Below are 55,899 nucleotides of genomic sequence, written 5' to 3'. Positions count from 1 at the left end.
TCGCATGATCCCTGGCGACCCCGTCGAAGTCATGATGGGCGAGCGGCGCGTCGACCCCGAGATGCACGCACAGGCAATGGAACGCCTTGGCCTTAACAAGCCGCTGTATGCGCAATACCTGGATTACGTCGGCAAACTGGCCCAGGGTGACCTTGGCGAATCGCTGCGTACCCGCACCAGCGTGTGGACTGAATTCACCGCCCTTTTCCCGGCGACCCTGGAACTGTCCATGGCCGCCCTGTTGTTCGCCGGTATCCTGGGCCTGTTGGCCGGGGTGATCGCGGCACTCAAGCGAGGATCCCTGTTCGACCATGGGGTGATGGGCATCTCCCTGGCGGGGTATTCGATGCCGATCTTCTGGTGGGGCCTGATCCTGATCATGTTCTTCTCGGTCAGCCTGGGCTGGACCCCGGTTTCCGGGCGGATCGACCTGCTCTACGACATCGAGCCGCGCACCGGCTTCATGCTGATCGACACCCTGCTGGCTGACGAGCCGGACGCTTTCTTCGACGCCCTGCACCACCTGATCCTGCCGGCCATCGTGCTCGGCACCATTCCGTTGGCCGTGATCGCGCGGATGACCCGTTCGTCGATGCTCGAAGTCTTGCGTGAAGACTACATCCGCACCGCCAAGGCCAAAGGCCTGTCGCCGGCGCGCGTGGTGTTCGTGCACGGCCTGCGTAACGCGCTGATCCCGGTACTCACTGTGGTCGGCCTGCAAGTCGGCACGCTGCTGGCCGGTGCGGTTTTGACCGAGACCATCTTCTCCTGGCCCGGCATCGGCAAATGGCTGATCGAAGCCATTGGCGCGCGGGACTACCCGGTGGTGCAAAACGGCATCCTGCTGATCGCCTGCCTGGTGATCCTGGTGAACTTCGTGGTGGATATCCTCTACGGCTTCGCCAACCCACGCATCCGTCACCAGCGCTGAGATCATGACCATGACCACACCTACTCCAGTGTCAGCAGTCGATCAAAGCCTGCTGTACCCGTCCCCGTACAAAGAATTCTGGCAAGCCTTCTCCAAGAACAAAGGCGCGGTTGCCGGCCTGCTGTTCATGGTGCTGATCGTGTTCTGCGCGATCTTCGCCCCCTGGGTTGCCCCGCATAACCCGAGCGAGCAATACCGCGATTTCCTGCTGACCCCGCCGTCGTGGCTGGAAGGCGGGCAGATCCAGTTCCTGCTCGGCACCGACGAACTGGGCCGTGACTTGCTCTCGCGCCTGATCCAGGGTTCGCGCCTGTCCCTGCTGATCGGCTTGTCGTCGGTGGTGATGTCGCTGATTCCGGGCATCCTGCTGGGTCTGTTCGCCGGGTTCTTCCCACGTTTGCTCGGCCCGACCATCATGCGCCTGATGGACATCATGCTGGCCCTGCCTTCGCTGCTGCTGGCCGTGGCCATCGTCGCGATCCTCGGCCCTGGCCTGATCAACACCGTGATCGCCATCGCGATCGTGTCGCTGCCGTCCTATGTCCGCCTGACCCGCGCTGCGGTGATGGGCGAGCTGAACCGTGACTACGTGACCGCCGCCCGCCTCGCCGGTGCCGGCCTGCCACGCCTGATGTTCATCACCGTGCTGCCCAACTGCATGGCGCCGCTGATCGTACAGGCCACCTTGAGCTTCTCCTCGGCGATCCTCGATGCTGCAGCCCTGGGCTTCCTCGGCCTTGGCGTACAACCGCCAACCCCGGAGTGGGGCACCATGCTGGCTTCGGCCCGTGACTACATCGAACGCGCCTGGTGGGTGGTGAGCTTGCCGGGTTTGACCATTTTGCTCAGCGTGCTGGCAATCAACTTGATGGGCGACGGCTTGCGCGATGCGCTGGACCCGAAACTCAAGAACGCCGCCTGAGGAGATTCCCATGTCACTGTTAGAAATCAAGAATCTCAACGTGCGCTTCGGCGACAAGACCGCCGTGCCGGTGGTCGATGGCCTCGACATTTCGGTCGACAAAGGCGAAGTCCTGGCGATCGTTGGCGAGTCGGGCTCGGGTAAATCCGTGACCATGATGGCGCTGATGGGCCTGATCGAGCACCCCGGCATCGTCACCGCCGACGCGCTGAACTTCGACGGCAAGGACATGCTCAAGCTGAGCAACCGCCAGCGCCGCCAGATCGTCGGCAAAGACCTGGCGATGGTGTTCCAGGACCCGATGACCGCGCTGAACCCCAGCTACACCGTGGGTTTCCAGATTGAAGAAGTGCTGCGCCTGCACCTGAAGATGTCCGGCAAACAAGCGCGCAAGCGTGCCATCGAGCTGTTGGAAAAGGTTGAAATCCCCGGCGCTGCCAGCCGTATGGATGCCTACCCGCACCAACTGTCCGGCGGCATGAGCCAGCGTGTGGCAATCGCCATGGCGATTGCCGGCGAGCCGAAACTGCTGATCGCGGACGAACCGACCACGGCGTTGGACGTGACCATCCAGGCGCAGATCATGGAACTGCTGCTGGCCCTGCAAAAAGAACAGAACATGGGCCTGGTGCTGATCACTCACGACCTTGCCGTGGTGGCTGAAACCGCCCAGCGCGTGTGCGTGATGTACGCCGGCCAAGCCGTGGAAGTCGGCCAGGTGCCGCAACTGTTCGACATTCCGGCGCACCCGTACAGCGAAGCGCTGCTCAAGGCGATTCCGGAACACAGTCTGGGCGCCACGCGCCTGGCCACGCTGCCAGGTATCGTGCCGGGCCGTTATGACCGTCCGCAGGGCTGCCTGCTGTCGCCACGCTGCCCATATGTGCAGGACTCCTGCCGTGCCCAGCGTCCAGGGCTTGATCCCAAAACCAACAGCCTCGCGCGCTGCTTCTACCCCTTGAACCAGGAGGTGGCGTAATGGCCGTCGTTCTTACCGCCCGCGACCTGACCCGTCACTACGAAGTGTCCCGTGGCCTGTTCAAGGGCCACGCCACCGTGCGTGCCCTCAATGGCGTGTCCTTCGAGCTGGAAGCCGGCAAGACCCTCGCCGTCGTGGGCGAGTCGGGCTGCGGCAAATCCACCCTGGCCCGTGCCCTCACGCTGATTGAAGAGCCATCTTCGGGTTCACTGAAAATCGCCGGGCAGGAAGTCGCCGGCGCCGACAAGGCCCAGCGCAAACAATTGCGCAAAGACGTGCAGATGGTGTTCCAGAGCCCGTACGCTTCGTTGAACCCACGGCAGAAAGTCGGTGATCAACTCGGCGAGCCGCTGCTGATCAACACCAACCTGTCCGCTGCTGAACGCCGCGAGAAAGTGCAGGCGATGATGAAGCAAGTGGGCCTGCGCCCCGAGCATTATCAGCGCTACCCGCACATGTTCTCCGGCGGTCAGCGCCAGCGGATCGCCCTGGCCCGCGCCATGATGCTGCAACCCAAAGTGCTGGTGGCGGATGAACCCACCTCGGCACTGGACGTGTCGATCCAGGCCCAGGTGCTCAACCTGTTCATGGACCTGCAGCAGGAATTCAACACGGCTTACGTGTTCATCTCCCACAACCTGGCGGTGGTGCAACACGTCGCCGATGACGTGATGGTGATGTACCTCGGCCGTCCGGTGGAAGTCGGTCCCAAGGAAGACATCTACGCACGCCCGCTGCACCCTTACACCCAGGCGCTGCTGTCGGCCACCCCGACCATCCACCCGGACCCGAACAAGCCGAAGATCAAGATCGTCGGCGAACTGCCCAACCCGCTGAACCCGCCGCCTGGCTGCGCCTTCCACAAGCGCTGTCCGTACGCGACCGCACGGTGCAGCACCGAGGAGCCGCAACTGCGCGCCTTGGACAACCGCCAGGTGGCTTGCCACTACGCGGAGCAGTTTGTGGCGTGACATCGCAACAAAAATGCCCTGGGTGATCAAGCCCAGGGCATTGCCTGTGTTCTACAGCCCTTCCCATCAGGTTGCGCATCAGCCTGGCGGGAGGGGCTTTCTTTTGGGCGATGCCTACGTCTGGCTGTCGCCTTCGGCGTCCGGATCATCGCTGTCCGGTTCGTCGGTGGTGGAGTCATCATCACCCTCGCTGCCACCCTGATCCTTATCGCCAGGTTCCGCCTCGGACTTCGCCAGTTGCAAATCCTGGCTATGCGCCGACGACACTACACCGCCCTGCACCGGGTTATGCGCCCAGGCCGACGACATTCCCAACGACAACAACACCATCACTTTTATCAACAGCACAACTCGTTGAAAAATACTCATGGTTGATTCCGTCCAGTCAGTAGGTAGGTCCCACGCGACAGCCGTTTACCGCCGCCAGCCTTGACGCTAGTCCCGATGCCGGGTTTACGCCAGGGCGTCAGGTTTCGCCGTCGTCGTAGGTTTCACTGTCCTCGCCATCGTTGTAGGGGTTTTCCTGGTCTTCCTTCGGGGCGGGCTGGGCTTGCGGTTTCCAACTGCCGGAGTTGACCTCTTGTTGCTTTTTCTTGGTGACCGGGCCGGTGTCTTTCCATTGCGGCGCTCCCGCGCCCGCCAGTGCCGGGACCGTGGTCAGCCCCAGACTGGCTAACAGCATCCAGCAGATGACGCGTTTGACACTAGGCACAGCGCTTTCCTTTTCAGTCAGTGGATAAATCCTGCACCCAAAAAACTAGACCCGATACGTCACTCTCGCCACAAAAAAGGGCGAAGCCATAACAGCTTCGCCCCTTTTGTTTACCGCTCAGACCTTAATGGTGCTCACGCGTCGCACGGAATTTCACATCCGGCCAGCGCTCTTCCATCAGCGCCAGGTTAACCCGTGTCGGCGCCAGGTAGGTCAGGTGACCACCGCCGTCGACCGCGAGGTTTTCCACAGCCTTGTTGGAGAACTCTTCCAACTTCTTCTTATCGCTGCAATCGATCCAGCGCGCGGAGTACACAGTGATTGGCTCGTAGGAGCATTCGACCTTGTATTCCTCTTTCAAGCGGCTGGCGACCACATCGAACTGCAGCACACCGACGGCGCCGAGGATAATGTCGTTGCTGCGCTCGGGGAAGAACACCTGGGTGGCGCCCTCTTCCGCCAATTGCTGCAAGCCTTGGCGCAGTTGCTTGGATTTGAGCGGATCACGCAGGCGGACGCGGCGGAACAGTTCCGGGGCGAAGTGCGGGATACCGGTGAAGCCCAGGGCTTCTCCTTCGGTGAAGGTGTCGCCGATCTGGATGGTGCCGTGGTTGTGCAGGCCGATGATGTCGCCGGCGTAGGCTTCTTCGAGCTGTTCACGCTCGGAGGAGAAGAACGTCAGGGCGTCGCCGATACGCACGTCCTTGCCGGTACGCACGTGGCGCATCTTCATGCCTTTTTCGTATTTGCCGGAGCAGATGCGCATGAAGGCGATGCGGTCGCGGTGTTTGGGGTCCATGTTCGCCTGGATCTTGAACACGAAGCCGGTGAATTTTTCTTCGACCGGCTCCACGGTGCGTTCGTTGGCGACACGGGCCAATGGACGCGGGGCCCAATCCACAACAGCATCAAGCACATGGTCGACACCGAAGTTGCCCAACGCAGTACCGAAGAACACCGGGGTCAGTTGGCCGTCGAGGAATTCCTGCTGGTTGAATTCATGGCAGGCGCCCTGCACCAGTTCCAGCTGGTCGACAAAACGGTCGTACTCGTCACCCAAATGGGCGCGTGCTTCATCGGAGTCGAGTTTCTCGATGATCTTGGTTTCGGTGCGCTCATGACCGTGGCCGGCGGTGTAGACAATGATGTAGTCGTCAGCCAGGTGGTATACGCCCTTGAAGTCGCGGTAGCAACCGATCGGCCAGGTGATCGGCGCCGCCTTGATCTTCAGCACGGCTTCAATTTCGTCCAACAGCTCGATCGGGTCGCGGATGTCGCGGTCGAGTTTGTTGATGAAGCTGACGATCGGCGTGTCACGCAGACGGCACACGTCCATCAAGGCGATGGTACGTGGCTCGACGCCTTTACCGCCGTCGAGGACCATCAGCGCCGAGTCCACCGCAGTCAGGGTGCGGTAGGTGTCTTCGGAGAAGTCTTCGTGGCCCGGGGTATCGAGCAGGTTGACCATGTGGTCGCGATACGGGAACTGCATGACCGACGTGGTAATGGAAATACCCCGTTGTTTTTCCATTTCCATCCAGTCGGAGGTGGCATGGCGGTCGGATTTGCGGGATTTCACCGTGCCGGCCACCGCGATTGCCTTGCCCATCAGCAAGAGTTTCTCGGTGATGGTGGTTTTACCGGCATCGGGGTGGGAAATAATGGCGAAAGTGCGGCGTTTCGCGACTTCGGCGGCCTGGTGGGTCATGGGAAATCGCCTGGCAGGTGAGTCAAAAAAGGGCGGCGAGTATAGCGCAAACCCCAGGGGCCGGACCACCGTTCACCCGATTAGGGGTGGCTAAATGCTGCCAAGTATGGAACCTTTTAAAAGGTCGAGACGTCCACTCCCCTGCTACCGCACTCGGAACAGGGGCTGATAAATCAGCAAGTTAGCCTGACGAGGCTGCGCTCATGGCTCGGATTTTTACCGCGTTGCCGGTATCGACGAGCTGCATTTCGCGACCACATTCGCCGACAGCCAGGAATGGCATTGCCGCTCGGAAATGTGGACGCCGACAGAAGAAAAAAGGAGTCCGCCTGTGGCTATTCGCTATGGCAAAGGGCTGATAGGAGGTGCGGTTGTCGTCGCCCTCCTGGCCCTGCTGGTCCACTGGATCGGCATCAACACGATCGAACTGTACCGCGACGATTTGTTGTTTTACCTGCAAGCACACCTGATCCTCGTTCTAGTCTCCATGCTGGCCGCCCTTGTTGTGGGCATCCCCGCCGGTATCCTGCTCAGCCGACCGCACATGGTCGGGCGCGCAGAACGCTTCATGCAGATCTTCAACATCGGCAACACCGTCCCTCCCCTGGCCGTACTGGCCATCGCCCTCGGCGTCCTCGGCATCGGCAGCGGCCCAGCGATCTTCGCGCTGTTCCTCGCCTCCCTCCTGCCTATCGTGCGCAACACCTACGAAGGCCTGAAAAACGTTCAAGGCTCGCTGAAAGAAGCGGCCACCGGCATTGGCATGACGCCACGCCAGGTGCTGTTTCGCGTGGAATTGCCCAACGCCGTGCCGATCATCATCGGTGGCGTGCGCGTAGCCCTGGCGATCAACGTGGGCACCGCGCCGCTGGCGTTCCTGATCGGCGCCAACAGCCTGGGCAGCCTGATCTTCCCCGGCATCGCCCTGAACAATCAGCCGCAATTGCTGCTCGGCGCCGCGTGCACCGCGTTGCTGGCCTTGCTGCTTGACGGTCTGGTGACCCTGGCCAGCCGCCTCTGGCTGGAACGCGGGCTGCGTGCGTCTTAAGGAACCGACATGAAAAAACTGACCTTGATATTGAGCTGCGTCCTGCTGTGTGCAGGCATCGCGCAAGCCGCCGAAAAGCCGGTGATCCGCATCGGCGCCCGGGTGTTCACCGAACAGACCCTGCTCGCCGAAATCACCTCCCAGTACCTGCGCACCAAGGGCTATGACACCCGCGTGACCGGCGGCCTGGGCAGCAACCTGGCGCGCAGTGCCCAGGAAAGCGGGCAACTGGACCTGATCTGGGAATACACCGGCGTGTCGCTGGTGGCCTACAACCACGTCGACGAGAAGCTCGACAGCGAACAGTCCTACGCTCGGGTGAAAGAACTCGACGCGAAAAAAGGCCTGGTCTGGCTCTCCCCGTCGCGCTTCAGCAACACCTACGCCCTGGCGCTGCCGGAGAAGGTTGCCGCTGAGCATCCCGAGATCAACAGCATCAGCGACCTGACCCTGGCCGTCGCGCAAGATGCCAAGAGCAACCGCCTGGTGGCCCTGGACACCGAGTTCGCCAACCGTTCCGACGGCCTGGCCGGTATGGTCAAGCTGTACGACATGAACCTGACCCGCAAAAACACCCGGCAGATGGACGCCGGCCTGGTCTACACCGCGCTGCGTAATGGCCAGGTGTTTGCCGGTCTGGTCTACACCACCGACGGTCGCCTGAACGCCTTCAAACTGAAGCTGCTGGCAGACGACAAGCACTACTTCCCGGACTACACCGCCGCGCCCGTGGTGCGTCAGGTGTATCTCGAGGCGCACCCGGAACTGGCCGCTGACCTCAAGCCATTGGCCGAGCTGTTCGACGACGAAACCATGCGCCAGTTGAACGCGCGGGTCGACGTCGACCATGAAAGCCCCTCCGCGGTTGCCGCCGACTTCCTGCGCCAACATCCGATCAATCAATAAGAGGAGAAGACATGGAATTCCTGAACGCCTTTTCCCATCTTGATTGGGCCCAAGTCCTACAACTGACCGGACAACACATCACCCTGGTCGGCATCGCCGTGATCCTCGCGATCCTGATCGGTGTGCCCCTGGGCATCCTGATGACGCGCTTCCCGACGCTTGCCGGTCCGCTGCAAGCCAGCGCCACGGTGCTGCTGACTGTGCCGTCCATCGCCCTGTTCGGCCTGCTGCTGCCGTTCTACTCCAAGTTCGGCCAGGGCCTTGGGCCAATGCCGGCGATCACCGCCGTGTTCCTCTACTCCCTGCTGCCGATCATGCGTAACACCTACCTCGCCCTCACCGGCGTGGAACCGGGTATTCGCGAAGCCGCACGCGGCATCGGCATGACCTTCGGCCAGCGCCTGCGCATGGTCGAGCTGCCCATCGCCGTGCCGGTGATCCTCGCCGGTGTGCGCACTGCCGTGGTGATGAACATTGGTGTGATGACCATCGCCGCCACCATCGGTGCCGGTGGCCTGGGTGTACTGATTCTGGCTTCCATCAGCCGCAGCGACATGTCGATGCTGATCGTCGGCGCCGTGCTGGTCAGTCTCCTGGCCATTTTTGCCGACCTGCTCTTGCAATGGCTGCAACGCTCGCTGACTCCAAAAGGATTGCTCAAATGATCGAACTTCAAAACCTGTCCAAGACCTTCCAAAGCAACGGCAAGACTGTCACCGCCGTGAACGATGTAAGCCTGACCGTCAATGAAGGCGAGATTTGCGTGTTCCTCGGCCCGTCGGGCTGCGGCAAAAGCACCACGCTGAAGATGATCAACCGCCTGATCAAGCCCACCTCGGGCAAGATCCTGATCAATGGCGAAGACACCACCGACCTCGACGAAGTCACCCTGCGCCGCAATATCGGTTATGTGATCCAGCAGATCGGCCTGTTCCCGAACATGACCATCGAGGAAAACATCGTGGTCGTGCCGAAACTGCTCGGCTGGGACAAGCAAAAGTGCCACGACCGCGCCCGCGAGTTGATGAGCATGATCAAGCTGGAACCCAAGCAATACCTGCATCGCTACCCGCGTGAATTGTCGGGCGGCCAACAACAACGGATCGGCGTGATCCGCGCTCTGGCGGCCGACGCGCCGTTGCTGCTGATGGATGAACCGTTCGGCGCGGTCGACCCGATCAACCGCGAAATGATCCAGAACGAATTCTTCGAGATGCAGCGTGCACTGAACAAGACCGTGATCATGGTCAGCCACGACATCGACGAAGCGATCAAGCTGGGCGACAAGATCGCGATCTTCCGTGCCGGCAAGCTGCTGCAGATCGATCATCCGGACACCCTGCTGGCGCACCCGGCCGACGAGTTTGTCAGCAACTTCGTGGGCCAGGACAGCACCCTCAAGCGCCTGTTGCTGGTGAAGGCCGAAGACGCGGCGGACAATGCCCCTTCGGTGAGCCCGGAAACGCCAGTGGCGGACGCGCTGGAGCTGATGGACGAGCATGACCGTCGCTACGTGGTGGTCACCTGTGCCGAGAACAAGGCGCTGGGTTATGTACGACGTCGCGACCTGCACCGTCAGACCGGCACCTGCGGCCAGTACCTGCGCGAGTTCAACGCCACGGCGGCGTATGACGAGCATCTGCGCATCCTGCTGTCGCGGATGTACGAGTTCAACCGTTCGTGGTTGCCGGTGATGGATGCGGAGCGGGTGTTCCTCGGTGAGGTGACGCAGGAGTCGATTGCCGAGTACTTGAGCTCGGGTAAGTCCCGAGGTGGCAAGACCAGTATCGTTTCGCCTGCCGAGACAGCACTCGCCTGAGTTGACACCACGCGGTTAAAACTGTGGGAGCGGGCTTGCTCGCGAAAGCGGTCTGTCAGTTGTAGTTGCTGTGACTGACACTCCGCTTTCGCGAGCAAGCCCGCTCCCACATTTGGATCTCTGGTGTGTCAGTTAATACCCTCAATTCCCCACATCCGGGGAACATCATTCCGTCACACCTGTCGGTTACATAAGTAGCTGCACGGGTTCGCGCGACGAACGCGTGCAAAAACGCGACATTTTTAGTTGATCTCAAGCCCCTCACGCCCTAAAGTTCGCGCCGAACGTCCATGCTGGAAACGATCCATCCGGCTCAAGTACTGACGACGAGACAGCAAGGCCAAGGGAAGCGGTTATTCCCATGGCCTTTTTGCTTTCGGCGACATGCCTTGGGAAGTAGGCGAACCAAAGTGGGGATACGGAGGACGTTCATTTGCACCCATTGATCAATTTAGTTTGCCCTTAGGAGTTCCCAGCATGTCGATCAACGTCGAAGATTATTTCGCGCGCGCCACTTTTGACAAAATGAAGGCGTTCGCCGACAAGCAAGAAACCCCGTTCGTGGTGATCGACACCGCGATGATCAGCCAGGCCTACGATGACCTGCGCGCCGGTTTCGAATTCGCCAAGGTGTATTACGCGGTCAAGGCCAACCCGGCTGTCGAGATCATCGACCTGCTCAAAGAAAAGGGTTCGAGCTTCGACATCGCTTCGATCTACGAGCTGGATAAAGTGATGGACCGTGGCGTCAGCGCCGACCGCATCAGCTACGGCAACACCATCAAGAAGTCCAAGGACATCCGCTACTTCTACGAGAAAGGCGTGCGCCTGTTCTCCACCGACTCCGAAGCCGACCTGCGCAACATCGCCAAGGCCGCGCCGGGTTCGAAAGTGTATGTACGTATTCTCACCGAAGGCTCGACCACGGCTGACTGGCCTTTGTCGCGCAAATTCGGCTGCCAGACCGACATGGCCATGGACCTGCTGATCCTGGCCCGTGACCTGGGCCTGGTGCCTTACGGCATCTCGTTCCACGTGGGTTCGCAACAGCGCGACATCAGCGTGTGGGACGCGGCGATCGCCAAGGTCAAAGTGATCTTCGAACGCCTGAAGGAAGAAGACGGCATCCACCTCAAGCTGATCAACATGGGTGGCGGCTTCCCGGCCAACTACATCACCCGCACCAACAGCCTGGAAACCTACGCTGAAGAAATCATCCGTTTCCTCAAGGAAGACTTCGGCGACGACCTGCCGGAAATCATCCTGGAGCCGGGCCGTTCGTTGATTGCCAACGCCGGTATCCTGGTCAGCGAAGTGGTGCTGGTGGCGCGTAAATCCCGTACCGCCGTCGAGCGTTGGGTGTATACGGATGTGGGCAAGTTCTCCGGCCTGATCGAAACCATGGACGAAGCCATCAAGTTCCCGATCTGGACCGAGAAGAAAGGCGAGATGGAAGAAGTGGTCATTGCCGGCCCAACCTGCGACAGCGCCGACATCATGTACGAGAACTACAAGTACGGCCTGCCGCTGAACCTGGCGATTGGTGATCGTCTGTACTGGTTGTCGACCGGTGCCTACACCACCAGCTACAGCGCAGTTGAGTTCAATGGCTTTCCGCCACTGAAATCCTTCTACGTGTAAAACGGCTGCAGCTAAAAAACCCATGACAATTCATGGGTTTTTTTACGCCTTAAGAAAGGCTGCCTGCGCGCTCACGGTAGGCCTCTGCCATTGCTCTGATTTGCGGGTCACTCGCCGCTGAGAGCGCCTGGTGCGCCGTGCGCAAAAACTTCAGATTCCCCCCCGCCAACGCTTTGCGCAACCACTCCAGCGCCGCGTCGATTTGACCCCTGTCGGCCAACACCGCCGCATAGCTGAACTGCCCGCGAAAATCACCGCCTTCGGCCGAGCGCCGATACCAGTCCACCGCCGCCTCCAGATCCGGCCCACAGAAGCGACCGTCTTCCAGATAACGCCCCAGCAGGTTCATCGACTTGGCATGGCCTTGTTCCGCTGCCTGGCGGTACAGGCTCAGCGCTTGTTGCTGGTCTTCGGCCACACCGCGCCCGGTCGCCAACAGGTTGGCGTAGTTGTATTGCGCCCAATCCAAACCGGCCTCGGCGGCCAAACGGTACTCTCGCGCCGCTCCCGTTTCATCCGCCGCACCACCCCAGCCATGTTCCAAACAACGCCCGGCCATATTGCGCGCCATCAAGTGCCCACCCTGGGCCGCGATCTGGAACCAGCGCAACGCCAGCGCTTCATCCCGCGTAATGCCACGGCCATCCAAGAGGATCTGCCCGAGCAACGCCTGGGCGTCCACTACGCCCTCCTTTGCCGCCACCAGGATCGCCTGGGCGGCGCGCACGGGGGAATCATCGAGCATGCTTTGCAGTTGCTCGACGTTGAGCACTTCTTCACGGCGCAACAAGAAGCCCATGTCAGACCTCGACCCAGCGGCGCAACAGGTTGTGGTAGGTGCCGGTAAGCTGGATCAGCGCCGGGTGGTCTGGCACATCGGCGCTCAGTTGCTGGATCGCACCGTCCATCTCGAACAGCAGGGTGCGCTGGCTGTCTTCGCGCACCAGGCTTTGGGTCCAGAAGAATGAGGCGTAGCGCGCGCCGCGGGTCACGGCGTTGACTTTATGCAGGCTGGAACCGGGGTACAGCACCATGTCGCCGGCCGGCAACTTCACACGCTGCAGGCCAAAGGTGTCCTGGATTTCCAGCTCGCCGCCGTCGTATTCATCGGGGTCGCTGAAAAACAAGGTGGATGACAAATCGGTGCGCACGCGCTCGTGGCTGCCTTTGGGCTGGCGCACGGCGTTGTCAATGTGAAAATCGAAACTACCGCCGGCGGTGTAGCAGTTGAGCAAAGGCGGGAAGACCTTGTGCGGTAACGCCGCCGACATAAACAACGGGTTCTGCCACAAACGTTCCAGCATCGCCGCGCCAATTTCCTTGGCGAGCGGGTGACCTTCAGGCAATTGCAGGTTGTGCTTGGCCTTGGCGGACTGGTGTCCGGCAGTGATTTTACCGTCGGCCCAATCGGCGGTTTCCAGGGCCTGGCGAATGCGCTGCACTTCCTCACGAGAGAACAGGCCGGGGATGTGCAGCAGCATGGGCAATACCTGAATTCAGAGAGGCGCCAATGGTATTGATTCTTATCCGCCCTGTAAAACGTCGGGACGGATGAGTTCGTAAAAACCGTAAGCAAAAAGTGTAAAGAATGTAAATTCAGTGCAATTAGCAATGTATCGCAATTGATAGAAATACTTGTTAACACTATATTCCGCGGCCTCACATCCTTGGGGAAAGGACACGTCATGTCGCGCACCACTACAAAAATACCTGCCAGTTCACCACGCATGCTGGCTTCGGCCATCGGCGTTGCCCTCAGCGCCAGCTCTGTCGCCCATCTGGCGCAAGCGGCCGAAGACACTGAACAAAAAGGCCAGCGCAACAGCATCTCCTTGGGCGCCACCAGCATTACCGGCGAAGAACAGGACAACACCTCTTACCAGGTCGAAAAAGCCTCGTCGCAGAAATACACTGCGCCGCTGGTCGACACGCCGCGTTCCGTCACCGTGGTGCCGCAACAAGTACTCAAGGACACCGCCGCCACCTCGTTGCAGGACGCCTTGCGCACCGTACCGGGCATCACGTTCGGCGCCGGTGAAGGCGGCAACCCCCAGGGCGACCGTCCGTTCATCCGTGGTTTTGACGCCCAGGGCGACACCTACCTGGACGGCGTGCGCGACACGGGCGGCCAGAGCCGTGAGATCTTCGACATCGAATCGATCGAAGTCAGCAAAGGTCCGAACTCGTCGTTCGGCGGTCGCGGCTCGGCCGGTGGCAGCCTCAACCTGGTGAGCAAGACCCCACAAGCGCGGGACTTCACCAACGGCGGTTTCACCTACGGTTCCGACCAGACCCGCCGCTATGTGCTCGACGTGAACCGTCAGTTCCTCGACGACAGCGCCGCGTTCCGTCTGAACCTGATGAGCCACGAACAGAACGTCGCCGGTCGCGACGCGATCAATTACGACCGCTGGGGCGTCGCTCCGTCGCTGACGTTTGGCCTGGGCACCCCGACCCGCGTCAACCTCAGCTACTACCACCTGGAAAGCAACGACCTGCCGGATTCGGGGATTCCCTACGGCTACGGCTCGTCGACCGCGACGGCCCACGTGCATGACAAACCCAATGACGGCGGCGACAGCGATAACTTCTACGGTCTCAAGGATCGCGACTTCCGCAAGACCCGCGCCGACATCAGCACGTTCTCCATTGAGCACGACCTGAACGACAACATGACGTTGAAGAACACCCTGCGCCACGGCAGCACCGGCCAGGATTACATCCTCACCCAGCCAGACGACAGCAAATTCAACGTCAACCGGTTCGGCACCGTATGGCGTCGCGCCAACAGCCGGGTCTCGACCACAACCACCACCACCAACCAGACCGACCTGTTCGGCAGCTTCCAGGCCCTGGGCTTCAAGCACAGCTACTCCACCGGCCTGGAATTCACCGGCGAAGAAACCCGCGTCAGCAGCTACACCATCAGCCCCAATGCCAACCCGATCTGCACCGTGGCCAAAGGCAGCCTGGGCGGCCAGTGCACCTCCTTGAGCAACCCGAACCCGGATGACGCCTGGACCGGCAGCATCGCACGCAACTACTACGGCACCGCCACCAAGGCCACCAGCCGTGGCGCCTATGTGTTCGACACCATTGAGCTGGACCCGAAATGGTTGCTGAACGTCGGCCTGCGCTACGACACCTTCGACACCGTTGCCAACACCGATTCCGCGACCGGCCGCAGCAAAATCAAAGAAGACAGTCAATTCTTCAACTGGCAGGCCGGCCTGGTCTGGAAGCCGGTGGAAAACGCCAGCATCTATGCCTCCTACGCCACGTCGGCAACACCTGCCGGTGGCCTGGTGGGTGAAGGGTCGGACGGCAACCCATTGTCTGCCGGTGCCGCCAGCAGCGACTTGCAGCCTGAAGAAACCGTCAACTACGAACTGGGCACCAAGTGGGACCTGTTCCACGATCGCCTGTCCCTGACCGCTGCGGTGTTCCGTACCGAGAAGAAAAACACGCGCATCCTGGTCGACGCCCTGACCTATCAGAACGCCGGTGAGTCCCAAGTCGACGGCCTGGAACTGTCCGCCAGCGGCAAGATCACCGACCAATGGCAAGTGTTCGCCGGCTACAGCTACCTCGACAGCGAACTGGTCAAATCCGGCCTGAATGGCCGTAACGGTGTGGTCAGTTCGGGGTCGAGCAAAGGCAATCAAATGCCCAACACGCCGAAGAACACCTTCAGCCTGTGGACCACTTACGACGTCACCTCCAAGCTCACCATCGGTGGCGGCGCGTTCTACGTCGACCAGGTTTATGGCGATGCGGGCAACACCGTTTATGTACCGTCCTACACCCGCTACGACGCCATGGCCAATTACAAGCTGACCAAGAACGTGGACCTTCAATTGAACGTGCAAAACCTGACGGACAAGCTGTATTACGACAAAGCCTTCTCGACGCACTTCGCCAACCAGGCGGCGGGGCGCACGGCGTTGTTGACCACCAGCTTCCACTTCTAAACAGCCACACCACGCAGCAAAAAGCCCCACGCATCGGATGCGTGGGGCTTTTGCGTGTAAAACAGAATGTTTCTCGACAAGCCACGGCATAATGCGCGCCGTGCCCTACATATCCGGATAGACGAGGCGGTCAGACGTGTTGAAGAAAACCCTGTTCCAGTTGCACTGGTTCTTCGGCATTACCGCCGGGCTGGTGCTGGCCTTGATGGGGATCACCGGGGCTGCGGTCTCGTTTCAGGATGAAATCCTACGGGCGCTTAACCCGAGCGTACTGACCGTGGAAAAACGCGAAGCCGGCGTATTGCCGCCCGCCGAGCTGGTGCGCAAGCTGGAAGCCACCGAAGGCCAGACCGTGGCCATGCTGTTCGTGGAGAGCGAAAGCGGCAACGCCGCCCGCGTGTTCTTCACCCCGCCGCCCGGCGAACGCCGTGGCCAGTTGCGCTATTTCGATCCCTACACCGGCGACTACATGGGCGACGTGGTCGGGCAGGAGGTCTTCGGCTTCCTGCTGCAATTCCACCGCTTCCTGGTGATGGGCGATACCGGGCGCAACATCACTGGCGCGTGCACATTGATCCTGGTGTTCTTCTGCCTCTCCGGTTTGTACCTGCGCTGGCCGCGCCAAGTGGCGAGCTGGCGTGCCTGGCTGACCCTGGACTGGCGCAAAAAGGGCCGTGCCTTCAACTGGGACCTGCACTCGGTGTTCGGCACCTGGTGCCTGTTGGCGTATCTGCTGTCGGCACTGACCGGGCTGTATTGGTCCTACGACTGGTACAGCCAGGGCCTGACCCAACTGCTGTCCGACGCCCCACAAAATGAACGGGTGCGCAAACGCGGCCCGGCCCCTGCAGGCCCGGCGCCCGTGGCCAATTACGATGCGATCTGGAGCAGCATCTACAGCAATGCAGGCCCCGGCTTGAGTGCCTATAACATCCGTATGCCAGCCGTCGCCGGGCAACCGGCCACCGTGTACTACCTGCTGGACAATTCGCCCCATGACCGCGCGCTGAACCAGATCAACCTGGACCCGGCGACCGGCGAGGTGAAATCCCACGACCGCTACGCCAGCAAGACCTTCGGCTCACAACTGCTGACCAGCGTCTACGCGCTGCACACCGGCAGCTACTTCGGCCTGGTGGGGCGCATCATTCTCACAGTCAGCTCGGTGCTGATGCCGCTGTTCTTCATCACCGGCTGGCTGTTGTACCTGGATCGTCGTCGCAAGAAGCGCCAGGTGCATGACGCGCGTAAAGGCCTCACGGCCAACACCAGCGATGCCCCGGCCTGGCTGATCGGCTTTGCCAGCCAGAGCGGTTTTGCCGAGCAATTGGCCTGGCAAACGGCTGGCCAATTACAGGCGGCCGGCTTGCCGGTGAAGGTGCAATCCCTGGGCAGCGTCAGCCAGGATGACCTGCGCCAGTCGGAAAATGCGCTGTTCGTGGTCAGCACCTTTGGCGACGGCGAAGCCCCCGACAGTGCTCGCGGATTCGATCGCAGCGTGCTCGGCCAGGACCTGCCCCTAAAGGGCTTGAACTACTCGGTCCTGGCTCTGGGCGACCGTCAATACGAACACTTCTGCGGCTTCGCGCGGCGCCTGCATTTCTGGCTGACCCACCAGGGCGGCAACGCTTTATTTGCTCCGGTAGAAGTCGACAGCGGCGACACCGCCGCCCTGTTGCACTGGCAACAACAACTCGGCCAGCTCACCGGCCACGCCCCGGCGGCCGCTTGGCCGACCGCCCAATACGAAAACTGGACGCTGAGCCAACGCACCTTGCTCAACCGCGACAGCGCAGGCGCCGATGTCTACTTGCTGGGCCTCACCTCCTCGTCACCACAACGCTGGCAAGCCGGCGACCTGGTGGAAGTGCTGCCGCGCAACTGCCCTTGGGCCATCGAACACTTCCTCGAAGGCCTGGGCCTGGCCGGCAGTGACGGCGTGTTGATCGACGGCATGGCGCACACCCTCGACCAGGCCCTGGCCACTCGCCAACTGCCGACGCATCGCGCCCACCTGGTCGGCTTGCACGCCCAGGCGCTGGTGGACGCGCTGGTGCCGCTGGGCATGCGCGAATACTCCATCGCCTCGATTGCCAGCGATGGCGTACTCGAATTGATCGTGCGCCAGGAACGCCACCCCGACGGCAGCCTGGGCCTGGGATCAGGCTGGCTCACCGAACATGCCGCCCTCGGCTCCAGCATCAGCCTGCGCCTGCGCCGCAACAGTGGCTTCCACCTGCCGCAAGCACCCGTGCCGCTGATCCTGCTGGGCAACGGCACCGGCCTGGCCGGCCTGCGCAGTTTGCTCAAGGCGCGCATTGCCGACGGCCAGCAGCGTAACTGGCTGCTGTTCGGTGAGCGCAATATCAAGCATGACTTCCTCTGTCAGGACGAACTGCAAGGCTGGCTGGCCAGTGGCGATCTGGCGCTGCTGGACCTGGCGTTTTCCCGCGACCAGGAGGAAAAAATCTACGTGCAGGATCGCCTGCGGGAGTCAGCCGAAGTACTGCGTAAGTGGCTGAGCGACGGCGCGGCGATTTATGTGTGCGGGAGCCTGCAGGGGATGGCGACTGGGGTGGATCAGGCGTTGGTGGACATCCTTGGCAGTGAAGCCGTGGAGCGGTTGATCGAACAAGGTCGCTATCGCCGCGACGTCTACTGATTGGCAACTGTGGGAGCCTGCTCCCACAGTTTGATTGTGTTCCAAGTCAGACAGGCTGTAATTTTTGCTCAAAGACCGAAACGCCATCCAGATCCCGCAAAACCACAGTCAACTCCGCCGTCTGCCCATCAATGTTCACCTCGCCAAAAAACTGAAAACCGGCGAATGGCGAGGTGTTCTGCGCCGGCGGCGCCTTCTCGAACACCACCTCTGGCCCAAAGGTCTTATCCAACGGATTAGGCCCGAAACTCCCCGCATTCAACGGCCCGGCGACAAACTCCCAGAACGGCTCGAAATCCTGGAACGCCGCGCGATCCGGGTGATAGTGGTGTGCCGCGCAGTAATGCACATCCGCCGTCAGCCACACATGGTTACGCACCTTCTGCGCCCTTAAAAAGCCCAGCAGCTCGGCAATTTCCAGCTCACGCCCTTGCGGTGCGCCTGGGTCGTTGTTGGCAATCGCTTCCCAGCGCGGCACGCCGGGGCTCACTTCGCCATCAGGCACACCCAGGCCAATTGGCATGTCAGCGGCGACGACTTTCCACTGCGCCTGCGAGCCCTTGAGTTCATGCTTGAGCCAATCCAACTGCTCGCGGCCGAGGAAGGGTTTTTCAGCGCCCAGATTGTCATCGTTCGGCCCGCGATAGCTGCGCATGTCCAGCACGAAGACATCCAGCAAAGGCCCATAGCTGAGCTTGCGATAAATGCGCCCGCCGCCATCGGCGCTCTGCCGGCGCATCGGTGAATATTCCAGCCAGGCCTGGCGCGCACGGCCGACCAAGGTGTTGATGTCCTTGACCTGGTAACGCTCATCCAATTGCTTGCTTGGCGACCAGTTGTTCACCACTTCATGGTCGTCCCACTGCCAGATCTGCGGCACTTCGGCGTTGAAGCGACGGACGTTTTCGTCCATCAGGTTGTAGCGGTAATTGCCGCGATATTCATCCAGGGTTTCAGCCACCTTGCTCTTGGCTTCGGTGGTGATGTTGCGCCAGATGCGCCCGTCTTCGACCTTGAGCTGGGCCGGCACCGGGCCGTCGGCGTAGATGGTGTCGCCGCTGTGGATAAAAAAGTCCGGCAGGCGCAGGCGCATCGCTTCATAGATGCGCATGCCGCCGATGTCCGGGTTGATGCCGAAGCCTTGGCCGACGGTGTCGCCACTCCACACAAAACGGATGTCGCGGCGCTGTTGCGGCACGCTGCGCAAGTGGCCAAACCAGGGTTCGCTGGCAACGCCGGTCTGGGCGTCTTCGAAGTGCACGCGGTAGAAAATCGCCTGGTTGGCGGGCAGCCCAGTGAGTTCGACACGGGCGGTAAAGTCGGTGCGGTTGTCGGCCAGGGGCGAAACAAATCGACGCGGGTTGCTGAAGACGCTGCGGGTGTCCCACTCCACCACCATGCGGGCCGGGCGGTCGCTGCGGCTCCAGATCATGGCGCGATCACCGAGCAGGTCGCCAGACTGAACGCCGTCGGTGAGTTGCGGCCGGTCCTTCACAGAGGCGATCACCGCCGGGGCCAGGCCCGGCAACAACAGGCCGGCGCCGACGGCTTGCATCACGCGGCGGCGGCCGAGATCGAAGTGGCTCATGCAGGTGCCCTCTTGATTATCAAAAGGGCCACTAAAGCATGGGGTTATGACACCGGTGCGACAGTCAGCTCGACCGCTTCCGGACGCTTGATCAGCGCATACACCAGGCCGGTCAGCACGCTACCGGCGACAATCGCCAGCAGGTACAGCAGCGCGTGGTTCATCGCACTCGGAATGACCAGCACCGCGAGGCCGCCGTGGGGCGCCGCGAGCTTGCAACCAAAGTACATCGACAGCGCACCCGCCAACGCGCCACCGGCGATACTTGCCGGGATTACGCGCAGCGGGTCTTTGGCTGCAAAGGGAATCGCACCTTCGGAGATAAACACCATGCCGAGAATGATCGCCGCCTTGCCGGCCTCGCGCTCCGTCTGGGCAAACTTGCGGCGTGCCAGGAAGGTGGCGATGCCCATGCCGATAGGCGGCACCATGCCCGCCGCCATCACTGCGGCTATCGGCGCGCCACTGTGCTCGGCAAGCATACCGACGGAAAACGCATAAGCTGCCTTGTTGATCGGCCCACCGAGGTCGACGCACATCATGCCGCCCAACAGAATGCCCAGCAGCACCGCGTTGGTAGTGCCCATGTTGTTGAGGAAGCCCGTCAGGCCCACCAGCATGCGCGCCACCGGCGGCCCGACCAGGTAGATCATCGCCAGGCCGGTGAACAGGCTCGCCAGCAACGGAATGATCAGGATCGGTTTCAGCGCATCCAGGCTTTGCGGCAGTTTGACCGAGCGGGTGATCAGCTTGACGCAGTAACCGGCCAGGAAGCCGGCGAATATCCCGCCGATGAAGCCTGCGCCCAACGTCGTCGCCAGCAACCCGCCGATCATACCGGGGGCCAGGGCGGGACGGTCGGCAATGGAGTAGGCGATGTAGCCTGCGAGCAGCGGCACCATCAACATGAAAGCCTGGTTACCCACCGTTTTCAACGCGGCAGCCAGGGTGCCTTGCTCTTCGAACGCCGTGATGCCGAACATATAGGACAAGGCAATCAACAACCCACCCGCCACCACCATTGGCAGCATGAACGACACACCGGTCAGCAAGTGCTTGTACACGCCGGTCTTTTCTTTCTTGGCCACTACACCGCTGGCCGCGCTTTCCACTGCACCTTCGGCAAGCGCCTTGTTGAGGGTGGCCTCGGATTGCTTGAGGGCAATGCCGGTGCCGCAGCGGTAAATCTTCTTGCCGGCGAAGCGCTCGGTGGCGACTTCGATATCCGCCGCCAACAACACTACATCGGCGTCGGCGATGGCCTGCGGGCTCAAGGGCGTGCGCGCGCCGACCGAGCCTTGGGTCTCGACCTGCAAGTCGTAGCCCAGACGTTTGGCCGTCTGTTGCAAGGCTTCGGCAGCCATGAAGGTATGGGCAACCCCAGTTGGGCAGGCCGTGATGGCGACGATACGCGGTGCATTTTTGGCCGCCTGCTGAGTAGCGACATACACCTGGGCTTCTTCGGCACCACGGCGCAACACCGCGTCGACATCCGCCAGCGCCTGGGCCGGCGTGCTCTGGAACACGCGCTTACCGACAAACCGCTGCATATCCACCGGGGTACTGCTGACCAGCAACACCCATTCGGCGTCGTCGAGGGTGGCCTGGGACAACTGGCGTTCCGGGCGCTGCACATCCACCACTTCAACGCTGGTGCTCCAGCCCTGGCGTTGCGCGGCAGCGTCCAACAAGCGGGCGCACAGCACACTGGTGACCATGCCGTTCGGGCAGGCGGTAACAATGGCTAACTTCATCACAAACCCTCTTATTGTTCTGTCAGCGCGCGCACGTGGACGCCGCTTTCGAGGCGCGCCAACTGCGCGTGGTCGCTGATGCCGAAACCGATCTGCGTCACCGCCATCGCGGCAATTGCCGTGGCGCGGCGCAGGGTTTGCTCCGGCGTATCGCCACTGAGCAGACCGTGGAGCATCCCAGCCAACAGCGAGTCGCCGGCGCCGACGGTGCTGGCGACCGCGACCTTGGGCGGCGTGGCGTGCAGCGACGCGCCTGGGCTGTACCAGCTCACACCCGCAGCGCCGTCGGAAACCACCACGTGTTCCACACCTTGTTGATGCAGTTGGCTGATGGCATCCGGGGCATTACCCAGGGCGTCGGCCAGTTCTTCGGTATTGGGTTTGACCAGCCACGGACCGGCCTTAAGACCGGCGCGCAGCGCCTCACCGCTGGTGTCCAAGGCGACTTTCAAACCCAGGCCCTTGATCTTCTCCAGCATGCTTTGGAACCACTCAGGGCTGATACCACGCGGCAAGCTGCCGGCCACTACCACCGCATCAAATTCAGGGCCGACGATGGCGATGAGTTTGAGCAGCTCTGCTTGCGCCGCTTCACTCACCAGCGGCCCAGGCGCATTGATATCGGTGACCCGGCCATCCTGCTCGGCAATCTTGATGTTGCTGCGTGTCTCGCCCGGTACACGAATGAACGCATTGCCAAATCGACGGCGGGCGATCAGCGCGTCGAACGCCTGGGGGTTTTCTTCACCGAGAAACCCACCCACGCTCACCTGATGGCCCAGGTCGGCCAGCACCTGCGCCACGTTCACGCCCTTGCCGGCAGCATGGGTCAGCAGGGTTTCGCTACGGTTGACTTCACCCGGTTCCAGGCGCGCCAAGCGTACCGTCAGGTCCAACGCCGGGTTCAGCGTCAGGGTCAGAATCCTTGCCATCTACACGGCCTCCACTAGGGCTCGCACTTCGGCGGGCGAGCCCACCGCCAGTGCTTGTTGCGCCAGGCCCTGGGCCTCGCTCAGACTGAATTCGCGCACGCGCGCCTTCACTTCGGGGATGCTGCGGGCCGACACACTCAGCTCATCGACACCCAGGCCGATCAACACCGGCACGGCCAACGGATCAGCCGCCAGCTCGCCGCACACGCCGACCCACTTGCCATGGGCATGGGCGGCGCGCACGGTGATGTCGATCAGTTGCAACACCGCCGGGTGCAGGCCATCGGCCTGGGCGGACAAGGTCGGGTGACCACGATCGATGGCCAGGGTGTATTGGGTCAGGTCGTTGGTGCCGACGCTGAAAAAGTCGACTTCCTTGGCCAAGACCGGCGCGAGCAACGCGGCCGACGGCACTTCGATCATGATGCCCAGTTGCAGGTCTGCCACCGGGATTTCCAGGCGCAGGCGCTCGGTCATGTCGCGGGCGGCACGCCATTCGTCAACACTACCGACCATGGGAAACATGATGCGCAGCGGGCGATTATCCGCAGAACGCAGCAGCGCACGTAACTGCGCTTCCATGATCTGCGGGCGCTGCAGGGTCAGACGAATACCGCGCACGCCGAGGAAGGGGTTTTCTTCCTCGGCGATTGGCCAATACGGCAGCGGTTTGTCGCCGCCGACATCGAGGGTGCGCACCACCAACGGGCGACCGGCGAGGCCGTCGAGGACGCGACGGTATTCGGCTTCCTGGGTGGCTTCGTCCGGTGCTTGCGGGTGGGCCATGAAAATCAGTTCGGTGCGCAGCAAGCCGATGCCTTCGGCGCCCTGCTCCACCGCGCTGGCCACCCCGGCACTTTCGCCGATGTTGGCGAACACTTCCACCGCATGCCCGTCGCGGGTCAGGGCCGGTTCATGGCGCTGCGCCGAGGCGGCTTGCAGGCGTTGTTCGCGGGTGTCGCGCTCGACCGTCGCGCGTTGCAGGGTGGTGGCGTCGGCGTCCACATGCAGGCGACCGCGCTGGCCATCCAGCAACAATGGCGTACCGGCGGCCAGCAGCAACACCGCCGGACCGGCACCGACCAGCGCGGGAATCCCGAGGGCGCGGGCGACAATGGCGCTGTGGGCCGTCGCGCCGCCACGGGCGGTGAGGATGCCGGCGACGCGCGCCGGGTCCAGACGCGCCACATCGGACGGACCGACTTCGTCCATCACCAGAATGTAAGGCTCGCTCGGCTCCTGGGCGGTTTCGACGCCACAAAGCTGCGCCAGCACACGACGGCCGACGTCACGCAGGTCGGCGGCGCGCTCGGCGAGCAAGGCGTCCTGCAACGACTCCTGCTGCTTGGCGGCCGCTTCGATCACACTCATCCAGGCCGCTTCAGCGCTTTCGCCTTGCTTGAGGCGGGTGTCGACTTCGTCGGTGAGTTCCGGGTCGTCGAGCATTTCCTGGTGGGTGATGAAAATCTCGCGGATCGCCTTGGAGGGGTTGCGTTCGATCAGGCCTTGGATATCACGACGCACATCACCCAAGGCGCTGTGCAGGCGCTGGCGCTCAATGGCCGAGGATTCGCCACGCAGTGGGTAATCGAAGACCTGCTGCACCTGGATATGCGCAGGGCCGATGGCAATGCCCGGCGCGGCGGCGATGGCCTGGATCTGGCTGCCGGCCAAGGGTGCGCTGAGCACCGGCTCGATATCGACGACTTCAGGCGGGGCGCTTTGGGTCGGCAGCGGCTCGACCTCTTCCCCCAGGCCTTCTTCCACCGCCGCCAACAGCGCGGGCAGCGCGTCGCCGGCAATGGCTGGCTCGGCGACAAACTCCAGCACCTGGCCGCGACGCGCGCCGAGGCTCAGCAGTTTGCTCAGGCTTTTTACCGACACGGCGCCCACGGGGCCATCGACGATGCGCACACGCAGGTCGCCTTCAAAACTTTTCGCCAACTGCGCCAGGATCTTCGCCGGGCGCGCATGCAGGCCGTGGGCGTTGGCCAGGATGATGCGCGCAGTGGGCCAGTCGGGCGGCAATTCACCGCCCAGCACTTCAAGCACGGCGCGGCTGCTGGTGGCGCGGCCGAGTTCCTGGCCGCGCCCTTCGATGAGCAAGGCGCACAAGCGTTCGAGCAACGTCTGGTGGGCTTCGCCCAGGCTGGCCAGGCAGAACAGGCCGTTGAGCGGCTGACCGAGGTAGCGCATGGGTTTGTCCGGGGTGACAAACGCCAGCCCTGGGCGCTTGACGGTCTGCTCGCTGTGCAACCACCACAGGCCATCGCCCAGGGGCAGCGCATCCACCTGCTGCAACACGGCGGCGAAACCATTGCTCACACAATCGGCCTGACGCAACAGCCGCGCACCGCGCCAAACCAACTCTTCGAAGTCGTCGGCGGACACTCCCAGGCTGATCATCTGCGCATCCAGCGCCAGTTCCTGCGGCGCACCTTGCAACAGTTTCAACAGTGCTTCGGCGCTGCCGGCACGGCGCAGGGCCTGGCCCAGGTCGGTTTCGCCGAGGGCGCGGGTGAGCAGTTGCAACAGGCGCAGGTGTTCGTCGGATTTGGCGGCAATGCCGATGGCCAGATACACGATCTGGCCGTCGCCCCAATCCACCCCTTCGGGGAACTGCAGCAGGCGCACACCGGTGGAGAACACCTGGTCACGGGTTTCGGGGGTGCCGTGGGGGATGGCGATACCTTGGCCGAGGAAGGTCGAGCCTTGGGCTTCACGGGCTTGCAAACCGCTGAGGTAACCCTCGGCGACCAGGCCGTCGGCCACCAGTTTTTCAGCGAGCAGGTGCAAGGCAGCAGATTTGTCCACAGCCACCTGGCCCATGGAAATCTGCTCTACAGTGAGCTCAAGCATGCCGTTCTCCTAGTTAGTGCAGTGGCGCACTAGGTATTGTTTTAAACAAACAGTGTAAAGGGTGTTCAGGTTTTACTGACTGAGCAGTCAATTGGCAGTAGCCACTCAGTCGCGAACGTCGTAAAAATACGCTGGCTGAAACGTTTAATCTATAGTTTGTGGAAGACTACGCGTTAATTGCGCATCCTTGAAGAACCACTCGGCGCTTGAGCCAGGACATTGGTCGTGTACAGGAATCGGTTACGATTGGAGAAAATGTCGGGGCAAGCTCCAGAAAACAAGGAAATCCCGGTTTGAAACTCAGTGATATCGCCCGTCTTGCCGGTGTGTCCGTGACCACCGCCAGCTACGTCATCAATGGCAAGGCTGAACAGCAACGCATCAGCAGCGCCACCGTCGAGCGAGTGCGCGCCGTGGTCGAAGCCCATGGCTTTACCCCCAACCCCCAGGCCGCCGGGCTGCGCAGTCGGCACACGCGCACCTTGGGCTTTATCCTGCCCGACCTGGAAAACCCCAGTTATGCACGCATCGCCAAGCTCCTTGAACAAGGTGCGCGGGCGCGCGGCTATCAACTGCTGATCGCCAGTTCCGACGATGACGCCGACAGCGAGCGCCAACTGCTGCAACTGTTCCGCGCCCGACGCTGTGATGCGCTATTTGTCGCCAGCTGCCTGCCGGCCAGTGATGACAGTTACCGTGAGTTGCAGGCCAAGGGGTTGCCAGTGATTGCCATCGACCGGGTGATGGGCGCGGATCAATTCTGTTCGGTGGTCAGCGACGACCGCCAGGCGTGCCAGCAATTGACCAGCAGCCTGTTGCAGCCGTTGCCCAAGCAGATCGTGCTGATCGGTGCGCGGCCCGAGCTGAGCATCAGCCAGGAACGTGCCGCCGGTTTCCGTGAGGCCCTCGAAGGGTTCACCGGTGAGGTGATCGTCGAACACGGTGAAGCCTTCAGCCGCGATTGTGGCCGACAGTTGATGGAGCAACTTCTGCAGCAACTGGGGCATTTGCCTGACGCGCTGGTGACCACGTCCTACGTACTGCTGCAAGGCGTGTTCGACGCCTTGCATGACTTCCCGCTCAAATCACAACCGCTGCGCCTGGGCACCTTTGGTGATACCCAGTTGCTGGACTTCCTGCCGCTGCCGGTTAACGCCATGGCTCAGCAACATCAACTGATCGCCGAGACCGCACTGCGCCTGGCCCTGGCCGCGATTGAAGAAGAACAGTACCAACCGGGCGTGCATGCCATCGGCCGGACGTTCAAGCAGCGTATTCACGAGGCCTGAGCGTGGAGTTGATCGACACCCACACCCATTTGGACTTCCCCGATTTCGACAGCGATCGCCGGGAAGTCCTCGTTCACAGCCGAGCACTGGGCGTGCGGCGTATGGTGGTATTGGGGGTGTATCAGCAGAATTGGCAGCGGTTGTGGGACCTGGTGCAAGCGGACGAAGGCTTGTTCGCTGCCTTTGGCCTACACCCGGTGTACCTCGATGACCATCGCCCCGCCGACCTGACGGAGTTGGGCGACTGGCTGACTCGCCTGCACGGCCACCGGCAACTGTGCGCCGTGGGCGAAATCGGCTTGGACTACTTTCTCGAACAGCTGGACCGCGAACGCCAGCAAACCCTGTTTGAAGCGCAGCTAAAATTGGCGGTGGACTTCCAACTGCCGGCGCTGCTGCACGTGCGTCGCAGCCACGCCGCCGTGATCGCAACCCTCAAGCGCATTCGCCTGCCCCGTGGCGGCATCATCCATGCGTTCGCCGGCAGCCGTGAAGAAGCCCACGAATACATCAAGCTCGGCTTCAAACTGGGCTTGGGCGGCGCGGCGACCTGGCCTCAAGCCCTGCGCATGCACAAGGTGCTGGCCCACCTGCCGCTGGACGCGGTGGTACTGGAAACCGACTCACCGGATATGGCGCCCGCCATGTACCCCGGCCAACGCAACAGCCCCGAGCACCTGCCGGACATCTGCACCGCGCTCGCCGAGCGCATGAATACCAGCCCTTTATTACTGGCTGAGGCGAGCACACGCAATGCGTGCGAGCTGTTCAATTGGTAGAGAAGGCGAGACCACTTGCAGGTCCAGCGTCATCCGCTGACGATAGCGGGAATATCGCAGCGCCAGGAAATGCACCAGCAGCACGATCAGCGAAATGTTGAATTGGCCGATCACACTGATCAACCCTACCCACTCTGTCACCAGTGCCACGATCAGTCCCGTGCAGGTCAACACCACCATGCTCGGGCGCACCAGTGCCCAATGGTCTAACGACCTGAATTGGCGCAACTGCCGAGGGCAGTTCAACTGCAAGATCCACTGGCAGTACGGGCAATCGAATGGTTCTTCGATAGCGATGGCATTCAGTTGCCAAGGCTTGAGATTAAACGTGATGTCGCAATGGGCGCAGTGCCCCTTGATGCCAATTACAGCGTTCATCGCTGTGCCTCCCCAGGACTTGAAATCGAGTGAAACAATTTTCACCCATTCAAGGCCATGGAAAAGAGACGCCGAGAAATCAGGACGGGCACCACGCCAGCAAACGATAAATCCTACACCCCGGTCTCACACGCGGAACGCGCCGATCAATTGCTTCAACTCGATCACCTGCATCGACAGCTGTCGGCTCGCCGCTTCGGTCTGGTGTGCGCCTTGGGCGGCATGTTCGCCAGCCCGATTGATCTCAACGATGTTCTGGTCGATATCGTGGGCGACGGCGGTTTGCTGCTCCACGGCGGCGGCAATTTGCTGGTTCTGATCGACGATCATCCCTACGGCACCAAGGATGTTTTCCAGGGCCTGCTGGACCTTTTCCGACTGGCTCACGGTGCCACTGGCCATTTCATGGCTGCTGCCCATGGCCTTCACGGCCGCCGCCACGCCGCTGTGCAAGCGGCTGATCATCTGCTCGATTTCCTCGGTGGAGTGCTGGGTGCGCCGAGCCAAAGTGCGCACCTCGTCCGCCACCACCGCAAACCCGCGCCCTTGCTCGCCAGCCCGTGCGGCTTCGATGGCGGCGTTCAGGGCCAGCAGGTTGGTTTGTTCGGCGATGCTTTTGATCACTTCCAACACGCTGCTGATGGACTGGCTGTCGGTGGCCAACTGGTTGATCACCCGCACCGACTGATCGATTTCCGTGGCGAGCCGCGCAATGCTGCCCTGCTGCGACTGCACCAGGCCGCGACCGCTGACGGTTTCGTCGTTGACGCTGTGGGCACTGCTCACCGCCGCCGCCGCACTGCGCGCGACTTCCTGGGCGGTGGACGACATCTGGTTCATGGCCGTCGCCACCTGCTCGATCTGCGTGCGTTGCCCGGAAACGGCCTGATTGCTCTGGGCCGAGACCGTCTCAACCTGCCCGGCCTGTAACTCGACCTGGCTGACGGTGTGTCCGACGCGCTCGATCAAGTCATGGATCTTCGCCACGGTGCCGTTGAATACCTGGCCCAGGTCACCCAGCTCATCGCGGCTATGGGCAACAAAGGTGACGGTCATATCACCGGCCGCCACCTTGTCCATCATCGCGCCCAGGCGCCGCAGCGTGGTACGTGTGGACGCGTAGAAGCCCGCATACAAGTAGAAAATCAACAGGAACACCGCGCTCAGGGCCGAGACCAGCAGCACCATGTGCGTGCGGTTCTGTGCCAGGCGCTGTTCCAACTGTTGCCCGAGAAAGGTCAGCGTGGCGTCATCTAACTGGTAGGTCTGGGCCATCAACTGACTGACACTGTCGTAAAAGGCCTGCCAGGGCGCATCAAGGGTTTCGGCCATCACCACCTGCTCCTCGAATAACTCGCTGCCTTGCTTGAGGCTGGCGTTGCTGGTCTTGGCCAGGCTGTCGAGGGCCGCGTGCGCGGCTTTGCTGGAGCCCAAGGCATCCTGCAACTTCAAGCCATACTCGGCCTGGAGTTTTTCCAATTGCTGCAACAGCTCGTCAAAGCGTGTGCTGGACGACGAGTTGAGAAAGCCCTGGCCCAGGGAATACGCGCCCATTGCCCGGCCTTCGCCCAGGGTCTGGGTGACTTGCGGGGTCACGCTGGTGATCAGTTCACTGAGTTGGCGCAGGTCGCTTTGGGAGTCTCGACTCAAGCCGGACTGGCTGGCGATGATCTGGCTGAGCATCTGCGCCTTGTTGAGCAACTTGCCGATCAGGGCACTTTTGCTCAGCAACGAGGTTTCCTGTTGTTGGGCCTTGAAGGCGGCGATCAACTCGTCGCGTTTGGCGTCAAACGCGGCGATTTGCTCGGGTTCGGTCGTCATGGCGCTAAGGCTTTGCAGGCGGTTGAGCACGCTGTGTTCCAAAGCGCTGATCTTGCCCTCAAGGTCGCCCGCCTTACCGGACTGGCCCAACGTGGCGTTGATCTGCACTTGGTTGTTGAGGGTTTCCAGGTCGCGGCGCAGGGCCAGGCTGTTACCGAGCAGGTCGAGGCTTTGCAGCTCGACACGTGTGCCCTGGAATTCACGCCACGAATCACGCACCAGGTAATAGTTGGTCGCCAGCATCGGCAGCAGGAACAACACGCTGATCAGGCTGAACTTCATGCCGAAGCTCAGGCGATTCATCAGCGCGACGGCGGGATAGAGCAAGCTCTTCACAGGTGAACTCCCTTTCTTTTATTTTTATTGAGGCCCAGGGCGGCAGTTAGCCAGCATCTGTATAGCTCAATTTGAAAGGGAGTTTTGTAACTTAAGGTTAATGAGATCAGCCGTCAGGGCAGTACCGTCCAGATCGCAAACCCGGCATACCACAGCACCGCCGCACGCAGCAGCAGTTCCCACAGTCGGTCCAGGCTGTTGATGCCATCGGGGCCGACCGCTGGAGGCGGGATTTCAGCGGCAACCAGGCCAACTTTTTCCACCAGTTGGGCAGCGCTGATGTCCCAGCTCAGCAGTTCGTGGAGCATCACACGGCCGACCGCGACGAAGTTACCCACCAGGGCAAAACTGGCCGCCAGCAGGCGCACCGGCAGCCAGTCAAATGCGTGGCGCAGTTGCCCGGCCCGCTCGGCCACCAAAGGGTTCTTGCTGTGTTCACTGGCCAGTGCGAGCAGGCGATAAGCCAACGCAGCCACAGGGCCCAACAGGAAGTACCAGAAAATCACGGCAAAAAAGCTTTGGTAGGCCTGCCACAACAGATGGCCCTGGACGCGCTCGAGCAATTGTTCGCCACTGTCGGCGCTCAGGTTCAAGTCACGCTCAGCCACGTGTTCGGCGGCTTGCAGGTCGCCCCGTCGCCAGGCATCGCGAAAGGGACCCAGCCCGGCGAGCAGATCACCACGGCCCAGGCTGTAGATCACCACCAACAGGTGCACCGGCAGTGCCAACAGCCCGTAAGCCACCGGCTCCAACACCAACAGCAACAACGCCAGCAACGCCACCGGCAACAACACCAGCAACGTCAGAATCAGCCAGGGCTGCTTGCCCATGCGCGGGCTCGATTCCAGCTTGGCCAGCTCCCGCAGCCAACCGCCATCACGCTGCAATCGCTGGCGCAGGGCCGAGAATTTCTCGATCCAGACCGCCAGCACCAACACCAGGAAACTCATCGTGCGTGTCCTCCATCCTGCAGGGCGCTGCGAAAGCGCGTCCAATCAAAAGCCGGGCCGGGATCGGTCTTGCGACCCGGAGCGATATCGCTGTGACCACAAATGCGCTGGGGCGTGATGCCGGGGTAAGCCGCCAGCAACTGGCGGGTCAGGTCAGTCAATGATGCATATTGAGCGTCAGTGAACGGCTGGTCATCCGTGCCTTCGAGCTCCACCCCCAGGGAAAAATCATTGCAGGTTTCCCGCCCCTCGAATTGCGAGATCCCGGCATGCCAGGCCCGGTCGAGACAGGACACAAACTGCGTCACCGCCCCGTCACGCTCAATCAGAAAATGCGCAGACACCCGTAGGTCAGCAATCCCTTCAAAGTAGGGATGTTCCGTGACATCCAGGCGGTTCTGGAAAAACTCCTGCACTTTACCGGTGGCGAACTGCGCCGGTGGCAGGCTGATGTTATGCACCACCAACAGTGAGATTTCGCCGGCGGGGCGCTCGTTGAAGTTGGGTGAAGGGCAATGACGGATGCCCTGGCACCAACCGCTGGTGGGGTCCAACTGCATACAGGTTCCTTGAACGAGACAACGTGTGACCAGTATGCCGCGTTCGACCCTCAGGTTGCGATCACTTGCCGTGTTTGAGTTGACGCAGCTTGCTCACCACAGCGGCCAGTGCGCGCTCGAACAGGGGGCCATCGTCCAGGGCATGCAGGACGCCACGCTTGAACGCCAATGCCAGTTGGCCGGCACTTTTCTCCATCACCTTGAGCCCCGTGCGACTGGTGAAGACATAGGTCTCGGCCGGCGCCATGATCGCCGTCAGTCGGCAGCGCAGCGTAGTGGCTTCGTTTTCCTCGAACGCCACCCATCCCCCCACCTTGAGTTCTCGGGCTTTAAGCAAGTCGGGGTCGTTGTCCGGCAAGTCGCTGACCGGGTCGGGTGACGCCGATGTCAGCACAAACGCCTCACGTACTTCGATCAACTCGTCGACGCCTTCAGGTGCCTGGACATGCAGGGCTTGCAAGCGCACAAAAAATTCGCGGGTGCTGAAGGGGTCGAACGCGGCGCTGGTCAAGCCGTCGCGCAGGGCCTTGAGCAAGCCCGGCAGTTGCTCCAGCAGATGGCGCCCGGCTTCGGTGTCTTGTTGCAGGCCAACGCTCCAGATCAGTTCGTCCATGGTGCGCAGCCCCGCCTGCCACTGCACCGACTGCTCGCCATGCTTGAGACTGGCCAGCAACAGCACCTGGCTCCAGGCCTGCTGCAGGAACTGCACGACCGGACGCGGCAGGGTCTTGCCCAACAGCCGTTTGTTCAGCACATCGGCCACGCGCTGGCGGGCTGCTTCGGTGCGCACGCGCCCGGCTTCGGCATCACGGGTGTGTTGTTCAAGCAAATCGCTGCGCCGCCGCTCATCGGCGGTGAACGCACTGAACTCGGCGAGCAGTTGAGAAAAAATCGCCGGGTCTTCGACAAATTCGTTGAGCAAGCGCTGCACCACCTGCTCGATGCGCAGGTACAGATGGTCGCGCTGGCTGCCGCCCATTGCGGCGGTTGCAACTTCATTGAGCAGACGCCGCGCCGGGTGACTGGCGCGACTGAAGAGGCTCTTGTCCAGCACCGCCACTTTCAGCATCGGGATCTGCAGGCGACCGATCAGGGCCTTGAAGGCATCAGGCACGGCGCGGTCGTTGAGGATGAATTCGAACAGCAGCGCGATCAGGTTGATCACATCTTCGTCCGCCTCCTCCACCACCCTCGACTTACCACTCTTGACGCTGACGCGCGTGAGCAACTGCTCAAGCTGGTTGCGCAGGTCGAAATCATCCTCGACCTCAGGCTCTGGCACGTATTGCTGCAAATGGGAGAGCAGGCGCAGCAGGTCGCGGGTGGCGATGGGCAAGGGTTCGGCGCTGGCTTCAAGCGTCGGCGCCACGCTACCGCGTACCACCGTGAGCAACTGCTGGAGCGCGGCAAAGGCTTGCTGGCCATTTCCGTCAACGGGCGGCAGGGTTTCCTCGCGTGGAAGCTCACGGGACTCAGGCGCTTCAAGCCGCCGCGACGGTACGCTTTTGAGTTCAGGCAACACACCGGTCGCGACCAGCAATTGATTGGCTTCGCCGTAAAGCTGGTCGGCGTCACTGAGTACGTATTTTTCAAACAGCTTGAGCATAATCAGCTTGACGCGGATCTCTACGCCCAGGCTGCGCCCCGCCCGCAGGAAGAACTCACACAACAGTGCAGGCCCCAGGGGGTTTTCGCGATCATCCAGGCGGTTGCCGAGCAACGCGCTCAAGCGCGCGGTGAGTTGGCCCAGGGCCAGGCCATCACGGTGCCGCACACGACCCAGCATGGCCTCAAGCGCCACGGCTTTTTCGCGATCATCCCTGGATGAGCCCGGTGCCGCGTCGTAGGACACCACCGGCACCAATTGCAATTCCCCGCGCCCTGCCTGACCCAGACTGGCGAAGGCTTCAAACAGGCGCTCCATGAACACGCGCTCGAAATTCTTGCGCTTGAGGCGCAGGTCGCGCATGGCTTCGAAGAAAATATGGTGATCGAGGTTGTTACGCGCCTTGTCGGCCATTTCGAACAAGGTGTCGTCAGCGTTATCGAACAGATCCTGCAGCCCTTGCTGCAACTGTTGCGCCGCCTTGTCGCGGACCTGCAGCAACACCACCGGCAGTCGGGCGAGCGGCGATGGCGTGGCGGGCGCCTTGTTGAAGGGCACCACCTTTCCGTCATTGTGCATCCTGGCCTCCTGAAACGGCGGTATGGGTCTTAACGTCAAAGCTATGACGCCAATTGCAAGGCGCGAGATTATCTTGCAAATGAGGGGGGTTGCGCCAGCAAACTCTGCCTTTGCTCGGTAAATGAGTGGTGAGCCTGGGTTCGAACGCGCACTGCCCCTATAATCGGGGCACTTTGTCTGTGGAGCCTGTTATGCCGAATCTCCGTCTTGCCGACCTCACCGCCGAAATCGAAGCCAACGTGCGCCGCGCACTGCTGGAAGATATCGGCAGCGGCGACATCACTGCGCAGTTGATCCCGGCCGAACGGCTGGCCACGGCCACCATCATTACCCGTGACACGGCTGTTATCGCCGGTACGGCCTGGGTGGATGCGGTGTTCCGCCAACTGGACCCTCGGGTCGCGGTGCATTGGCAAGTGGCCGACGGTGAACGTGTCAGCCCCAACCAGGTGCTGTTCCACCTTGAAGGCCCGGCACGTTCACTCTTGAGCGGCGAACGCTGCGCGCTGAATTTCCTGCAGTTGCTCTCCGGTGTCGCCACCCGTGCGCAATTCCTGGCGGATTTTGTCGCCAGTACCCAGGTCAAGCTGCTGGACACCCGCAAAACCTTGCCGGGGCTGCGCCTGGCGCAGAAGTACGCCGTAACCTGCGGCGGCTGCCACAACCACCGTATCGGTTTGTATGACGCGTTCCTGATCAAGGAAAACCATATCGCGGCCTGCGGCGGCATTGCCCAGGCGATCACGGCCGCCCAAAAGATCGCCCCCGGCAAGCCGGTGGAAATCGAAGTGGAAAGCCTGGATGAACTGCGCGAAGCGCTGGCGGCGGGCGCGGATATCATCATGCTCGATGAGCTGAGCCTGGACGATATGCGTGAAGCTGTGCGCCTGAACGGCGGCAAGGCGAAGCTGGAGGCCAGCGGCGGGATCAATGAAAGCACCCTGCTGCCCATTGCGGAGACCGGGGTGGATTACATCTCGATTGGCGCGATGACCAAGGATGTGAAAGCGGTGGATTTGTCGATGCGCCTTAGTATCTAAGGCGTTCAAAAATACTTCTGTGGTGAGCGGGTTTGCCCCGCTCACCACAGCGGCTTCTAAACCACCAAGTCATTCATCTCGCAATACTCTTCCCACTCGACACCCAACACCTCGGCCGCCTCTTTATGCAAGGCCAGCCGTGCCGCTTCGAACTCTTCCGGTGTCGAGGTGTACTTGAGGGTCAGTTCCCAAGGCTGGTAGCCCTGGCTTTCGGCCTCGTCCTCGAATGCCCACTGAATCTGGTCGCGCTGATCATCAACGCTCAGGTCCTTGATCTCTTCTTTAAGTTGCGGCGACTCCTCGAGGTATTTTTCGAGGGCTGCTTGATGCCGAACTTCCTGGGTCATTTCAGTCGTGGTCATGTCGTTCTCTTAGATCGAGGAATGGGGATGCATCTGGGTCATCAAGGTTGCGCAGATACAAAAGAGCGGGCGCAAATGCCAGCTCGTCTGGCCTTCAGAACCATTCTGGGATCATCTGAAAACAGTGCTGCCGATGTTGCCTTTTTGCCCGAGACAGGAATCGAACCTGCGACCTTCGCGTTACGAGTGCGCTGCTCTACCGGCTGAGCTACACGGGCGGTGGGCTAAAGCTAGCACCGCATCGGAAGTCCGGCAACTTGCCGCCGTCAGCGGGCAATCACGCCTTGGGCCCAGAAGCGTGGTTGCAGATGATTGCCGTGGGCGCCCAGGTACTGCTGCTGGGCGTATTCGATATGAGGAACGTCCCGCACGGCGATCACAACCAACAGACCAACGGCCAGTACACCCAATGCTTTCCAGGCGCTCCAGGCCAATGGCAACTCGTTGGTTTGTGGGGTTCGCCAGACGTGCAACGCCATCAGCCAGCCCACCACCAGCGCCAGCCAGACCTGGGAGTTGGGCATCACGATCACGCCGTCGACCATGGACTGCACCAGCGCACCGACCAACGCCGCAAATAGGCACAGCCGCAGCAAATCTGCACACTCGGCGCTCAGCGCACGCTCACGCACGACACCGACCGTGGCCCAGCCTCCTCGCCATGCCAACACCGCGACGCACAACGCTGATGGCACGCCCCACTCGCTCGTCCATTGCAGGATGGCCTGATGAGGGTGAGCGGCAATGCTGTTGGCGATATCGGCGAAATGCATCGGCCCGAAGCCCAACCAAGGCCGCTCGACGAGCATATGCCAGGCCTGCCACCAGATCGGCCCTCGCCCCGACAACGACGTCGTGAGACGATCGCTGGCGGCATTCGCGATCTCGATCCCCAGGTAATCCGCCAACACCTTGAACACCAGCCAATACAACAAAAGTCCGCCCAGCATTGCGGCCAACTGCCAACCCAACCAGCGCCGGCCCCATGGCCCCAGCACCGCCAACACCACGCCCGCCGCGCCCATGCCAAGCCAGGTGCCACGCGTGCCGCCACCCACTGCAATCAGCCACCACACGCACAGCAGCGCAAACACCGCGGCCTTGAGTGAGCGAGACAGCGTGGGGATCAATAAGGGGAGTGCCAGCAGCGGCAAAGTAAACGTCTGGAACTGGCCGTAGAAACGTTTGTTGGAAAAGCCGGCCAGCAGTACGTCAGGGTCTAGCGTGCGCTCAGCGTTAATGAACGCCAGAGCACCGGCGTAGGTGTATTGAATCGATTTGATCAGGCACAGCAGCACCACGAACAGAATCAAGATGCGGTCCAACGATTCACCGCCCTGGCGTCGCAGCAGGGCGAATGCCACCGCAATCGCGCCGCAGCTGACGAACGATGCCATTTCGACAAGCGCCCAGAGCGGCTGGTGAGCCCGCATTGAAGACGCCAGGCCCAACACAATGATCAGCGCCAGGCCCAAGGCCGTGGGCCGGTCAACCAGCCGTTCAACGTGGGCGACCGACAGCCCGTACAGCACCGCGCAAGCCCCGATGGCGATCTGCATCACCCGTTGCAGATCATGCCCACTGAAGGGAGCACAAACCCCAACCACCAGCAGGCACACCACTGCCACCAGAAAAATACTGCCACGCTGCTCTACGGATAACACCATCGGCCACCTCAACTTCCCTGCGCAGGGTTTAGCAGTTATGCACCGTCGGCGCCGCAACCTTTGGCGACATATTTTGCGTCAGCCGTGGTGGTGCATTTCCAACCGGTGGTGGCATTGCGCGTCAGGCTGATGGTCTTGCCCAGCACCGGTGCGGGCGCGTCGAGTATTTCGCATTGGATGGAGCCCGCGCCCGTGGCGACATCGCCTGCGACATCAATCTTGCAGTTGGCTGTCGGGCTGGTGCCGCCGATCAATGCCAGCGTCGGGACCGTGCCCTGGTTGAGGGTGTCTTCATACCCAGGCTTCAACGCGCTGATTTCAGCCAGGCCGGCGGTGAATTTGGCCTTGGCCTGGTGGGTGGTGTACATGGGCAGGCCAATGGTGGCCAAAATGCCGATGATTGCCACGACGATCAACAGCTCGATCAGGGTAAAACCTTTTTGACGTCTCACATTCACTCTCCAGGATAAAACTCATGACAAGGCGCGTCCTGCGCCCCGTTGTTGTGCAGCGGCGCCAGTGTACTCATCCGCAGACGCTCAATCGCGCGCAAGACGCACATTCTGACATTTTATCCTGCTTCGCCCGCCTGCCCGAATCCGTCACCTGACTAAGCTATAAATCTTCGACGACCTCTGTGCGGAACGGTGACATGGACGACGCTTTAACGCTGTACGCCTGGGAAGGCATCAATCGCAAAGGACGCAGGGTGTGCGGGCAAACCACGGGGCACAATCTTGCCTGGGTCAGGGCCCAGTTGCGCCAACAGGGCATCAGCCCAGGGCATGTGCGCAAGAAATCCCCCGTTCTACGAGGATTCACACCGTCGATCAAATCGACGGATATCACCCTGTTCACTCGCCAACTGGCGACGCTGCTAAAGGCCGGGATTCCCCTGCTGCAAGCTTTCGCCGTCATCGGCGATGGCTTCGACAACCGCGCTGTTCGCGAGTTGGTGCAGGGGCTGAAACAAGCGATCGCCGCAGGTTCCAGCCTGGCCGAAGCCTTGCGCAAACAACCGCGCTGCTTCGATGAGCTGTATTGCAATCTGGTGGCGGCCGGCGAGCAGGCCGGAGCGCTGGAAACCCTGCTGGAGCGTGTGGCGATTCATCGGGAAAAGAGCGAGCAATTAAGGGCCAGGATCAAAAAAGCCATGACCTATCCGATCGCGGTGCTGGTGGTGGCCAGCCTGGTCACCGGTGTTCTGCTGATCCACGTCGTGCCGCAGTTCCAGAACCTGTTTGCCGGCGTCGACGGCACGCTACCCGGTTTCACCTTGCAGGTGATCGCCTTGTCCGAGTTTGTGCAGAAAGCCTGGTGGATCGTAGCGCTGGGCATTCTCGCGGGAGGCATGGGGTTGCGCCACGCCTATAACGCCGCCCCTGCTTTTCGACTCTGGCTGGATGCCGGTTTGTTGAAAGCGCCGCTGGCAGGCAAACTGCTGACAAAATCGGCCGTGGCCCGCTACGCCCGCACACTGTCCACGACCTTTGCGGCGGGCGTCCCCTTGATTCAGGCATTGGATTCAGTAGCCGGCGCGGTCGGTTCAGGGCCGTTCAAACAGGCAATCGAACATATGCGACACGATGTATCCACCGGCCTGCCATTGAATCAATCCATGCTCGCCAGTGGCCTGTTCCCTCCCATGGCGATCCAGATGACTGCCATCGGCGAAGAGTCGGGCACACTGGACCGTATGCTGGAAAAGGTCGCCAATCATTACGAGGCCGATGTGGACAACCTGGTCGATAACCTCACCAGCCTGATGGAGCCGCTGATCATGGTGGTCCTGGGCAGCATCGTCGGCGCGCTGGTCATCGCCATGTACTTGCCGGTCTTCCAGCTGGGGAGCGCGTTTTGAGCCTGTTACTGGTTGAACACCCGTGGGCCTTTGTGGTGATGGCAGGGATACTGGGGCTGATCGTCGGCAGTTTTCTCAACGTGCTGGTGTGGCGCCTGCCAAAAATGCTCGAACGGGAATGGCGCGCCCAAGCCCATGAAGTGCTCGGTCTACCCGCCGACCCAGCCGGGCCGACCTATAACCTGATGCGCCCCAATTCCTGCTGCCCGCATTGCAACCATCCGATACGCCCATGGGAAAATATCCCACTGCTCAGCTACTTGTTTCTGCGAGGTCGTTGCGCCGATTGCCGAGGGGCAATCAGCCCACGCTATCCACTTACTGAACTGGCGTGTGGACTGATCTCGGCTTGGGTGGCCTGGCATTTCGGCTTTGGCTGGCAGGCGGGCGCAGTGCTTGTACTGAGCTGGGGCTTGCTGGCGATGAGCCTGATTGATGCCGATCATCAATTGTTGCCGGATGTGCTGGTGATGCCGTTGCTGTGGCTGGGGCTGATCGTCAACGGGTTCGGCCTGCTGACGACATTGGCCGACGCACTGTGGGGCGCAGTGATCGGGTATATGAGCCTGTGGAGCGTGTTCTGGCTGTTCAAGCTGGTCACTGGCAAGGACGGCATGGGCTACGGCGACTTCAAGTTGCTCGCGCTGCTCGGTGCCTGGGGCGGTTGGCAGATCCTGCCGATGACGCTGTTGATGTCGTCGTTGGTCGGTGTGTTCGTCGGCTTGATCCTGATGCGGCTGCGCAAGGTCCAAGCGTCGGCGCCGATGCCATTTGGTCCGTATCTGGCAATTGCCGGCTGGATTGCAATGCTCTGGGGTGGTCAAATAACCGACTTCTATTTGCAGTCTGTCGGTTTCAGATGACCACTTCTGTTGCAACACCCTGGATTCTCGGCCTTACCGGCGGCATCGGCAGCGGCAAAAGCGCGGCGGCCCAGCACTTTATCGACCTGGGTATCGACCTGGTAGACGCCGACCATGCTGCGCGCTGGGTGGTCGAGCCTGGTCGTCCGGCACTGGCGCGTATCGCTGAGCATTTTGGTACAGGCGTATTACAGCCTGACGGCCAATTGGACCGCGGCGCATTGCGCAAGCTGATCTTTGAAGTCCCCGAAGAGCGCCGCTGGCTCGAAGCCCTGCTGCACCCGTTGATTGGTGAAGAAATTCGCAGCCACCTGGCGCGGGCAACGTCACCTTACGCGATCCTGGTGTCCCCACTGCTGATCGAATCCGGCCAGTACAGCATGACCCAGCGCATCCTGGTGATCGACGTGCCGCAATCGCTGCAGATTCAGCGTACCCTGCAGCGCGACGGCATCAACGAGCAACAGGTACAGGCGATCCTCAAGGCACAATCCAGCCGCGAAGACCGCCTGAAACATGCCGATGACGTACTGGTCAATGACCAGGACCTCGCCTGGCTGCACAGCGAGGTCGAGCGACTGCACCACTTTTACCTTACTTTGCGTGGAGGCCGATCATGAGCCAACCCTTGACCGTCGACTGCCCAACCTGCGGCGCACCCGTGGAATGGAAAGCGACCAACCTCAACCGGCCGTTCTGCTCGGACCGCTGCAAACTCATCGACCTGGGCGCCTGGGCCGCTGAAGAACACAAGATCCCCGTGGCCCCGGATGCCGAAGACGAACTGTTTTCCGAAGACCTGCCACCGCGCCACTAAGGGCGCATAAAGGCGTATTCCTGCTGGTCGTCGAGGTTTTCTGCAAGGTATTGCAGCTCGTCGGCCAGGTCTTCGAAACTGCGCACACCTTTACTCTGCTGCACCACCGCACTGAGCATGGCACGCAGGGTCAGGCCTGGGTCAAAGCCGATTTCCTGTGCCGCATCCTGGCTTCTGCGCAATTCCTGCCGTGCCCACTCGTACACACTCATGTTTCATGCTCCTGAAAAATTCTGCAGAGCATGGGCCTGGCTGCGTGCGCTGGATTTGATCTGGGTCAACGCTGCGAATCTTCATCCTTCCAAGGTGCCGAGAGGTAGCGCGTGCGGTTGAAGGTCTCCAGCCATTCAGGGCAAAACACCACCAGGGCGCTGATGACCATGCCGTTGATAAAGGCTTCGGGGAAAATGATCAGCCACAGGTAGCCGATGAAATCTTCCAGCCATTCCGGCATGGCGAAACGACCGTCGAACCAGAGCAGCCCAAGCCCGAACAGCAGGCAAAGCAGCGCCGACAGAGCAGCAGCAAAAAAACCGGAACAGAAGATATACACAAAGGGATTGCGCGGTTGCGCTCGCTCCACCAGCAACGCGCAGGCCTCGGTGACCAGCACCGGCAGCCCGATCAGCAACAGGCCGTTGATGCCAAGGGCGGCCAAGTCCTGGCGACCCAACACCATCAAGCCCACCTGGGCGGCAAAGCCGCCGACGATTGCGAGGGGCCAATCCAGCAGCAGGGTCACGGCGGTCATGCCGATGAAGTGGTAGGACACGCCGGTATCAAAATCCCGCCGCACCAGCCACAGTATGAACAACGCGAACACGGTGCCGAACAGCAAATGTTGGCGTCGACGGTCGGCAAACAATTCGACCCAAGGTGACCGTATGACCGCCCATAGCACAACGGGGGCATACAACAGCCAGCCGACGCCCAGGGTTGTCGGCGCCAGCATCGCGGCACTGATCACGGCAGCACGCTCCATGTTGGAAAATCAGTCGGATTGTCAGTCTACACCGACGTTTTATAGCGGGACTTCCTGCGGTCATCATTTGAGCGCTAAGCTGCTAGCTATGGATGACTCAGATTACTTGCGCCTGCTCACCGTAGCAGCCGAACAAGCCAACGCGTTCCTGTCCAATGCCCGCAAATGGGAGCGTGAGCGTTGGGTCTGCCAGCGCCTGCTGCAAGGCTTGAATGTGCCTTATCGAGCCGAAGAGTTTCACGCCGCAGGGCAAGAGCCCCCGGACGTACTTTTTCGTGACGCCAGCTTCGAGGTGTTTTTCGTACTGGATGAGGGCCGCCGCCTGAACGACGAATGGCGCGACGAGTTACTGCGCCGGCGCAGCGCCTTCTCCCTGAGCCAACTGGTACGACGCGAGACCAAGCCGCGACGCATCCCCGCCCATGAGTTTCTATTGCGCCTGGCGCCTACACTGCGCAAGAAAGCCCATAACTATAAAGAGCGCGGGATGGATCTGGGCGAGCTGGATATCGTCGCCTTCACCAGCCTCAAGCGCGAAGTGCTCGACCTGAACAGCCATTTTCCGCCACCGACGGAATACCTGCGCCAGGGCTGGCGCTCACTGTCATTGGTGGGACCGACGTTTGCACGGGTGTTGTTCGCGCACCCGGACGCACCGGATTTCTTGCGCAACAACCTGGGCCGCAGCATAGTATTCGACGTGGGCATCAGCCTCTGATCCCCCGGACTGTAACGTGGCGCCCTTTTGCAACGTCTACCTGACGAGGCCTTTATGACCAGCCGCCTGAACCCCGATGACCAACAGCATGTCGAAGAGTACCTGCAACTCTCCCAAAACCGAGTCGAGCGCAAGCCTTTCCGGCCATGGCTGCTCCTGGGTGTGGTGCTTGTTGTAGTGATCGGCCTGGGCCTGCTGAGCCGACTTTTGAGTTACCTGACGCTATGAGCTGCCTGGCGCTCGCGGGGGTAACTGCTCCGATTTCTTTTAGCCTTGCGAGATATCCCCATGACCCATCGTATTATTATCGTCGGCGGCGGCGCCGGCGGCCTGGAGTTGGCTACCCGCCTGGGTAAGACTCTGGGCAAGCGCGGCACCGCCAGCATCACGCTGGTGGACGCCAACCTGACCCACATCTGGAAACCCTTGCTGCACGAAGTGGCGGCCGGCTCGCTGAATTCTTCGGAAGACGAACTCAACTATGTTGCCCAGGCCAAATGGAACCACTTCGAGTTCCAGCTGGGGCGCATGAGCGGGCTTGACCGTGAGCAGAAGAAAATCCAGCTGGCTGCCACCCTCGACGAAGAAGGCCGTGAGCTGGTGCCCGCGCGCGTGCTGGGCTATGACAGCCTGGTGATTGCCGTGGGCAGCACCACCAATGACTTCGGCACCGAAGGCGCGGCACAACACTGCCTGTTCCTCGACACCCGCAAGCAAGCCGAGCGCTTCCACCAGCAATTGCTCAACCACTACCTACGCGCCCATGCCGGGCAGACGGACGTGGTGGAAAAGATCAGCGTCGCCATCGTCGGCGCGGGTGCAACCGGGGTCGAGCTGGCCGCCGAACTGCATAATGCCGCCCATGAACTGGCCGCCTACGGCCTGGACCGCATCAAGCCGGAAAACATGCACATCACCCTGATCGAAGCCGGCCCACGGGTGCTGCCTGCCCTGCCGGAGCGTATCGGCGGGCCTGTGCATAAAACCCTGGAGAAACTTGGGGTGACCGTGCTGACCAATTCGGCGGTGAGCGAAGTGACCGCCGATGCGTTGATCACCAGCAGCGGCCAGGTAATCCCCGCCAGCCTCAAGGTCTGGGCCGCCGGGATTCGTGCGCCAGGCTTCCTCAAGGACATCGATGGCCTGGAAACCAACCGCATCAATCAACTGCAAGTACTGCCGACACTGCAAACTACCCGCGACGAAAACATCTTCGCCTTTGGCGACTGCGCCGCCTGCCCGCAACCGGGCACCGACCGCAACGTACCGCCACGGGCCCAGGCGGCTCACCAGCAAGCCTCGTTGCTGGCCAAGTCGCTGAAGCTGCGCATCGAAGGCAAGGACTTGCCGAGCTACAAGTACACCGACTACGGCTCGCTGATCTCGCTGTCGCGCTTCTCGGCAGTGGGTAACTTGATGGGCAACCTCACCGGCAGTGTGATGCTCGAAGGCTGGTTGGCGCGGATGTTCTATGTGTCGCTGTACCGCATGCACCAGATGGCGCTGTATGGGGTCTTCCGCACGGCGATGTTGATGCTGGGGAGCAAGATTGGGCGTGGAACCGAGCCGCGCCTGAAACTGCACTAACAACACGGTCCCGGAGGGGACTTGGTCAATGTGGGAGCGGGCTTGCTCGCGAAAGCGGTGTATCAGTCAGTACATCTGGCACTGAACCACCGCTTTCGCGAGCAAGCCCGCTCCCACATTCGTTTTACGGTGAGTCAGATTTGCGTGCACAAAAAAAATCCCCGTATCTTTCGATACGGGGATTTTTAATATGGTCGGGGTAAGGGGATTCGAACTCCTGACATCCTGCTCCCAAAGCAGGCGCGCTACCGGACTGCGCTATACCCCGGTAAAAAAAAGGCGACCTTTCAGTCGCCTTCTTCGATCAGCGCTTTTGGCCTCTGATCTTAAGATTCGATTCCAGCGTTAACTGGTCTCAAAAATGGTGGGTCGTGTGGGATTCGAACCTACGACCAATTGGTTAAAAGCCAACTGCTCTACCAACTGAGCTAACGACCCAAATATGGTCGGGGTAGGGGGATTCGAACTCCCGACATCCTGCTCCCAAAGCAGGCGCGCTACCGGACTGCGCTATACCCCGATATTGAAATTGGCTCCGTGACCAGGACTCGAACCTGGGACCCAATGATTAACAGTCATTTGCTCTACCGACTGAGCTATCACGGAACTACATATTTCAAAGTACTACGTTGTTGCTGACTACCTTCTCTTCGACTTGTTCGTATCGCTACGTTCATGTCTCTGAGGCGCGCTATTCTACAATCTTAAAAACCCCTGTCAACCCTTTAAATTGCTTTTAAGACAATGATTTGCGCTTGTTTCTGATTTCTTCTTGGGGAGAAGAAACCCGTGGGCTGACGTTGCTGCGGGGCGCACTTTACAAGCCTTTGCCTTACAGTTCAACGCCCTATCGAAAAAAAAAGGCCCCGCAATGCGGGGCCTTCTCTTATTACCCAACAGACTGGGATCAGTGGAAGACGATTTCGTCGTTTTCCACCGTCGCCTCGACGCTGGTGCCAGGCATGAAGCTGCCGGACAGGATCAACTGGGCCAGCGGGTTCTCGATCCAGCGCTGGATCGCACGTTTCAGAGGCCGTGCGCCATACACCGGGTCGTAACCGACTGCGATCAGCTTGTCCAACGCCTCGCTGCTCAATACCAAGTCCAGCTCGCGCTCTGCCAGGCGACTACGCAGGCGGCCCAACTGGATCTCAGTGATGCCCGCGATCTGATCCCGTGCCAGAGGCTCGAAGATCACCACTTCGTCGACCCGGTTGATGAACTCCGGACGGAAGTGACTGGTCAGCGCATCCATCACGGCAGCACGCTGGCCTTCACGATCACCCACCAACTCCTGGATCTGTGCCGAGCCCAGGTTGGAGGTCATCACGATCACCGTGTTGCGGAAGTCCACGGTACGCCCGTGGCTGTCCGTCAGACGGCCATCTTCCAGCACCTGCAGCAGGATGTTGAACACATCCGGGTGCGCCTTCTCGACCTCATCCAGCAAGATCACCGAGTAAGGCTTGCGCCGCACGGCTTCGGTCAGGTAACCGCCCTCTTCGTAGCCTACATAGCCTGGCGGTGCGCCGATCAAGCGAGCCACCGAGTGTTTCTCCATGAATTCGGACATATCGATCCGCACCATGGCCTCTTCGGTATCAAAGAGGAACTCGGCCAAGGCCTTGCACAACTCGGTCTTACCCACGCCGGTCGGGCCGAGGAACATAAACGAGCCGCTCGGACGGTTCGGGTCGGACAAACCGGCCCGCGAACGCCGTACCGCGTTGGACACCGCCACCACAGCCTCTTCCTGGCCGATCACGCGCTGGTGCAACAGGCTTTCCATCTTCAGCAGCTTGTCGCGCTCGCCTTCGAGCATTTTCGACACTGGAATGCCGGTCCACTTCGAGACGACTTCGGCGATTTCTTCCTCGGTCACCTTGCTGCGCAGCAACTGGTTCTCAGGCTTGCCGTGCTGGTCGACCATCTGCAGGCTGCGCTCCAGGTCCGGGATCACCCCGTACTGCAACTCGGCCATGCGGTTCAGGTCGCCTTTACGGCGCGCGGCTTCCAGTTCCTGGCGGGACTGCTCGATCTTTTGCTGGATCTGCGCAGAACCTTGCACTTCGGCTTTTTCCGAAGTCCAGATTTCCTCCAGGTCCGAATACTCACGTTCCAGACGGACGATTTCTTCCTGAAGTTTTTCCAGGCGTTTCTTCGCCGCGTCGTCCTCTTCTTTCTTCAGGGCCTGGGACTCAACTTTCAGTTGAATCAGGCGACGATCCAGGCGGTCGAGCACTTCCGGCTTGGAGTCGATCTCCATGCGGATGCGGCTGGCCGCTTCGTCGATCAGGTCGATGGCCTTGTCGGGCAACTGACGGTCAGTGATGTAGCGATGGCTCAATTTGGCCGCCGCAATGATCGCGCCGTCGGTGATTGCCACCTTATGGTGGACCTCATAACGCTCTTTCAGTCCACGCAGGATCGCGATGGTGTCCTCTTCGCTCGGTTCTTCCACCAACACTTTCTGGAAGCGACGCTCAAGGGCCGCATCCTTTTCAATGTACTGGCGATATTCGTTGAGCGTCGTGGCACCGACACAATGCAACTCGCCCCGCGCCAAGGCCGGCTTGAGCATGTTGCCCGCATCCATGGAGCCTTCGCCTTTACCGGCGCCGACCATGGTGTGCAGTTCGTCGATAAACAGAATGATCTGCCCTTCCTGCTTCGACAGTTCATTGAGCAGGGATTTCAGGCGCTCTTCGAACTCGCCACGGAACTTGGCACCGGCAATCAGCGACCCCATGTCCAGGGACAGCAGGCGCTTGCCTTTGAGGCCGTCCGGCACTTCACCATTGATGATGCGCTGGGCCAGGCCCTCGGCAATCGCGGTTTTACCCACGCCGGGCTCACCGATCAGCACCGGGTTGTTCTTGGTGCGACGTTGCAGGACCTGGATGGTGCGACGGATTTCATCGTCACGGCCGATCACCGGGTCAAGCTTGCCTTCTTCGGCGCGCTTGGTCAGGTCGACGGTGTATTTATCCAGGGCTTGGCGCGACTCCTCATGGTTGGGGTCGTTCACCGCGTCGCCGCCGCGCAGGTTGTTGATGGCGTTTTCCAGGGCTTTCTTGCTCACGCCCTGGCCCAGCAACAATTTGCCGAGCTTGCTGTTCTCGTCCATGGCGGCGAGCAGCACCAGTTCGCTGGAGATGAACTGGTCGCCCTTCTGCTGGGCCAGACGGTCTGCCTGGTTAAGCAGGCGCGCCAGGTCCTGGGACATATTCACGTCGCCAGTCGGATTTTGGATTTTCGGCAGTTGGTCGAGCTCTTTGCTCAACTCCTTGCGGAGGCTGTTGACGTCGAAGCCCACCTGCATCAGCAAGGGCTTGATAGAACCACCTTGCTGCTCCAGGAGCGCCTGCATCAAGTGTGCAGGCTCAATGGCTGGGTGGTCGAGGCCCACCGCCAGGGATTGAGAGTCAGATAACGCCAACTGCAATTTGCTGGTTAAACGATCTATACGCATTAGTCACCTTCCTTTTGAGCAGGCCGGAGCTATAAAACATTCCTGAATGAAGAAACCTGCCAGATACCCTTATAGATGGGGTGGATTCTGGGAGTTTCAAGCTTCGGACAGTTGACGCAGATCAGAGGAGTCTAGCGTTCCAGCCAGATAAGGGAGGCAAACCGACCGGTGCGTGGGCTACGGCGATAAGAAAAGAAGCGCGGGTCGGTCACGGTGCAGAATCCGCCACCATAAACAGCAGTGACACCGCGTGCAGCCAGGCGCAAACGGGCCAGCTGATAGATGTCGGCCATGTACTTGCCGGGATTGCGGCTGGGCACAAAGGCTTCGGCGGTGATCGGCTGTTGCTGCATGAAGGTTTCACGCACTTCCGGGCCGACTTCAAAGGCTTGCGGGCCAATCGCCGGGCCGAGCCAGACCAGCACTTCGTCGGGTTCGACATCCAGGCTTTCGAATGCCGCTTCCAACACGCCCGCCGCCAGGCCACGCCAACCGGCATGGGCTGCGGCGACGCGAGTGCCAGCGCGGTTGCAGAACAGTGCGGGCAGGCAATCGGCAGTCATGGCGGTGCAGGCAATGCCGGGGGTGCTGGTCCAACTGCCATCGGCTTCAGCGGTGCGGCCTGGGTCAGCTTCGACCACGGTCACACCATGAACCTGACGCAGCCAGGCCGGCTGGATATCAAAGGCATCACTTAAACGACGGCGATTCTCCAGGACAGCCTCCAGGCTGTCCTCGACATGATCGCCCAGGTTGAGGCTGTCGAACGGCGTCAGACTGACGCCGTCCGCACGGGTGGTGACGCAGGCTTTTACCCGAGCCGGCGCGGGCCAGTCAGGAATAAGCCAGTCACTCATCCGATAAACGCCTCGCGATCCTGCTTGAGCAGCGACAACAACCAGACCAGATCGTCCGGCAGAGGCGATTCCCAGCTCATCCGCTTACCGCTCGTCGGATGGTCCAGCTCCAGGAAACGTGCATGCAAGGCCTGGCGCGGGAAGGTTTTCAACGATTCAACCATGGTCTGGCTGGCCGCAGGCGGAATACGGAAGCGACCGCCGTAGGCCGGATCGCCGACCAACGGGAAGTTGATGTGCGCCATGTGCACGCGAATCTGGTGCGTACGGCCGGTTTCCAGCTTGACCCGCACGTGGGTGTGGGAACGGAAACGCTCCAGCACACGATAGTGGCTAACGGCCTGCTTGCCGCCTTCCATCACCGCCATACGCTGGCGCTGCTGGCCGTGGCGACCGATCGGGGCGTTGATCTTGCCACCCGCCACCACCACGCCGATCACGATGCACTCGTAGATCCGGCTGACGCTGCGGCTTTGCAATTGTGTGACCAACTGCGTCTGCGCCTGAATGGTCTTGGCCACCACCATCAAGCCGGTGGTGTCCTTGTCCAGACGGTGCACGATGCCGCAGCGCGGGACATTGATGATGTCCGGCACGTGGTGCAGCAGGGCATTGAGCAAGGTGCCATCAGCGTGCCCGGCTGCCGGGTGAACCACCAGGCCTGCGGGTTTGTTGATGACCAGGATGTCGTCGTCTTCATAGACGATATCCAGCTCGATGTCCTGGGCGACCCATTCTCCCTGGGCTTCCTGCTCGGCAGTCAGCTCAAGAATCGCACCGCCATGGACTATGTCTCGCGGGCGGATAACCGCTCCATCCACAGTCAGGCGGCCGTCTTTGATCCAGGCGGAAAGGCGCGAGCGCGAGTGCTCAGCGAATAATTGTGCGGCGACTTGATCGAGGCGTTGGCCGCCCAATTCGGACGGCACCTCTGCGCGAAGTTCAATTTTATCGGACATGCTCAGACTAGGCGTGGCACAGCCTTTGGTTTCGGCTGCGCGCTTGTGGTTAAATACGGCGTCTTTTGCCCCGAGGCTTTCAACGGGGCGCTCATCATAACAGGACGGCCCCGCCCAAGACAGCGGCCGTCATAGGGACGCAAGCCGCCATGCAAGTGAAACACCTGCTGCTGATCGCCATCCTCGCCATGACTGCTGCTTGCTCGTCAACAAAGGAAGTCGTCGACGAAAACCTGAGCGAAGTCGAGTTGTACCAACTGGCTCAGAAAGACTTGGACAATAATAGCTTCACCAGCGCCACAGCGAAGCTGAAGGCACTGGAGTCGCGCTATCCGTTCGGGCGCTACGCCGACCAGGCCCAGCTCGAGCTGATCTACGCCAACTACAAGAACGCCGAGCCGGAAGCTGCCAAGTCCGCCGCCGAGCGTTTCATCCGCCTGCATCCGCAGCACCCGAACGTCGACTACGCCTACTACATGAAGGGCCTGACCTCGTTCGACCAGGACGTCGGCCTGCTGGCGCGCTTCCTGCCGCTGGACATGACCAAGCGTGACCCGGGCGCTGCCCGCGACTCCTACAACGAGTTCGCCCAGCTGACCAGCCGCTACCCCAACAGCCGCTACGCGCCGGACGCCAAGCAGCGCATGATCTACCTGCGCAACCTGCTGGCTTCCTACGAGATCCACGTGGCCCACTACTACCTGACCCGTCAGGCTTATGTAGCCGCCGCCAACCGTGGTCGTTATGTCGTAGAGAACTTCCAGGAAACCCCTTCCGTGGGTGACGGCCTGGCCGTGATGACCGAGGCTTACCAGCGTCTGCACCTGGACGAGCTGGCCAGCACCAGCCTGGAAACCCTGAAGCTCAACTACCCGGATCACCCAAGCCTGAAAGACGGCCAGTTCGTGCCTCAGGTTGCTGAAGCCGACAACCGTTCGTGGCTGAGCAAGTACACCCTGGGCCTGATCGAGTCCCGTCCACCGCTGCCGCCTGGCGAAACTCGTGCCAACCAGGACGTGATCAAGCAGTACCAGGACGCCAAGGACGCCATTCCTTCGGAGCTCAAGCCGCATGACGAGAACGGCGACGTGATCAAAGAAGAAGAGCCTGAGGCCCTGGGCAACAACCAGGATCGTTCGTGGTTCAGCTACATGACTTTCGGTGTGTTTGACTGATAGCACCCGGTGTCATCAAGAAGGAGCCTTTCGAGGCTCCTTTTTTGTGGGTGATATTTATTGCGCTGTGCGCCTGGCACGTCCTTGGCTAAACTGGCGCATTCCTTGTCGAGAAACTGCCCATCATGCTTCGTCTATTGTTCTGGATTGCCGTCATTGCCGCCGCAGTATGGTTCTGGCGCAAATTCAAAAGCCCGGCCGCCAAGCAGCATCGCGCCAGCGAGCCTGACGCAGCCCTGATGGTGCGCTGCGCCCACTGCGGCGTGCACCTGCCACAGGATCGCGCCTTGAGCTCACGCCAGGAGTGGTATTGCACCCAGGCGCATCTGGAGCAAGGACCGAAGTCTATCCAGCGTTGACCCGACCTTCTGGCGCATAAGGCGCGGGGTCGATGATCGGCGTACGCGCCAGCAGCAGGTCGGTAAACAACTGGCAGGACGCCGGCGCAAGCACCAGGCCATTGCGGTAATGCCCGCAGTTGAGCCACATGCCGCTGAAGCCCGGCACTGGGCCGATGTAAGGAATGCCTTCCGGCGAACCGGGGCGCAATCCGGCCCAGTGCCCAACCACCTCGGCGCCCGCCAGGGCGGGAATCAACTCCACCGCCGATGCCTTGAGGCTTTGCAGCGCCGTTTCGGTGGGGGTCTTGTCGAAACCTTCATGCTCCAGGGTACTGCCGATCAAGATGTGCCCGTCACGCCGCGGGATCGCATAACGGCCCTTGGCCAGGACCATGCTCGACAGGAAGTCCGAGGCGCATTTGTACAGGATCATCTGGCCCTTGACCGGCTCGACCGGCAGCGACAGGCCCAACGTACCCAGCAGTTCACCACTCCAGGCGCCAGCCGCCAGTACGACCTGATCGCCGAAGATCGGCCCATTGGTGGTGTTCACCCCCACGACATTGCCCGCATCCAGAACAAACCCAGTCACTTCAGATTGCTCGTGAACGGTCACGCCGGGCAGGGCCAGCAGTGCCGCCTTGAGGGATTTGACCAGGCGCGGGTTGCGCACATTGGCGACGTCAGCCATGTAGACCGCGCTGGAGTACCCGCCGCCCAGCACCGGAACGGCATCATGGGCAGCCGAGACATCCACCTTGCTCAAGGGGCGACCTTCCCGAGCAGCCCAGGCCAGGGCTTCGGCTTCGTCGTCCAGGTCCAGCCAGTAAAGGCCCGTGGTATGCACCTGCGGATCAATCCCCGTCTGGGCGAACAGGCGCTGCGCCAGCTGTGGATAAAAGTCCTGGGACCAATGGGCCAGCGCAGTGACAGCCGGGCTGTAGCGCCACGGATACAGCGGCGAGACAATACCGCCGCCCGCCCAGGAGGACTCCTGTCCCAACCCCGCGCGCTCCAGCAGCACCACGGCTTGCCCTTGGGTCGCCAGGTTGAACGCCGTCAATAAGCCGATGACCCCGCCACCGACAATCACTACCTGCTGTTGCTCTGCCATCATTTGATCCAGCCGATAAATAGGAACACGCGCACCTGGCGCCCAGTCGTCCAGCACCCTCATCATTGCCCCCAGCACAGCTTGCGCGACATGTCCGGGGCGGCGCCCGGATTGGTCCGCGCACCGGCGCTGGTCAGGCTGAAGTCGCCGCAAAGGTCGCCGGTCATCACCGAGCCGACGCCAGGCGTAGCCACCAACTGGAAATCCTGAGGGTTCAATGCAGCGGTGATTCTATAGCGATCGTTGCCCTCGCTGACGCCGCTTGCATCAATAAAAGTGCCGCTCCTCGTATAAAACCGCTCCAGGTGCTGAGCCTGGTCGGTCAATAACGCGACGATTTCCGCGCGATAGACCTTTTTCATATGGCCGGTGTAGCCGGGGTAAGCAATCCCGGCCAACACCGCAATGATCACCACGGCGATCAGTAACTCGATCAGGGTAAAGCCCTGGCTGTCCATGCCCATTTCAACGCTCCTTATTGAAGTTGCCGCCAGGCCACCCGCCGAAAACGCGAGCCGCCCTCCTCTTCTACCCGCGCATAGACGCTCTCCAGCACCGTGCGCAATTGGCCGCTTAACCCGACGGCCGTCACTCGATATGCGTCGGCCACCGCTTGTGGTGGTACATGCGCCAGCCCCACCGCAGGTCCCAGGGATTGAATGCCGTACAGACCTCCGCTCAGCGCTACCCAAGTGACACCCGAGACAGGGTCCAGCCCAGCCCCAACCACCGAATAGGCGGCGGCCGGCGGTGCACAGGTGACAATCGACCGGCACGGCAGCAGCGTCGCAAATGACCGCTGCACGCTCGACTCTCCGCGTCGCAAGCCACTTTCGGCGCTTTGCAGCGACTGATTGCGGTGCCAGAGGCTAGCGGCGACCTTTTGCTGGGTGACCGCGCCTTGCATGGATGACAGACCGATCAGCGACAAAAGCAGCAACAACACCAGGCTGATCAGCAGCACCATGCCGGCCTGGCGCAGGCGAATAGGTTCTTTAAGCTTCATGGCGGCGCTACCCCAGACGGTTTCGCAGCGCCGCCACGACGCTGTAGGTTTGATCCTTCACGCGTCCGGCGGGATCTTGCAGCGTCATCAGGATGCGCACGCTGCGTATCAAGCCCAGGTCCGCCGGGCTCGCGTCGTAACGCGCCACCTCCGTCGACGAGGGTTTGGCAGCCACGCCAAATATGATATCGAAAGCCTGCACGTTATCCACCAACACTGCCTTGGCGGGGGCCGCAGGCGTGCTGACTTTCAACTGACCGGCTTCGAAGGTGTAGGTGATCTGGCGCAGCGCAAAGCGGATTTGACCGGGGGCAGGCGCAGGAGAACTACCTGCGTAGGCCTGGGCGGCGCCCGTGCAGTCGGACAATACGGTCCAGTCAGCCTTGCCATTCTCGTTACCAACATCTGCCGTGACTAGCGTCAGCGACTTTGCCCCCGCCCCAACGCTCCAACTGACAGGCTGATCGAAGGCCGGCGGGGCATTGTCGATAAATTCCGTGGCCAAACAGCCAAACATGCCCGCCTGGCGAATATCCTGGGTTATCTTGCCCAGCACGAACCGTGCGTCATCCTGCAGCAACATCGCAGCCTGCTGGCTGGCGTGGGTGGCTCTGGAACCGATCAGCACCTGGGTCCCCCCCAACACCAATACCAAGCCCGTGGCCAACGCCAGCAGCAATTCCACCAGGCTGAATCCCCCAACACGACGCCTCATTGCGACCCCCTCGATTCATCGCTGACGCGACTGGTCAGGATGAATGTTTCCCGAGCCCCCGGCCTGTTCGTGCCCCGGCTATCGTCCCAACTGATGCTGACAGTCACCTCACCCGCACTGACCGACACCGAGCCTTTCGCGCTCGCCCCGGCGAAGCCGAGAATATTGGCCTCGAAATCATGCAGGTCCAGGTCGCGCACGCTGGCAGACGCTCTGCTGGCTGGCGCACGTTCGGCCCGGCCCCAGGAGTAGTCGACAGCGGAATTGGCGCGGATTCGGTCAAGCATGTCGTAGGCAATGAAACTGGCCTGGCTGGTCATCCTGGAACTGTCTGTGTACTTGAGCGCATTGAGCTGGATCACCGCCGCGCCCAGCAAGCCAATGGCGAGAACCAGCACGGCAACCAGCACCTCGATCAGCGTCATGCCGATTTGGTGTCGAGAAAAAACCTGGGGAAAACCGCTGTTGGGGCAGGCAAGCATTACCGTCGTCATCCGTGTCGAGGTCCGAAAAAAGCAGGAAAAATCTGCTGTGCGGCCCAAGACTAGCGCCGGTTTTTCGCTCGCGCTGCTCCCGGAACAAAGGGAAATACTTTGGACATGAAGGCCATCATTCGGCGTAACGCACGGGGCGCTATACCTAGGACTGCACCTGAATCCAAGGAGGGACGATACATGCGCCAACAAGGTTTCACCCTGATTGAACTGCTGCTCGGGCTGATCGTGAGCGGCATCCTGGCCAGCCTGGCAACCCCGAATTTCAAGGGATTGCTGGAATCACGACAGCGACACAGCGCGGCACAGTCCTTGACCGCAGGCCTGCGCTACGCGCGCTCTGAAGCCATCGCCCGTAACCAGCCGGTGGTCATTCATGCACGGGAAGAAGACTGGAGCCAGGGCTGGCGGGTCATTGTGGATGTGAGCGGACGCGGCCACCTGGATGACGACAACCCCGTGCTGCGGGAACACCAGGATAACGGTCGTGTACCGATAGTCGGCAATGGGCCGGTCAAGAGCCAGGTGCGCTTCAGCGGATTGGGCGAACCGGTGTTTTCAGGGGGAGGTTTTCGCGCGGGCACTGTGCATGTTTGCACCACGGACCAGGCGCAGAGCCTGTATCAGGTCGTACTGGCGCCCAGCGGACGCATCAGCCTGCGCAGCGAGCGTGCCGAGCAGGCGTTGTGCCGGAGTGACTCCGGCACACAGGCACTCAGAGCAGCGAGCGAACCCGCAGTTCCTTGGGCATAGAGAAGGTGATGTTCTCTTCGCGCCCAGCCAGTTCGTCGGCACCGGTGGCACCCCAGGCGTGCAGCTGCTGGATAACGCCGCGCACCAGCACTTCCGGGGCCGAAGCACCTGCCGTGATACCAATACGCTCGACGCCATCGAACCAGCTGCGCTGCATGTCTTCGGCGCCGTCTATCAGGTACGCCGGAGTTGCCATACGTTCCGCCAACTCACGCAACCGGTTGGAGTTGGAGCTGTTGGGGCTGCCGACAACCAAGACCACATCGCACTCATCGGCCAGTTGCTTGACCGCGTCCTGTCGGTTTTGAGTGGCGTAGCAGATGTCGTCTTTGCGTGGCCCACCAATGGCCGGGAAGCGGCTGCGCAGCGCGTCGATCACGCGGCTGGTGTCGTCCATCGACAAGGTGGTCTGGGTCACGAATGCCAAGCGCTCGGGGTTGTGTACCTGCAGGTTGGCGACGTCTTTTTCGTCCTCCACCAGGTAAATCGCCCCGCCATTGCTGGCGTCGTACTGGCCCATGGTGCCTTCGACTTCCGGGTGGCCGGCATGACCGATCAGGATGCACTCTCGACCGTCACGGCTGTAGCGCGCGACTTCGATATGCACCTTGGTCACCAGCGGGCAGGTGGCATCAAAAACTTTGAGGCCACGGCCCGCCGCTTCGGTACGCACAGCCTGGGAAACACCGTGGGCGCTGAAGATGACAATGACGTCGTCCGGCACCTGGTCCAGCTCTTCGACAAAGATCGCGCCACGCGCGCGCAGGTCTTCGACCACGAATTTGTTATGGACGACTTCATGACGCACGTAAATCGGCGGCCCGAAGACTTCCAGGGCGCGGTTGACGATTTCGATCGCCCGGTCCACGCCGGCGCAGAAGCCACGGGGGTTGGCGAGTTTGATTTGCATGCTGTGCCTCGTGTCTTGCAGCCACTTGGGTTCAAGCTAGACGCTAACCCACCTGACAATAGAGATCAAAGGTGGGAGCGGGCTTGCTCGCGAATGCGGTGGGTCAGTAAATAAATCTGTTGACTGACCCACCGCATTCGCGAGCAAGCCCGCTCCCACATTTTTAACCGCGTCGTTGATCAGATCGCTTTAACGTCGATGATTTCAACATCAAAGGTCAAGGTTTTACCGGCCAACGGGTGGTTGAAGTCGATGGTCACTTGCGCGTCATCGAAGGTTTTCACCACACCGGGCAGTTCGGTATTCGCCGCATCATTGAAGATCACCAACAGGCCTTCCGACAGGTCCATGTCCTGGAACTGCGAACGCGGGATGATCTGCACATTTTGCGGGTTGGGCTGACCAAAGGCGTTTTCCGGCAGGATCTGCAGGGTGCGCTTGTCGCCGGCCTTGAAGCCGAACAGGGCCGCTTCGAAACCCGGTAGCAGGTTGCCATCGCCGACCT

53 protein-coding genes and 5 tRNA genes (2 of these 58 cut by a window edge) are annotated in these 55,899 nt (G+C 61.1%); 24 read left to right on the top strand and 34 right to left on the bottom strand.

Going from position 1 to position 55,899, the window contains the following annotated elements; translation table 11 throughout:
* The 4 genes in view from ACP7EW_RS09265 to ACP7EW_RS09250 are tightly spaced (at most 10 nt apart) and all read left to right on the top strand, a layout consistent with a single transcriptional unit that may run on beyond the window.
* Nucleotides 1-931: the 3' portion of an ABC transporter permease subunit gene (locus ACP7EW_RS09265; RefSeq protein ID WP_017739471.1), read on the top strand. It extends 80 nt beyond the left edge of the window; 931 of the gene's 1,011 nt are visible here — the last part of the coding sequence; its start codon lies off the left edge, out of view; the stop codon is at nt 929-931.
* 10 nt (nt 932-941) lie between these two features.
* Nucleotides 942-1,853, top strand: coding sequence for an ABC transporter permease subunit (locus ACP7EW_RS09260; protein ID WP_033903370.1), 912 nt, complete (start codon nt 942-944; stop codon nt 1,851-1,853).
* Between the two features lie 10 nt (nt 1,854-1,863).
* On the top strand, nt 1,864-2,832 hold the full coding sequence (locus ACP7EW_RS09255; protein WP_028618822.1) for an ABC transporter ATP-binding protein: 969 nt from the start codon (nt 1,864-1,866) through the stop codon (nt 2,830-2,832).
* On the top strand, nt 2,832-3,803 hold the full coding sequence (locus ACP7EW_RS09250; protein WP_025856265.1) for a peptide ABC transporter ATP-binding protein: 972 nt from the start codon (nt 2,832-2,834) through the stop codon (nt 3,801-3,803). The genes ACP7EW_RS09255 and ACP7EW_RS09250 overlap by 1 nt, the downstream gene beginning before the upstream one ends.
* Before the next feature lie 114 nt (nt 3,804-3,917).
* On the opposite strand, the gene ACP7EW_RS09245 is transcribed toward ACP7EW_RS09250, so the two are convergent.
* From ACP7EW_RS09245 to ACP7EW_RS09235, 3 genes are all read right to left on the bottom strand, one after another.
* A complete protein-coding gene (locus ACP7EW_RS09245) occupies nt 3,918-4,172 on the bottom strand; it encodes a hypothetical protein (RefSeq protein ID WP_426216625.1) in 255 nt (84 codons plus the stop codon).
* 97 nt (nt 4,173-4,269) lie between these two features.
* Nucleotides 4,270-4,515: a hypothetical protein gene (locus ACP7EW_RS09240; RefSeq protein WP_033903367.1), complete on the bottom strand. Its 246-nt coding sequence runs from the start codon at nt 4,513-4,515 to the stop codon at nt 4,270-4,272.
* A 124-nt stretch (nt 4,516-4,639) separates the two neighbouring features.
* Nucleotides 4,640-6,223 carry a peptide chain release factor 3 gene (locus tag ACP7EW_RS09235; protein ID WP_010213196.1) on the bottom strand — a complete coding sequence of 528 codons (1,584 nt, stop codon included), beginning with the start codon at nt 6,221-6,223 and terminating at the stop codon, nt 4,640-4,642.
* A gap of 331 nt (nt 6,224-6,554) precedes the next feature.
* On the opposite strand from ACP7EW_RS09235, the gene ACP7EW_RS09230 reads away from it, so the two are divergent.
* From ACP7EW_RS09230 to ACP7EW_RS09210, 5 genes are all read left to right on the top strand, one after another.
* Nucleotides 6,555-7,271 carry an ABC transporter permease gene (locus ACP7EW_RS09230; RefSeq protein ID WP_033903365.1) on the top strand — a complete coding sequence of 239 codons (717 nt, stop codon included), beginning with the start codon at nt 6,555-6,557 and terminating at the stop codon, nt 7,269-7,271.
* Nucleotides 7,272-7,280: 9 nt separating this feature from the next.
* Nucleotides 7,281-8,177, top strand: a complete 897-nt coding sequence (locus tag ACP7EW_RS09225; RefSeq protein ID WP_426216623.1) for a glycine betaine ABC transporter substrate-binding protein — start codon at nt 7,281-7,283, stop codon at nt 8,175-8,177.
* Between the two features lie 11 nt (nt 8,178-8,188).
* Nucleotides 8,189-8,842, top strand: coding sequence for an ABC transporter permease (locus ACP7EW_RS09220; protein ID WP_010213201.1), 654 nt, complete (start codon nt 8,189-8,191; stop codon nt 8,840-8,842).
* Nucleotides 8,839-9,996, top strand: a complete 1,158-nt coding sequence (locus ACP7EW_RS09215) for a betaine/proline/choline family ABC transporter ATP-binding protein (RefSeq protein ID WP_003171711.1) — start codon at nt 8,839-8,841, stop codon at nt 9,994-9,996. The genes ACP7EW_RS09220 and ACP7EW_RS09215 overlap by 4 nt, the downstream gene beginning before the upstream one ends.
* 477 nt (nt 9,997-10,473) lie before the next feature.
* On the top strand, nt 10,474-11,637 hold the full coding sequence (locus ACP7EW_RS09210) for a type III PLP-dependent enzyme (protein ID WP_010213203.1): 1,164 nt from the start codon (nt 10,474-10,476) through the stop codon (nt 11,635-11,637).
* A 49-nt stretch (nt 11,638-11,686) separates the two neighbouring features.
* On the opposite strand, the gene ACP7EW_RS09205 is transcribed toward ACP7EW_RS09210, so the two are convergent.
* A complete protein-coding gene (locus ACP7EW_RS09205) occupies nt 11,687-12,436 on the bottom strand; it encodes a tetratricopeptide repeat protein (protein WP_426216621.1) in 750 nt (249 codons plus the stop codon).
* Between the two features lies 1 nt (nt 12,437).
* Nucleotides 12,438-13,118 (bottom strand): Fe2+-dependent dioxygenase, encoded by a 681-nt coding sequence (locus ACP7EW_RS09200; protein WP_016976258.1) that lies wholly within the window; start codon nt 13,116-13,118, stop codon nt 12,438-12,440.
* A 204-nt stretch (nt 13,119-13,322) separates the two neighbouring features.
* Between ACP7EW_RS09200 and ACP7EW_RS09195 the strand changes: the two genes are divergently transcribed.
* Nucleotides 13,323-15,608 carry a TonB-dependent receptor gene (locus tag ACP7EW_RS09195; RefSeq protein WP_426216619.1) on the top strand — a complete coding sequence of 762 codons (2,286 nt, stop codon included), beginning with the start codon at nt 13,323-13,325 and terminating at the stop codon, nt 15,606-15,608.
* A 136-nt stretch (nt 15,609-15,744) separates the two neighbouring features.
* Complete coding sequence (locus tag ACP7EW_RS09190) at nt 15,745-18,270, top strand: PepSY domain-containing protein (RefSeq protein ID WP_426216617.1); 2,526 nt, start codon at nt 15,745-15,747, stop codon at nt 18,268-18,270.
* 46 nt (nt 18,271-18,316) lie between these two features.
* On the opposite strand, the gene ACP7EW_RS09185 is transcribed toward ACP7EW_RS09190, so the two are convergent.
* From ACP7EW_RS09185 to ptsP, 4 genes are read right to left on the bottom strand one after another with little or no spacing between them, the layout of a single operon-like run.
* Entirely contained in the window at nt 18,317-19,858 is a 1,542-nt protein-coding gene (locus ACP7EW_RS09185) for an alkaline phosphatase D family protein (protein ID WP_426216615.1), read from the bottom strand.
* Between the two features lie 44 nt (nt 19,859-19,902).
* Nucleotides 19,903-21,612 (bottom strand): PTS fructose-like transporter subunit IIB, encoded by a 1,710-nt coding sequence (locus ACP7EW_RS09180; RefSeq protein ID WP_426216613.1) that lies wholly within the window; start codon nt 21,610-21,612, stop codon nt 19,903-19,905.
* Between the two features lie 11 nt (nt 21,613-21,623).
* On the bottom strand, nt 21,624-22,544 hold the full coding sequence (gene pfkB / locus ACP7EW_RS09175; protein ID WP_426216611.1) for a 1-phosphofructokinase: 921 nt from the start codon (nt 22,542-22,544) through the stop codon (nt 21,624-21,626).
* Nucleotides 22,545-25,403, bottom strand: coding sequence for a phosphoenolpyruvate--protein phosphotransferase (ptsP, locus tag ACP7EW_RS09170; RefSeq protein ID WP_426216609.1), 2,859 nt, complete (start codon nt 25,401-25,403; stop codon nt 22,545-22,547).
* 293 nt (nt 25,404-25,696) lie between these two features.
* Between ptsP and cra the strand changes: the two genes are divergently transcribed.
* Together cra and ACP7EW_RS09160 are read left to right on the top strand one after the other, a co-directional pair.
* Nucleotides 25,697-26,692, top strand: a complete 996-nt coding sequence (cra, locus tag ACP7EW_RS09165) for a catabolite repressor/activator (RefSeq protein WP_426216607.1) — start codon at nt 25,697-25,699, stop codon at nt 26,690-26,692.
* Nucleotides 26,693-26,694: 2 nt separating this feature from the next.
* On the top strand, nt 26,695-27,471 hold the full coding sequence (locus tag ACP7EW_RS09160; protein ID WP_426216605.1) for a TatD family hydrolase: 777 nt from the start codon (nt 26,695-26,697) through the stop codon (nt 27,469-27,471).
* On the opposite strand, the gene ACP7EW_RS09155 is transcribed toward ACP7EW_RS09160, so the two are convergent.
* The 5 genes from ACP7EW_RS09155 to ACP7EW_RS09135 all read right to left on the bottom strand — a co-directional run bounded on the left by ACP7EW_RS09155 (nt 27,421) and on the right by ACP7EW_RS09135 (nt 33,701).
* Entirely contained in the window at nt 27,421-27,849 is a 429-nt protein-coding gene (locus ACP7EW_RS09155; RefSeq protein ID WP_426216603.1) for a hypothetical protein, read from the bottom strand. The genes ACP7EW_RS09160 and ACP7EW_RS09155 overlap by 51 nt on opposite strands.
* Nucleotides 27,850-27,975: 126 nt before the next feature.
* Entirely contained in the window at nt 27,976-28,680 is a 705-nt protein-coding gene (locus ACP7EW_RS09150) for a methyl-accepting chemotaxis protein (protein WP_426218038.1), read from the bottom strand.
* A gap of 1,439 nt (nt 28,681-30,119) precedes the next feature.
* The gene (ampE, locus tag ACP7EW_RS09145) at nt 30,120-30,956 is read right to left on the bottom strand and encodes a regulatory signaling modulator protein AmpE (protein ID WP_314534584.1); all 837 of its coding nucleotides are present in this window, start codon (nt 30,954-30,956) and stop codon (nt 30,120-30,122) included.
* Nucleotides 30,953-31,516, bottom strand: coding sequence for a 1,6-anhydro-N-acetylmuramyl-L-alanine amidase AmpD (gene ampD / locus ACP7EW_RS09140; protein ID WP_426216601.1), 564 nt, complete (start codon nt 31,514-31,516; stop codon nt 30,953-30,955). The genes ampE and ampD overlap by 4 nt, the downstream gene beginning before the upstream one ends.
* A gap of 61 nt (nt 31,517-31,577) precedes the next feature.
* On the bottom strand, nt 31,578-33,701 hold the full coding sequence (locus tag ACP7EW_RS09135; RefSeq protein ID WP_426216599.1) for a DUF1631 domain-containing protein: 2,124 nt from the start codon (nt 33,699-33,701) through the stop codon (nt 31,578-31,580).
* Nucleotides 33,702-33,892: 191 nt separating this feature from the next.
* Between ACP7EW_RS09135 and nadC the strand changes: the two genes are divergently transcribed.
* The gene (gene nadC / locus ACP7EW_RS09130; protein WP_426216597.1) at nt 33,893-34,741 is read left to right on the top strand and encodes a carboxylating nicotinate-nucleotide diphosphorylase; all 849 of its coding nucleotides are present in this window, start codon (nt 33,893-33,895) and stop codon (nt 34,739-34,741) included.
* Nucleotides 34,742-34,797: 56 nt separating this feature from the next.
* Here the strand turns inward: nadC and ACP7EW_RS09125 are convergent, their stop codons facing one another.
* The 4 genes from ACP7EW_RS09125 to ACP7EW_RS09110 form a co-directional block, all read right to left on the bottom strand.
* On the bottom strand, nt 34,798-35,103 hold the full coding sequence (locus ACP7EW_RS09125) for a DUF6388 family protein (RefSeq protein ID WP_133074693.1): 306 nt from the start codon (nt 35,101-35,103) through the stop codon (nt 34,798-34,800).
* 145 nt (nt 35,104-35,248) lie between these two features.
* Nucleotides 35,249-35,321 (bottom strand) — tRNA-Thr (locus tag ACP7EW_RS09120).
* 48 nt (nt 35,322-35,369) lie between these two features.
* Complete coding sequence (locus tag ACP7EW_RS09115) at nt 35,370-36,770, bottom strand: O-antigen ligase family protein (protein ID WP_426216594.1); 1,401 nt, start codon at nt 36,768-36,770, stop codon at nt 35,370-35,372.
* A 35-nt stretch (nt 36,771-36,805) separates the two neighbouring features.
* Nucleotides 36,806-37,228, bottom strand: coding sequence for a pilin (locus ACP7EW_RS09110; RefSeq protein WP_082462009.1), 423 nt, complete (start codon nt 37,226-37,228; stop codon nt 36,806-36,808).
* Nucleotides 37,229-37,422: 194 nt separating this feature from the next.
* Here ACP7EW_RS09110 and ACP7EW_RS09105 point away from each other — a divergent pair, with 194 nt between their 5' ends.
* From ACP7EW_RS09105 to yacG, 4 genes are read left to right on the top strand one after another with little or no spacing between them, the layout of a single operon-like run.
* Entirely contained in the window at nt 37,423-38,631 is a 1,209-nt protein-coding gene (locus ACP7EW_RS09105) for a type II secretion system F family protein (protein ID WP_426216592.1), read from the top strand.
* On the top strand, nt 38,628-39,494 hold the full coding sequence (locus tag ACP7EW_RS09100; RefSeq protein WP_426216590.1) for a prepilin peptidase: 867 nt from the start codon (nt 38,628-38,630) through the stop codon (nt 39,492-39,494). The genes ACP7EW_RS09105 and ACP7EW_RS09100 overlap by 4 nt, the downstream gene beginning before the upstream one ends.
* Nucleotides 39,491-40,114: a dephospho-CoA kinase gene (coaE, locus tag ACP7EW_RS09095; RefSeq protein ID WP_426216588.1), complete on the top strand. Its 624-nt coding sequence runs from the start codon at nt 39,491-39,493 to the stop codon at nt 40,112-40,114. The genes ACP7EW_RS09100 and coaE overlap by 4 nt, the downstream gene beginning before the upstream one ends.
* Entirely contained in the window at nt 40,111-40,311 is a 201-nt protein-coding gene (gene yacG, locus ACP7EW_RS09090) for a DNA gyrase inhibitor YacG (RefSeq protein ID WP_003188437.1), read from the top strand. Before coaE ends, yacG begins: the two co-directional genes overlap by 4 nt.
* On the opposite strand, the gene ACP7EW_RS09085 is transcribed toward yacG, so the two are convergent.
* Both ACP7EW_RS09085 and ACP7EW_RS09080 read right to left on the bottom strand, forming a co-directional pair.
* On the bottom strand, nt 40,308-40,523 hold the full coding sequence (locus tag ACP7EW_RS09085) for a hypothetical protein (protein ID WP_003171680.1): 216 nt from the start codon (nt 40,521-40,523) through the stop codon (nt 40,308-40,310). The genes yacG and ACP7EW_RS09085 overlap by 4 nt on opposite strands.
* A 65-nt stretch (nt 40,524-40,588) precedes the next feature.
* Nucleotides 40,589-41,278: an energy-coupling factor ABC transporter permease gene (locus ACP7EW_RS09080; RefSeq protein ID WP_028618791.1), complete on the bottom strand. Its 690-nt coding sequence runs from the start codon at nt 41,276-41,278 to the stop codon at nt 40,589-40,591.
* Between the two features lie 103 nt (nt 41,279-41,381).
* On the opposite strand from ACP7EW_RS09080, the gene ACP7EW_RS09075 reads away from it, so the two are divergent.
* Genes ACP7EW_RS09075 through ACP7EW_RS09065 form a run of 3 tightly spaced genes read left to right on the top strand, consistent with a single transcriptional unit; the run spans nt 41,382 to nt 43,598 of the window.
* Nucleotides 41,382-42,011, top strand: a complete 630-nt coding sequence (locus ACP7EW_RS09075; protein ID WP_033903339.1) for a DUF1780 domain-containing protein — start codon at nt 41,382-41,384, stop codon at nt 42,009-42,011.
* 54 nt (nt 42,012-42,065) lie between these two features.
* The gene (locus tag ACP7EW_RS09070) at nt 42,066-42,239 is read left to right on the top strand and encodes a DUF3094 family protein (protein ID WP_016976295.1); all 174 of its coding nucleotides are present in this window, start codon (nt 42,066-42,068) and stop codon (nt 42,237-42,239) included.
* Between the two features lie 60 nt (nt 42,240-42,299).
* On the top strand, nt 42,300-43,598 hold the full coding sequence (locus tag ACP7EW_RS09065) for an NAD(P)/FAD-dependent oxidoreductase (protein WP_028618790.1): 1,299 nt from the start codon (nt 42,300-42,302) through the stop codon (nt 43,596-43,598).
* A gap of 191 nt (nt 43,599-43,789) precedes the next feature.
* On the opposite strand, the gene ACP7EW_RS09060 is transcribed toward ACP7EW_RS09065, so the two are convergent.
* From ACP7EW_RS09060 to rluD, 7 genes are all read right to left on the bottom strand, one after another.
* Nucleotides 43,790-43,866, bottom strand: a tRNA-Pro gene (locus tag ACP7EW_RS09060).
* 94 nt (nt 43,867-43,960) lie between these two features.
* A tRNA-Lys gene (locus ACP7EW_RS09055) sits at nt 43,961-44,036 on the bottom strand.
* A 5-nt stretch (nt 44,037-44,041) separates the two neighbouring features.
* Nucleotides 44,042-44,118, bottom strand: a tRNA-Pro gene (locus ACP7EW_RS09050).
* Between the two features lie 10 nt (nt 44,119-44,128).
* Nucleotides 44,129-44,204 (bottom strand) — tRNA-Asn (locus ACP7EW_RS09045).
* A gap of 301 nt (nt 44,205-44,505) precedes the next feature.
* The gene (clpB, locus tag ACP7EW_RS09040; protein ID WP_033897004.1) at nt 44,506-47,070 is read right to left on the bottom strand and encodes an ATP-dependent chaperone ClpB; all 2,565 of its coding nucleotides are present in this window, start codon (nt 47,068-47,070) and stop codon (nt 44,506-44,508) included.
* Between the two features lie 131 nt (nt 47,071-47,201).
* Entirely contained in the window at nt 47,202-47,927 is a 726-nt protein-coding gene (pgeF, locus tag ACP7EW_RS09035; protein ID WP_426216586.1) for a peptidoglycan editing factor PgeF, read from the bottom strand.
* Nucleotides 47,924-48,886 carry a 23S rRNA pseudouridine(1911/1915/1917) synthase RluD gene (rluD, locus tag ACP7EW_RS09030; RefSeq protein WP_016976299.1) on the bottom strand — a complete coding sequence of 321 codons (963 nt, stop codon included), beginning with the start codon at nt 48,884-48,886 and terminating at the stop codon, nt 47,924-47,926. Before rluD ends, pgeF begins: the two co-directional genes overlap by 4 nt.
* Before the next feature lie 149 nt (nt 48,887-49,035).
* Here rluD and ACP7EW_RS09025 point away from each other — a divergent pair, with 149 nt between their 5' ends.
* A complete protein-coding gene (locus ACP7EW_RS09025) occupies nt 49,036-50,061 on the top strand; it encodes an outer membrane protein assembly factor BamD (protein ID WP_061435280.1) in 1,026 nt (341 codons plus the stop codon).
* Between the two features lie 125 nt (nt 50,062-50,186).
* The gene (locus ACP7EW_RS09020; RefSeq protein WP_033896999.1) at nt 50,187-50,420 is read left to right on the top strand and encodes a PP0621 family protein; all 234 of its coding nucleotides are present in this window, start codon (nt 50,187-50,189) and stop codon (nt 50,418-50,420) included.
* Here the strand turns inward: ACP7EW_RS09020 and thiO are convergent.
* The 5 genes from thiO to pilV all read right to left on the bottom strand — a co-directional run bounded on the left by thiO (nt 50,407) and on the right by pilV (nt 53,719).
* Nucleotides 50,407-51,516 carry a glycine oxidase ThiO gene (gene thiO / locus ACP7EW_RS09015; RefSeq protein WP_426216584.1) on the bottom strand — a complete coding sequence of 370 codons (1,110 nt, stop codon included), beginning with the start codon at nt 51,514-51,516 and terminating at the stop codon, nt 50,407-50,409. The genes ACP7EW_RS09020 and thiO overlap by 14 nt on opposite strands.
* 62 nt (nt 51,517-51,578) lie before the next feature.
* Complete coding sequence (locus tag ACP7EW_RS09010) at nt 51,579-51,980, bottom strand: type IV pilin protein (protein ID WP_426216582.1); 402 nt, start codon at nt 51,978-51,980, stop codon at nt 51,579-51,581.
* 11 nt (nt 51,981-51,991) lie between these two features.
* Nucleotides 51,992-52,522 carry a pilus assembly PilX family protein gene (locus tag ACP7EW_RS09005; protein WP_426216580.1) on the bottom strand — a complete coding sequence of 177 codons (531 nt, stop codon included), beginning with the start codon at nt 52,520-52,522 and terminating at the stop codon, nt 51,992-51,994.
* Nucleotides 52,523-52,529: 7 nt separating this feature from the next.
* Nucleotides 52,530-53,237: a PilW family protein gene (locus ACP7EW_RS09000; RefSeq protein WP_426216578.1), complete on the bottom strand. Its 708-nt coding sequence runs from the start codon at nt 53,235-53,237 to the stop codon at nt 52,530-52,532.
* Entirely contained in the window at nt 53,234-53,719 is a 486-nt protein-coding gene (gene pilV, locus ACP7EW_RS08995) for a type IV pilus modification protein PilV (protein ID WP_426218036.1), read from the bottom strand. The genes ACP7EW_RS09000 and pilV overlap by 4 nt, the downstream gene beginning before the upstream one ends.
* 192 nt (nt 53,720-53,911) lie before the next feature.
* Here pilV and ACP7EW_RS08990 point away from each other — a divergent pair, with 192 nt between their 5' ends.
* Nucleotides 53,912-54,484 (top strand): GspH/FimT family pseudopilin, encoded by a 573-nt coding sequence (locus tag ACP7EW_RS08990; RefSeq protein ID WP_426216576.1) that lies wholly within the window; start codon nt 53,912-53,914, stop codon nt 54,482-54,484.
* Here ACP7EW_RS08990 and ispH read toward each other — a convergent pair.
* Both ispH and fkpB read right to left on the bottom strand, forming a co-directional pair.
* Nucleotides 54,447-55,394 carry a 4-hydroxy-3-methylbut-2-enyl diphosphate reductase gene (gene ispH / locus ACP7EW_RS08985; protein WP_025856583.1) on the bottom strand — a complete coding sequence of 316 codons (948 nt, stop codon included), beginning with the start codon at nt 55,392-55,394 and terminating at the stop codon, nt 54,447-54,449. The genes ACP7EW_RS08990 and ispH overlap by 38 nt on opposite strands.
* A gap of 179 nt (nt 55,395-55,573) precedes the next feature.
* Nucleotides 55,574-55,899, bottom strand: the 3' portion of a protein-coding gene (fkpB, locus tag ACP7EW_RS08980; RefSeq protein ID WP_173390393.1) for an FKBP-type peptidyl-prolyl cis-trans isomerase. The gene runs 112 nt beyond the window's last position; 326 of the gene's 438 nt are visible here — the last part of the coding sequence; its start codon lies beyond the right edge, outside the window; it ends in the stop codon at nt 55,574-55,576.

The sequence above is a fragment of the Pseudomonas sp. DWRC2-2 genome (genome assembly GCF_049897885.1).
GTDB lineage: Bacteria > Pseudomonadota > Gammaproteobacteria > Pseudomonadales > Pseudomonadaceae > Aquipseudomonas > Aquipseudomonas azotoformans_A.
This window is presented reverse-complemented; position numbering and strand designations above follow the sequence as displayed.

What these genes read in the sequence shown, in the direction of transcription:
- ACP7EW_RS09260 (WP_033903370.1), top strand. Translation starts at nt 942, where the DNA reads ATGACCACACCTACTCCAGTGTCAGCAGTCGATCAAAGCCTGCTGTAC.
- ACP7EW_RS09255 (WP_028618822.1), top strand. Translation starts at nt 1,864, where the DNA reads ATGTCACTGTTAGAAATCAAGAATCTCAACGTGCGCTTCGGCGACAAG.
- ACP7EW_RS09250 (WP_025856265.1), top strand. Translation starts at nt 2,832, where the DNA reads ATGGCCGTCGTTCTTACCGCCCGCGACCTGACCCGTCACTACGAAGTG.
- ACP7EW_RS09245 (WP_426216625.1), bottom strand. Translation starts at nt 4,172, where the DNA reads ATGAGTATTTTTCAACGAGTTGTGCTGTTGATAAAAGTGATGGTGTTG.
- ACP7EW_RS09235 (WP_010213196.1), bottom strand. Translation starts at nt 6,223, where the DNA reads ATGACCCACCAGGCCGCCGAAGTCGCGAAACGCCGCACTTTCGCCATT.
- ACP7EW_RS09225 (WP_426216623.1), top strand. Translation starts at nt 7,281, where the DNA reads ATGAAAAAACTGACCTTGATATTGAGCTGCGTCCTGCTGTGTGCAGGC.
- ACP7EW_RS09220 (WP_010213201.1), top strand. Translation starts at nt 8,189, where the DNA reads ATGGAATTCCTGAACGCCTTTTCCCATCTTGATTGGGCCCAAGTCCTA.
- ACP7EW_RS09215 (WP_003171711.1), top strand. Translation starts at nt 8,839, where the DNA reads ATGATCGAACTTCAAAACCTGTCCAAGACCTTCCAAAGCAACGGCAAG.
- ACP7EW_RS09210 (WP_010213203.1), top strand. Translation starts at nt 10,474, where the DNA reads ATGTCGATCAACGTCGAAGATTATTTCGCGCGCGCCACTTTTGACAAA.
- ACP7EW_RS09205 (WP_426216621.1), bottom strand. Translation starts at nt 12,436, where the DNA reads ATGGGCTTCTTGTTGCGCCGTGAAGAAGTGCTCAACGTCGAGCAACTG.
- ACP7EW_RS09200 (WP_016976258.1), bottom strand. Translation starts at nt 13,118, where the DNA reads ATGCTGCTGCACATCCCCGGCCTGTTCTCTCGTGAGGAAGTGCAGCGC.
- ACP7EW_RS09195 (WP_426216619.1), top strand. Translation starts at nt 13,323, where the DNA reads ATGTCGCGCACCACTACAAAAATACCTGCCAGTTCACCACGCATGCTG.
- ACP7EW_RS09185 (WP_426216615.1), bottom strand. Translation starts at nt 19,858, where the DNA reads ATGAGCCACTTCGATCTCGGCCGCCGCCGCGTGATGCAAGCCGTCGGC.
- ACP7EW_RS09180 (WP_426216613.1), bottom strand. Translation starts at nt 21,612, where the DNA reads ATGAAGTTAGCCATTGTTACCGCCTGCCCGAACGGCATGGTCACCAGT.
- pfkB (WP_426216611.1), bottom strand. Translation starts at nt 22,544, where the DNA reads ATGGCAAGGATTCTGACCCTGACGCTGAACCCGGCGTTGGACCTGACG.
- ptsP (WP_426216609.1), bottom strand. Translation starts at nt 25,403, where the DNA reads ATGCTTGAGCTCACTGTAGAGCAGATTTCCATGGGCCAGGTGGCTGTG.
- ACP7EW_RS09155 (WP_426216603.1), bottom strand. Translation starts at nt 27,849, where the DNA reads ATGAACGCTGTAATTGGCATCAAGGGGCACTGCGCCCATTGCGACATC.
- ACP7EW_RS09150 (WP_426218038.1), bottom strand. Translation starts at nt 28,680, where the DNA reads ATGTCGTCCACCGCCCAGGAAGTCGCGCGCAGTGCGGCGGCGGCGGTG.
- ampE (WP_314534584.1), bottom strand. Translation starts at nt 30,956, where the DNA reads ATGAGTTTCCTGGTGTTGGTGCTGGCGGTCTGGATCGAGAAATTCTCG.
- ampD (WP_426216601.1), bottom strand. Translation starts at nt 31,516, where the DNA reads ATGCAGTTGGACCCCACCAGCGGTTGGTGCCAGGGCATCCGTCATTGC.
- ACP7EW_RS09135 (WP_426216599.1), bottom strand. Translation starts at nt 33,701, where the DNA reads ATGCACAATGACGGAAAGGTGGTGCCCTTCAACAAGGCGCCCGCCACG.
- nadC (WP_426216597.1), top strand. Translation starts at nt 33,893, where the DNA reads ATGCCGAATCTCCGTCTTGCCGACCTCACCGCCGAAATCGAAGCCAAC.
- ACP7EW_RS09125 (WP_133074693.1), bottom strand. Translation starts at nt 35,103, where the DNA reads ATGACCACGACTGAAATGACCCAGGAAGTTCGGCATCAAGCAGCCCTC.
- ACP7EW_RS09115 (WP_426216594.1), bottom strand. Translation starts at nt 36,770, where the DNA reads ATGGTGTTATCCGTAGAGCAGCGTGGCAGTATTTTTCTGGTGGCAGTG.
- ACP7EW_RS09105 (WP_426216592.1), top strand. Translation starts at nt 37,423, where the DNA reads ATGGACGACGCTTTAACGCTGTACGCCTGGGAAGGCATCAATCGCAAA.
- coaE (WP_426216588.1), top strand. Translation starts at nt 39,491, where the DNA reads ATGACCACTTCTGTTGCAACACCCTGGATTCTCGGCCTTACCGGCGGC.
- yacG (WP_003188437.1), top strand. Translation starts at nt 40,111, where the DNA reads ATGAGCCAACCCTTGACCGTCGACTGCCCAACCTGCGGCGCACCCGTG.
- ACP7EW_RS09085 (WP_003171680.1), bottom strand. Translation starts at nt 40,523, where the DNA reads ATGAGTGTGTACGAGTGGGCACGGCAGGAATTGCGCAGAAGCCAGGAT.
- ACP7EW_RS09075 (WP_033903339.1), top strand. Translation starts at nt 41,382, where the DNA reads ATGGATGACTCAGATTACTTGCGCCTGCTCACCGTAGCAGCCGAACAA.
- ACP7EW_RS09070 (WP_016976295.1), top strand. Translation starts at nt 42,066, where the DNA reads ATGACCAGCCGCCTGAACCCCGATGACCAACAGCATGTCGAAGAGTAC.
- ACP7EW_RS09065 (WP_028618790.1), top strand. Translation starts at nt 42,300, where the DNA reads ATGACCCATCGTATTATTATCGTCGGCGGCGGCGCCGGCGGCCTGGAG.
- clpB (WP_033897004.1), bottom strand. Translation starts at nt 47,070, where the DNA reads ATGCGTATAGATCGTTTAACCAGCAAATTGCAGTTGGCGTTATCTGAC.
- pgeF (WP_426216586.1), bottom strand. Translation starts at nt 47,927, where the DNA reads ATGAGTGACTGGCTTATTCCTGACTGGCCCGCGCCGGCTCGGGTAAAA.
- rluD (WP_016976299.1), bottom strand. Translation starts at nt 48,886, where the DNA reads ATGTCCGATAAAATTGAACTTCGCGCAGAGGTGCCGTCCGAATTGGGC.
- ACP7EW_RS09025 (WP_061435280.1), top strand. Translation starts at nt 49,036, where the DNA reads ATGCAAGTGAAACACCTGCTGCTGATCGCCATCCTCGCCATGACTGCT.
- ACP7EW_RS09020 (WP_033896999.1), top strand. Translation starts at nt 50,187, where the DNA reads ATGCTTCGTCTATTGTTCTGGATTGCCGTCATTGCCGCCGCAGTATGG.
- thiO (WP_426216584.1), bottom strand. Translation starts at nt 51,516, where the DNA reads ATGGCAGAGCAACAGCAGGTAGTGATTGTCGGTGGCGGGGTCATCGGC.
- ACP7EW_RS09010 (WP_426216582.1), bottom strand. Translation starts at nt 51,980, where the DNA reads ATGGGCATGGACAGCCAGGGCTTTACCCTGATCGAGTTACTGATCGCC.
- ACP7EW_RS09005 (WP_426216580.1), bottom strand. Translation starts at nt 52,522, where the DNA reads ATGAAGCTTAAAGAACCTATTCGCCTGCGCCAGGCCGGCATGGTGCTG.
- ACP7EW_RS09000 (WP_426216578.1), bottom strand. Translation starts at nt 53,237, where the DNA reads ATGAGGCGTCGTGTTGGGGGATTCAGCCTGGTGGAATTGCTGCTGGCG.
- pilV (WP_426218036.1), bottom strand. Translation starts at nt 53,719, where the DNA reads ATGCTTGCCTGCCCCAACAGCGGTTTTCCCCAGGTTTTTTCTCGACAC.
- ACP7EW_RS08990 (WP_426216576.1), top strand. Translation starts at nt 53,912, where the DNA reads ATGCGCCAACAAGGTTTCACCCTGATTGAACTGCTGCTCGGGCTGATC.
- ispH (WP_025856583.1), bottom strand. Translation starts at nt 55,394, where the DNA reads ATGCAAATCAAACTCGCCAACCCCCGTGGCTTCTGCGCCGGCGTGGAC.